Below are 57,671 nucleotides of genomic sequence, written 5' to 3'. Positions count from 1 at the left end.
AGCCATACGCGCAGTATCTTTAAACTGTTGTTTAATTACAATATCGCCCAGGGGCAGGTACGATTCTGTATATAAACCCTGCATTTTTTTTTCCAGTTTAATGGCCTCGCCATAATCCTGATTTTTAAGCAGGGCTTCCCGCACGGCCGGCAAATATTTAGGTGCATCTGGGTTAATATTGCCATGCACAGGCCCGCCAGACCATAAAGTAGCTTCGTTAAGTTGGATAAGTTCCTCATTAGTACCGCCAAAAACCATGGCTCCTAAACGGCCATTAGCTACAGGCAGGGCTTCAGTCCAAACTTTAGCGGGTTGTTTATACCACAGTTTTAAATGGTGCTGGGCAGAAACACAAAACGGGATAATTACAAAAAAAGAAAGCAGTAAACGTTTCATTGGTGATCTTTGATATAATTTAGAAAATCCTTAGAAAGGTATAATAAATTAATGTAGTTTTCCATACATTTTGTTAGCCTTCCTTATCGCTCTATGCAAATAATAACACCACAACAAAGACTACCGAATGTTAAAAACAGTATACCGGATTTTAGCCGCTACCAGCATAATTATACAGCTATCGGATATTGCCCACGCACAAAGCACCGCTATCCGTAATAACTACACTACAGAACAAGGGTTACCGCATTTAACAATTGAGCGTACCATGATCTTTTCTCCGGAAAAAGAGTGGCTATACTCCCATCATGCATCCATCACTAGTTTTAAGGGCAAACTGGTGGCGATGTGGTCTAACGGGTTAATTGATGAAGATTCACCAGGTCAGCGCGTGCTGATTTCAACAGCTGATAATTTTAAACAGTGGTCTAAACCTGTAGTACTGGCTAATCCTTCTAAAACTAAGGATACATTAAATGTATTGACAGCTGCCGGCTTTTACCAGTATAAAGATACCCTGGTTGCCTACTTTGGCGAATATGATAAGCACCGCAACCATACCCACTTATGGGCTAAATACAGTAAGGATGCCATACATTGGAGCGAGCCGATAGATATGCATGTGCCATTAGTACCCAACCACGGCCCGGAGGCACTTAAAAATGGCAGGCTTATCATCAGCGGAAATTTTTCGTTTCCATACACCGACGTTAAAGACGGGCTTTCCGGCTGGAAAATGACCAGCTTTTACCCTGATTCTTTATACAGCCAGGATAACCCCGCCATGTTTTATGCCCCCGCTAAAAAGATGGGCTTGCCTCCGCTTTGCGAAGGTTCTTTTTATCAAACAGATGATGGCATAATTCATATGTTGTTAAGGGTTACAGGTACTGGCTGGAAAGGGAAATTGTGGCTTACAGAAAGCAAAGACAACGGGACCAGCTGGAGTAAACCCACAGAAACCGCGTTTAGCGACAATGACAGTAAGTTTCACTTTGGCCGGTTGCCCGATAAAAGATTTTATTACGTAGGTATACCGGATACCCTGCATCATTATGACCGTAACCCACTGGTTTTATCTGTTGCTGTTGATGGAAAATATTTTGATAAATCTTTTGTAATTGCCAATCAACCCTATCAGCTTAAAAGAGCAGGTTTATGGAAAGGCGGCGAATATGGCTACCCGCATACCATGGTTTATAAAGGCTATCTCTATGTAATTATTTCCCGCAAAAAAGAATCAATTGAAGTCATCAGATTTAAGCTGAACCAAGTGCAATAACAATCGACAAATCTATCGTCACCAGATTAATCTTGATTATAGTGAATAATAAAAATGCCTCAGCATGTATCACACTAAGGCATTTTTATTTCCCGTTGAATAGGAATCATGAGATTACAATTTATCAATTCTTATCCATTTCATTCCGGCGGCTTCTGCTGCGGTTACGCCGGGTGCGCCGTCCTCAAATACCAGACAATCGGCCGGGGCAATACCTAATTGCTCTGCCGCTGCCAAAAATGGGTCGGGATAAGGTTTACCCTTAACAGTTTCCCCGGCACAAACCATCACCTCAACCAAGCTATCAATTCCAAGTATCTGCAATGTTTTTTGGATTGACTCGCGGCTACCGCCAGAAACAACACCAATTTTAACCTTACCCGCATGGGCCTTTAAATGGTTAACCACAAATTCAATTGGCTTAATGTGGTTTATATATTCATCCAGATATAATTTGTATTTCAGATCATTAAATTCTTGCGGATCAAAACTGGTACCGTATCTTTTGTTTATTTCCTCAATCACTTTTACAGTTGGCCAACCGGCAAGCTCATCAACAATATCTGCATTAAGCACAAACCCTTTATCTGCAGCAACTTTAATATAGGTTTCTTTATGGGCACCCATATTGTCGGCCAAAGTGCCGTCGCAATCATATAAGTAAGCTTTAAAACCCTGGCTTAAATTAGTTAAGGCCTCAAGTTTACCTGTAGTAATATCTGTATTTATCATTGCACCAAATGTCGATAATAAATATTAACAGCCTTAATTATTTAAGCATAATCTCTGTTTATTACTTTAAAATTGAATTTCAAAAATGGCTTTTTCAAAAAAATATCCAACTAAAATCATTCTATGATATCTTTGATGATGCTTACTGCAAATAATAGGATAAACCACTAAGTCTTATTAAAGCATTGCAGCAAATTCAAACAATGACTCAGCAAACAGCCCATCCTAATCAAATAATTAAAGCGTTTATCGCTCAATTTGTAGATATCCCAAACCGGAGTATTTATCCTGCCAGGCTTAGCATTGCGGATGGACGGATACAGTCTATTGAAAGAATAGAGACTGGTGCTGATGATGCTTCATTGCCCTATCTGCTTCCTGGTTTTATTGATGCCCATGTACATATAGAAAGTTCTATGCTGGTACCAGCCGAATTTGCACGTTTAGCCGTAGTACACGGTACTGTAGGTACAGTTAGCGACCCACATGAAATTGCGAACGTTTGTGGGGTTGCGGGCGTGGAATACATGATAGAGAATGGAAAAACCGTGCCGTTTAAATTTAACTTTGGTGCACCCAGTTGTGTTCCTGCCACTGTTTTTGAAACAGCGGGAGCCCATTTGGATGCAGAAGACGTTGCCGAATTGATGCGACGCGATGAGATAAAATATCTGGCAGAGGTAATGAACTTTCCGGGTGTGCTTAATAATGATCCCGAAATAATGGCCAAAATAGCCGCGGCAAAAACTGCAGGTAAGCCAATAGATGGCCATGCGCCCGGTTTACGCGGCGATACTGCCGGGGCATATATTGCAGCCGGTATCAGCACAGATCATGAATGTTTTACTATAGACGAGGCTTTAGATAAACTGAAGCATGGTATGAAGATCATCATCCGCGAAGGGAGTGCCGCAAAAAATTTCGACGCCCTAATACCACTGTTGAACAATTACCCGGATATGATTATGTTTTGCAGCGATGACAAACACCCGGATAGCCTGGCTATTGGTCACATTAATCAGCTTTGTGCCCGTGCTGTTACTTATGGCATTAATATTTTTAACATTTTACAAGCTGCCTGCGTTAACCCGGTTAAGCATTACAAGCTGGATATTGGATTATTACAACCGGGTGATTTTGCCGATTTTATTATGGTTAAAGACCTGGTAAACTTTGAAGTATCAGCAACCTATATAGACGGACAATCGGTTGCTGCCAATGGTAAATCTAACATAGTACCATCAAAGGCCACCATCATTAATAATTTCAGTGCCGATGAAAAGTGCCCTGCAGATTTTGAATATCCGCAGCTTATAAATAACACCCCGGTGCCGGTTATCGAAGCCATTGATGGCCAGTTAATTACTCATAAAATAATGGTTAACACACCGCCTGTAAACGGGTTACTGGTTACAGATATTGACAATGATATATTGAAAATTGCCGTAGTGAACCGTTACAAACAGACACCCGTTGCCAAAGGTTTCATCAAAAACTTTGGTTTAAAGCAGGGTGCAATAGCATCATCAGTAGCGCACGATAGCCATAATATTGTGGTTGTGGGTGTTGATGATGCGAGTATTTGCCGGGCTGTAAATCTTATTATTAAAGCAAAAGGTGGCATTAGCTGTGTTAGCGATACGGAAAACAGGATATTGGAATTACCTATAGCCGGTTTAATGAGCGACAAGGATGGCTACGAAATTGCCGAAGCGTATACCAGCATTGATGCGATGTCTAAAAAATTGGGGGCAACATTATTATCTCCCTTTATGACCTTATCTTTTATGGCATTACTGGTTATACCACATTTAAAGCTAAGCGATATGGGTTTGTTTGATGCAGCAGAGTTTAAACTGATTGGTTAAAACCACAAAGTAAATTCATAAATTAACACCATGCCAGCAAAACCTGCAACTATTAAAGAGATAGCTAAGATGCTTAATGTTTCTGCTTCAACCGTATCCAGGGCGTTGCACAAACACCCAAGCATTGGTTTAAGCACCCAGTTAAAGGTTCAGAAGCTGGCTAAAGAACTTAATTACGAGCCCAACCAAACTGCTATCTTTTTCCAGAAGGGAAAAACTTATACCATCGGCGTGATATTGCCCGAACTGTCTGAAGCATTTTTTTCGGCTGCGGTTAGCGCTATTGAAGATACCGCATATAAAAGAAATTACACTGTTTTACTGGCCCAATCGCATGACGATGCAGAGAAAGAAAAGCAACTGGTAGAAAAAATGAAGAACCACCGGGTTGACGGTCTGCTGGTATCTGTAGCTAAAACTACAGCCAACTTTGAGCATTTCAATATGTTAAAGCGGTATAATATCCCTGTTGTGTTTTTTGACCGCATCCCTCCTATTAAAAATATACACTACGTAGCCTGTAATATGGAAACAGGTAGTATAGAAGCTGTTAATTACTTATTGCAAAAAGGGCACCGCAGCATAGGCATGATTAACGGCCCCCCAACCCTCGCGGCAAGCGGCGAACGCAAGGAAGGTTACATTAAGGCGATGACAAAAAATCGCCTCAAATTTGATCCCTCACTTATTGTAAGTTGTAATTTAACAGAGCAGGATACAAAGGCCGCTCTTGAAACTCTGTTGGCCAACAAACGCAGCCCTACGGCTATTGTTACCTTTAATGATTATGTGGCTCTGTATGCCATTAAGCATGCCCGGCAGCTAAACATCAATTTAGATAAAGACCTGCAGTTTGTTAGCTATGCCAACCTACCGCTTATCAATTATATGGACTATATACCGGTTGCATCGGTAGAACAATTCCCTTATTTACAAGGCCAAAAAGCCGCCGATATTTTGATGGACTTGCTAGTAAGCAAATCGCAATCAGCTGATGAGGTGCAGGCCTATTACAAAGTGATCGTAGCATCTCAACTGGTAGAAAACCGTAAAAAGTAAAACAAATTGCGGGATTATTGAACGGTTGTTTAAAATACGCAAACGGTTGCGCTCATCATTTAACATTATAATATTTAGGTTTGGTTAAGGATAAACAACAATTAATAAAGCCAGGTTAATGCTAAATGAAATTCTACGCCAATTTGGGCTCAATGCAAATGAATATTACATCCAGCGGTTTGGTAGTGGTTTAATTAACGGCACATGGAAAGTTAGTGACCTGCACCATAAAGAAGAGTTTATTCTCCAACAAATTAACAGCAATGTATTTAAAGCTCCCAATGACATTGCAGATAATACCAGCAAGATAGCCAGCTACTTAGCACAATACCACAGCGATTATCTTTTTATATCGCCCATACCAACAATAACCGGCAATTACCTTTATAGCCCCAACCATGAAGACTACTACCGGTTATTTCCTTTTGTGAAAAACTCGTTTACTGTAGATACTGTGCAAAACCGTAACCAGGCACTTGAAGCCGCTAAGCAATTTGGCAAATTCACTCATCTACTGGCCGATTTTAAGACTTCTGATTTGCATTATACCTTAACGGATTTTCATAACCTCACCCTACGCTTTAAACAGTTTAAGGAGGCTCTTAAAACAGCTGATAACAACAGGTTAATTAATACTGCCGGCATGATTGTTAGTGCGCACAAACACGAGGATATTGCCCGGCAGTATGAAATAATTCTTAAAGATCAGTTGATCCCCCTGCGGGTGATTCATCATGACACTAAGATCAGTAATGTTTTATTTGATCAGAGTAATAAAGGTTTATGTGTGATAGACCTCGATACCGTGATGCCCGGCTACTTTATGAGCGATGTTGGCGATATGCTGCGAACCTATCTGTCGCCATATAATGAAGAGGAAACAGACTTTGATAAAATTGAGGTTCGGGAGGATATTTTTAAAGCAATTGTACAAGGCTATTTTATGGAAATGGGCACCAACCTTACCCCTACCGAGAAAAGCCTTTTTGTATACACCGGCAAGTTCATGATCTATATGCAGGCACTGCGTTTTTTAACGGATTATTTAAACAATGACATTTATTATCAGGCCAAATATCCCGAACATAATTTAGTAAGAGCCAAAAACCAATTTACGCTGCTCGAAAAATACATAGCGATAGAAGCTGAACTCCAACAGATAGTACAAAGTTTCAATTAATAAATACGTTATACTAAGGGTCAAAAAAATAAATATGATGCATAGTTTTAGATTCATGTTACTTAATAAGCGCCAGGTATTTACCTATGCTTTTATACTTATTTGTTTTTGCATTGCTAATGCTCAGCCAATAAAATATGTATCGGGTAATAACACCTGGAACCCGGATTCATTGGGCAACCACAGGGCAGTTGTTGATGTACCCGCAACGGCATCTGTAAGCAAAGTATACATTGAGTGGCGAAGGCGCGATGACCCTGCTGGTAAAGCGGTTATTGTAGTTGATGCCAAAACCAACAAACGCATATCAAATGTTAAGGTCGAAAATATTTCGCGCGAAAGCGGAACCATTTATTTTGAGCCTGCCTCCGGTGCCGGTAAATATTACATCTATTACATGCCTTACAAGGTAACTGCACGCTCTAACTACCCCAAAGCGGTATACCTTAAACAAGTAAGTACAGCATCGGCAGAATGGCTCGGAAAACTAGCGAAACATACCAATGCCAGGGTGTTATACCTCGAGTCTGTTAACGCCATGAACAGCTTTTACCCAATGGAGGTAATTGCCACCGGGCAGGAGGTTAAAGGCCTGTTAAAATCCAATACGGATAAACCTTACCTGGTGTTTACCGAAGATCGCTTGCACCCTTTAAAAATGCCGCATGATTTGCCTCAACGCTGGATACAAAAAGGCGTTAACTCAAAGTTTTCTGACGTCGCCCTCAAGGGCGAAAACTTCAGCTACCAGCTTAGTATTTATCCGGTATCCGGAGATGTTAAAGATGTAAAGCTTGTTTTCAGCGATTTGAAAGATGTGAATGGTCACCGTATCCCGGCAAGTACTATGTCTTGCTTAAATACAGATGGTGTAAAATACGATGCAACACTGCTGACTAATACCGTTAATGTAAATAAGGGAGATATACAAGCGCTTTGGTGCCTGGTAAATATCCCGGTACAAACGGTCGCGGGCATTTATAATGGCTTGGTTACTGTCAAAGCCAACAATGCTCCGGCTACTGTTATTAAAGTAACATTACAAATTAAGAACCAGCAGGCCGTAAATGGTGGTGTAAATGAGCCGCAGAAGCAAACCCGCTTAACCTGGCTTAACTCTACCCTGGCGCAACAAAACGATGTTATTAAGCCTTATACAGCACTAAAGGTAGATGATAAAATCATTAGTCTGCTGGGTAGGAAAGTATTGCTGAACAACAGTGGTTTCCCCGATCAGATCCAAACATTCTATACGCCGGAGATGACGGAATATACTAATACGCCTAAAAACTTATTGGCAGAAGGTATCCATTTCCATGTGATCAATGCAGCCACACATAAGGATATCGCTTTTAAGAGTGAAGGTTTGATCTTTAACCAAAAACAACCGGGCATAGTAAAGTGGCAGGCAAACAATACAGCTGATTTGATGACCATGAATGTAGATGGTTACATGGAGTTTGATGGTGCTGTATTTTACACTGTTAAATTTACTGCGCTAAATGATGTAAACCTGGATGACATCAAACTACATCTGCCCTTTGATAAAAAGTCGGCCAAATACCTGATGGGCCTAAACCAAAAAGGTGGCATACGCCCCGATACCGTTAACTGGAAATGGGATGTGGCCACCAAAAACCAGGACGGTGCCTGGATAGGCGAAGTAAACGCAGGCTTACAATACTCGTTACGCGATGAAAACTATGTAAGGCCGTTAAATACCAATTTCTATTTACAGAAGCCTTTAGTATTGCCCTCTTCCTGGGGTAACAGCGGCAAGGGGGGAATACGGGTGTTTTTAAAAGGCAGTTCTATTTTATCTGATAATTACAGCGGCCCACGAAGCATGAAAAAAGGCGACGTGCTGTACTATAATTTCACGTTGCTGATTACGCCTTTCCATACCATTAACACCGATTTTCAATGGTCTACACGGTTTTATCATAAGTACAGCAACCTGGATAGTATTAAGGCTACCGGGGCAACGGTAATTAATATACACCATGCTACACCGATAAATCCGTATATCAACTATCCTTTCATAGCGCACAAGGCCATGAAAAGTTATATAGATTCGGCACACAGGCTTGGTTTAAAAGTGAAGATCTATAACACGGTACGTGAGCTATCTAACAGTGCCTACGAAACCTTCCCGATGCGGAGTTTGGGACACGAAATTTACTCGACCGGTAAAGGCGGTGGTTACTCATGGTTGCAGGAGCATCTGGGCGACGATTACATTGCCGCCTGGTACGTACCCGAAATTAAAGACGCAGCCATTGTAAACAGTGGCATGAGCCGATGGCATAATTATTACGTGGAAGGTATGAACTGGCTGGTGCAAAACGTAGGGATAGATGGTATTTACCTGGACGATGTGGCGTTTGACCGTATTACCATGAAACGAATAAAAAGGGTATTAACGCAAGATGGTCATCCGGGCATTATCGATCTGCATTCGGCCAATCAATACAACAAAAGCGATGGTTTTAATAACAGCGCTAACCTGTATATGGAACACTTCCCCTACCTTAACCGTTTATGGTTTGGGGAGTATTTTGATTATGAGAAAAATTCACCTGATTTTTTCTTAACCGAGGTTTCGGGGATACCCTTTGGCTTAATGGGCGAAATGCTGCAAGGTGGAGGCAACCCGTGGAGAGGAATGATTTACGGTATGACCAACCGTATGCCCTGGAGCGACAATGCAGACCCGCGCCCGATATGGAAAGCCTGGGATAATTTCGGGATGCAGGGTACAAAAATGATTGGCTATTGGGTAGATAATAATCCGGTTAAAACCAACAACAATAAGGTACTGGCAACAATTTATAAAAAGGATAAAAAAACAATGATTGCAATTGCCAGCTGGGCAGATAGCGACACCAGCATTAAACTACTAATAGACTGGAAAGCTTTAAACATAGACCCGGCTAAAGCACACATCACCGCTCCGGCCATTCAGAACTTCCAGCAGGCGAATAACTTTAATATTGATAGTGAAATACCTGTGGCAAAAGGTAAAGGTTGGATCTTGATATTAGAATAAAAGTTATGTGAAAAATATTTCATTCAATAAAAAAACCGGCATAATAACCGGCTTCCTTGTTGAAGAATATAATTAAAATCCGCTATCGCCCAATGCAAAAGTGTTTTTGCTGGTCTTCCATTTTCCTTTGGTAAAATCGGGGAAATCTTGTGGTTTGTTTCCTTCGGCTATAGATTTGGTTGACAGCGGCCCTATTACACTCATAGTAACCGAATCATAAACATCAATAGGCGTTTGCTTTTTCTGCTTTACAGATTCTATAAAGGCATTAAATACAAACCAATCCATACCGCCATGCCCGGCACCAGATGCTTCTTTTTCATACTTTTTCCAAAGTGGGTGGTCGTACTTATCAAACCAGTCTTTAGCCGGCTCCCAGGCATCATCTTTTGATTGATTTTCTATGTAGACGGATTTATTGACATCCATCCATAAACCTTTGGTGCCCTGCACCCTAAAACCTAAAGAATACGGGCGAGGCAAATGCGTATCGTGCGTTAGCATCACCGTTTCGCCATTGGCGCAATTAATCATAGTTTGGGTAACATCACCATTTCTGTAATCGATTTTAGCGTTAGGGTTTCCAGGTGCTTTTTCTTCTACATATGCCGCAAGCCCGCGTGCCTTTGAGCTGAACGAAACCAGGTTGGTAAACCGGTTACCATGATTAATATCTGCATAATGCATTACCGGGCCGGCACCGTGCGTTGGGTAGAGATCGCCGTCGCGGTCTATGTTAAATTGTGTACGCCATTGTGCCTCGCTTAAAGCACCGGGGCCAAATTCAACGCCGCCACCATAGTATTGCTTACCATTATTAAAAAGCACATCGCGCAGGTTATGCTGGTAGCCACCCTCCAGGTGAATAATTTCTCCGAACAGGCCTTGCCTAACCATATTAAGTGCAGCCATTACATCCCGGCGATAGCATATATTTTCGAGTGTCATATAAGGGATGCCTGTTTTTTCAGATGTTTTTACAATATCCCAATGCTCATCAACGGTAAGCCCGGCAATTACCTCGCAACCTACATATTTGCCGGCCTTCATGGCATCAACCGACTGTTGGTAATGGAATTGCCAGGGTGTGGCAATAATTACAGCATCAATATCGTTTCTATCCAGCAGGCCTTTATAAGCATCAAGCCCGCCTGTATATTCCTTTACAGCCGGCCGGCCACTTTTGGCAATTCGCTCACGGCAAATTTTCAATGAGCTTTCCTGTATATCGCATATCGCTACAATCTCAACATCATCCCGTAAAAGGCCTTCGGCAATGTGGCTCATTCCACGTGCACCAACCCCTATGTAACCGAGCCTGGCTTTACCATTGGCATTCGCAAATAAACTACCCGTGGGCAAAATAGCAAAACCGGCGGCAGCTAAAGCCGTGTTTTGTAAAAAGTCTCTTCTTTTCATGTCTGGTTTTTATGTTTTAATTACGAGATCTGTTAAACTATGCCAAATTCAAAAATGGTTCTGCTTTTATAAATATCACCTTTTTTAAGTATAGCGCTCGGAAAACGGGGCTTATTGGGTGCATCCGGATAATTCTGTGTTTCCAGACAAAAGCCCTCGCGACGTTTATAGGCAGTCTGCTCCTTCCCATTAATAGAGCCATCCAGAAAATTACCGGTATATAAATGTAATGCCGGTTCGGTAGTATAAACTAACAAACTACGGCCGTTTACAGGTTCACAAACTTTCGCAGCAAGCAGCAACTTTTGCGACCGCTCATTTTTTAACACCCACGAATGGTCATACCCGTCCCCTAAAATTAACTGGCCGTGCTGTTGATCTATTTCTTTACCTATTTGTTTGGCTTTCCTAAAATCAAATGGCGTATCTGCTACATCTGTTAGTATGCCTTCGGGCACAATCATTTGATTTACCGGCAAATATTTATCAGCGTTAATCACCAAATTGTGGTTTAATATACAACCCTCATTGTGACCCGCTAAATTGAAATAAGTATGTTGTGTTAAATTAATCAGGGTGCTTTGGTCTGTTTCTGCATAATAGTCAATCACTAACTGGTTTTGGTCTGTTAGCGTATATTTTACCTTAACCGCCAGATTACCGGGGAAACCTTCATCTCCATTTGGGCTTAGCAAATGGAACACTACACCTGTTTCTTCATTTTTAACAAACGGAACAGATTGCCATACCTTTTTATTAAACCCCTCCCGGCCGCCATGGTGATGATAGCCACCTTCTTTTATGGTTAGCTGATACGTATTTCCTTCAATATCAACCCTGCCACCTGCAATGCGGTTGGCATAACGCCCAACAACAGTACCTATGTAAAACCGATCGGCCAGGTATCCGGTTACGGTATCGTAACCTAGTACTACATCGTCAAAAGCTCCGGTTTTATTTTTAACCCAAACAGATTGGATGGCCGCCCCAATGTTAGAGACAGAAACCTTCATACCGTTTTTGTTAGTAAGCGTATACAGATAAATTTTTTCGCCACCAACCTTGCCCCAATCTATTATTTTAATTGGCTCCATCATATCAGGGTAGTTTTTGAATATCGATTTCGGGGTGTGCGTTGCCCGATAACGGCCTAACCAATTTGGTTTTAAGCATTGTAAAATCATTAAAAAACCCACAATTACGCAGATAAAACAGGTTACCCTGTGTGCCTCCGCCATAATCTTTTCTGTAGTTAATAATGGCTGTTGCATCCCCGGTAAACAAGGCATTATTTATAGGATACCATTTACCAGAATTACCTATAACCCACTGATTGCCAAAGAATACCTTACGGGTTACGGCCCCCATACTTTCATCAAAGTTTTCGAGAAATGAATAAAGCTTGTTTAAATAAAAGCCCGATTTAGGGCGATTAAAGCTGGCTATTAATAACCATTTGGGCTGATTAGCTTCTTTAAACCAAGCTGTAAATACAGTAGTTTTCAATACGGTATCTGGCTGGGCCTTGATTAAAAATGCATACGTTTTACCGGCCACCCACGGGTAGTTGAGATAGCTTTGCCCGCCAGATCCTTCACTTCCGAACTCGCCTGTATGTACGCCGGTACCTTTTTTTAGTAATTTTATTCTTAGGCTGTCGGGTATGCTTTCCGGATTATCTGTGCTGAAAGGGCTCCAGATAGAAAATAAGATATGCCGCTCAGTTGCTGAGTTTACCTGCATACCAAAATAGCCGCCGGTAAAGCCATCGGTCATAAAATAAGAACCCATTACATCCTGCCCCTTAAGGACTGTAACTTCATTATAAAAATAAGCAATGTTATTTTGTGCCCTGTTTGGTAACTCATAATTTAAATGTACCGATGGACCGCGATGCCCCCAGTAGTAATAATTGCCATGATTATCTTTAACATAAGCAGCTCCATTTGAAAGTGCTGTGCCACTTAATATCACATCACTAACTTCGGCGTAAACCTCGCCACTTTTATTGATGCCTTGCAACTTTAGTTGTACATAGCCGGGTTTAACAATAGCTACGCCACCAAAATGTACGATAGCCATATTGGTATTAGATACAGTTTGGGCTAAAACCGTTTGCCCCACGGTAACACTAATTCTGCTTATGCCGCCAAGCACTCGTAACTTTAAACTAATGTTTAAAGTACCCGCGGCTTCTGTACGAACATAAACGCTAATCGTGTCCTTATCGCTCCGCCAGTTAGCTAAGCCGGCCTCTGTTATTTTAGCTTGTGCATTTTTATTAACCCAGCCATTGCCACCAAGGGGTACCACAATAGCAGAATCAGCAGGAATAATCGCTCCAAAATTTTTGATTGCTGCAGTAATTAAAATAATAAATAACAGTGATCCTTTTGGTACTACGTTAAAAAGGTTTTTGAGCATTAAGCTGATTGATTAGATATCATATTTGTTAATAAGCTGAAACTACCTTCTTCTCAACAATTTAACAAATGTAGGATGCCACAAACTCAACGCAAACGTTTGTTATTACAGTATTATATTATTTAGCTATTGAACTTCAATATTGAAGATTAAATAAAAAGTGAATATTATTAGTTTTACGCAATGAAGCATCAATTAGATATTAACCGATGGAACAGGAAAGAACATTATAATTTCTTCAAAAATTTCGATGAGCCTTATTATGGCGTTACCGTTCAATTAGACTGCACAAAGGCTTATGAGCAGGCTAAAGCATTGGGTGTATCCTTTTATAGTTACTATCTCCATAAATCGCTGATAGCCATCCATTCGATAGAAAATTTTAGATACCGGATAACGGGCGATGATGTTTTTGTGTATGATAATGTTGATGCTTCGGCCACTATTATGAGGGACGATCATACCTTTGGGTTCTCCCACATTAAATATTTCTCAGATCTACAGGAGTTTCACAATGGTGTGGTTAAGGAAATTGACCGGGTTAAAAATACATCTGGCTTGTTTACCACAGGGCCGTCAGATAACGTTATTCATTTTTCTGTTTTGCCCTGGGTAAACTTTACAGCACTTTCGCATGCTAGCACTAAGTCGGGCGAAAGCTGCCCTAAAATTTCTGTCGGTAAAATGGTAGAGGTTAATGGCAAAAAAGAAATTCCGTTTGCTATACACGTACACCATGCACTGGTTGATGGCTACCATGTTGGGCTATTTGTTGATCTGTTGCAGAATTTACTAAATACCTGATAGACAACAATTAAAGAACCTTAAATAAACAAGCGCTTTAATTATTCCATATGAATTGTAACAGATATTTTCTTTAGTTAACAGCAATAATTGGTAATCAAACATTACCCGCTATGATGCTCAGCATTATTGTGCACGTTGCTTTTCTTCTTCACTTGCAGTACTGCGTTTACGGGATGCCGCAACGTTTTTGCCAAACCTGTAAGTAAAACTTAAGGTTGCATTACGGGTATCATTTTTTTGATAAAACCCATTGTTCTGATTTAGATAATTAACAGTAATGTGATAGGTATTACTGTAAAAGATATCACCCGCAGCAAGTTTAAGTGTGCCCTGTCCATTTAGTATGGTAGCCTTTACACCTGCATCCACATTATAATTAGCGTTGCCTTTGAATATTCCCTGGATGCCCTGCGAATTATATACAGCATTGATTTCGGCCTTCAATCCCATCTTTTTACTAATCGTGAATGATTGTGTAGTACTGGCATCATAAGAAAACCTGTGAAAATCATAGCTACCTTGTAAATAGACAGATTTTTCGCGTTGGTAATACCCCTCGGCCATTACATTCATTTCCCACCAGTTGGCTACATGGAAAGGTGCCGATAACCTGACCCCGGTATTGACGCTTAAGCCCAGATTTTGCTGCGTATCGTAAAAAAGGTGATTCACATTATCCTGTACGGTAATGTTGCTAAACACATTGTGCGTAGCCGTATAATAAGCGGTAATGTTATATTGCTTTTTGTAGGTATACCCCAATTCAAGATTTTGAACAAAGGCCGGTTGCAGGCCCGGGTTGCCTACCAGGTAACTGTAAGGCGTTGCATAATGCTTAGCCGGGTTTAAGCGCGCGTATTCCGGCCTTTCAATCCGGTAACCATAGGTAAACTGTAATTCGTTATCTTCATTAAGCTTATACACTACAAACAAGGTTGGGAACAATTTAAAATACGCCCTTTTATTAAGCGAATCCAGCGTTACCGAATAACCCCTGGTATGGGTGTATTCGCCGCGTAAACCACCTTGAAAACTCCACTTGCCCAAGTTGCCTGTTATACTGGTATAAGCAGCAGCTGTATTTTCGGTATATTCAAAATGATCGCTGTTGGCAGTAATCAACACAGGCGCTGCCCCTGCTGTATTGTAAAAATCGAAATCATTTTTGCTCTGGATGCTGCTATACTTGAGGCCTGAAGTAAGGCTCCATTTTTTGCCCAGCTTATAATTATAATCCAGCTTACCCGAGTAAATATTAATATTTTGAATAGTAGGCGTATTAATATGATACGGATTCCCAGTTTGGCTTCCATCCGGTAAAAAGGTATCATTATTTACAAACTGGTTGTACGTGCTTTTATAGGGCGAATAATCAAAATCCACATTTAAGCTTTGGCCGCTGGTATCCAGCTTTAAATTATAATTTAGGTTATAAGCATAACGGGTTCCATGAGTAGCTGTATTTCCATGTGTTTCTAAAGTAGAATCGGGGGTTGTTTTCCCATTACTGGTAATTGTGGTTGGCGTATTATCTTTAATGCTGCCATTGCGGTTATTACCGGTCACTAAAAAACCAATGATCTGTTTGTCACTCAGCTGATAATCTGCCCCTATTTTATAATTGTTACTCCTCGATTCAGAAACATTATAACCAGGGCTATCCCAGAACGAAGAATTATCCGGTGTTGCATAAGTTACATAATCGTGCTGTTCGCGGCCTATGTGGCGTAAGGTATAACCATAGCTGCCATAAACATTCAGTTTATCTTTACGGTAATTAAAATTAGTACTTGCGGTATAACCCGTATAGGTAGCCTGGCTTAAACCACCATTTAGGGTTACATTAAGCCCCTGGTTTTTTGATTTTTTGGTTATAATATTAATAACCGATGCCCCTTGTGCATCAAACATAGCCGGCGGGTTAGAGAAAACCTCTATTTTGGCAATCACATCAGAAGGGAGCCCTTGCAGATAGTTAGCCAGGTCATCGCCCGATAGGTGAAGCGATTTACCATCCATATATAACTGCACATCTTTCTTATTGGCTGTTATCGTATTGCCAACGGTTGTTTGTACCCCAGGTGCCTTAGTCAGTGCATCCCATGCACTCCCGCCACTGGCTACAATACTGTTTTCTACATTGAAGGTAACTCTATCAATCTTACGTTCTATAATAGGTTTGCTAGCAGATATGGTAACTTCTTTCAACTGTTTGCTATCAGGCTGCATCATCAGTTTCACAGTATCTTTGGGTAACATTATCGATCTGCTCAGTGGTTTATAACCCACCAATGTGGCAGATAGTATATAACTGCCGGGGCTTACTGTAGCCAGCACAAACTTTCCGGAATCGGCAAAAGCAGAGGCAATGTTTTTATTTTGCAGGCTCAATGTAATAGTAACGGCATCAAGAGGGCGCCCTTCGGTATCTGTAACTATACCTTTTAAAGGCTGTTGAGCAAGCAATATATAGGGCGATAGAAACAATATAAATATCACGATCTTTTTCATGCCACAAACCTACCTTGTAGTTATATTATGGCAGGTTAAGCAATATTAAATAACATTAAATCGCACCTGCTTGTCGTAGTGCTTCACTAATTATCAGCAACTTCGTGTTATGAAATGGCTTTCAAACCGGTATGCCTACCCGCTGGTAATCCTTGCAATTACGGTAAGCTTTGTTTTACAACTAGCCTGGCTTAGCCAGCTTTTTAGTGCGCAGCGCAAGCAAATAAAGATAGACCTGGAGCAAGTGGTGATAGATGCAGCTAAAATGAGTACTTACCTTAGTGCAAAGCCCGTGCATGGGGGTAACGAAAACTTCCGGAAATTTTTTCTTTCGTCAGATTGGCTGCAATTTAGCCAGGCCTATCATAATATGCGGTTTCACCAGGTGGGCAGTCGTTTTAGCTTCAATATTGTAGGCGACAGTACCATTTTCGATATCAGCTTACGCTTTGTTAACGGCAAACCCAATTATAAAAAGCATAGAAGTATGATGAGGTTTGACGATGGAGATACACAGGAACACGAACTTGTGATGGATAAAACGGATCTCAAACGTATGGACAGCCTCGTTCATCAACAACTTAAACAGGAGGGCATAGCTGTTTCAACAAATAGGGTTGTTTACAATTATGACAGTGACACGCCATCAGGCAGTTTATCGAAAGCCCAAATCAGTAATGCAGCATTCAGCAGCCAACAGTATACTTATAATCTTACATTTTTTCACACTTATCAGTTAATTGTGCCTACTATAAGCTGGGCTGTATTATATCGCATGCGTTATTATGTATTATCCTCTTGCTTTATGCTGTTACTTACCGGTGCTGTATTTTTCTTTATCCTGCGATTGATGCATAATCAGCGGCTTTATGCACAGGCCCGTGTATCTTTTACCAGCAACATGACGCACGAGTTGAAGACACCTGTGGCAACGGTATCCCTAGCATTAGAATCTATTATGGAGTACCATTTAGAGAATGACCCGCAAACCATGCGCAATTATCTCGAAATCAGCCGAAGCGAGTTAAACCGATTGAATTTAATGATTGAAAAAGTGCTAAACCTCGAACAGTTAGATAGCGCGCAAACACATCTTCGTACCGAGTTATTTGATGTGCAGCAAGGCCTGCAACAAGTTATTGCCTCTATGCGATTACAAATTGAGCATAACAGCGCAGTACTTGAATGGCAGCCAATGGATAAGCCCTGCTTTGTAAGCGGCGACCCGGTACACCTAACTAATGTATTTTATAACCTGATTGAAAATGCTTTAAAACATGGTGGTAAAGGTGTTAAGCTGCAGATTAGCTGTACTTGTAGTGCTCACGAAGTTATAATCAGTTTTAAAGATAACGGACCTGGTATTGCAGGTATTTATCATGCAAGGGTATACGAACGCTTTTTTAGGGTGCCGGCTGGCACTACAGATATACATAATGTAAAAGGTACCGGCCTGGGTTTAAATTATGTAAAACAGATGGTAGAAAAACATGGCGGCCATATCAAATTAACTAGCGAACCCGGCAAAGGCAGCATTTTTATTGTCCATTTACCGCTGGCATCATGAGTTACAAGATTTTATATGCCGAAGACGAACCGTTTTTGGCACAGATAGTAAGCGACAATCTTAAAAGTAAAGGTTATGAGGTACTGCAAGCTGCTGATGGGCAAACAGCACTTGAAATATTCAAGGAAGCAAAGCCGGATATTTGTTTACTGGATATTATGATGCCGCTTAAAGACGGCTACACAGTGGCAGAAGATATCCGGAAAATAAATGCAGGTACCCCTATTATTTTCTTAAGCGCAAAATCACTTGGCGAGGATGTGGTTAAAGGCTTTAAAAGTGGTGGTAATGATTATCTTAAGAAACCATTCAGCATGGTTGAACTAATTGTTCGTATTGATGCCCTGCTCGCCCGCTTTACAGGTGTACAGCAAACCGGCAATAGCCAAACCTTGTACCAGTTTGGTAATTGTAAATTAGATACGGTTAACCAGCAGTTGCAAACCTCTGCCGGTAATTATGATCTGTCATATAAAGAGGCATCACTGCTGGAAATGCTGATACTGCACAAAAATGCTGTGTTAGAACGCCAGGAAGCATTAATGAAAATATGGGGCGATGACAGCTATTATAATGCCAACAGCATGAATGTTTTTATGGCCCACCTGCGTAAAATGCTAAAGGATGAACCCCATGTACAAATTATGGGCATCCGCGGCGTTGGTTACAAATTAATCTGTTAGCACTGTATTCATAAATAAAAGCAGCTTAACGTTTTAAAAATTTAGTTACGCAGATATTTGTAAGCGTTGCGAACAAGGTAGGCCCCGTACACTCAGCAACAATAAATACAAGCTTAATACCGAATGTATACAGTACGATAAGATAATTTTTCATGATTTAATTTACTTCCGGGGTAAGAATTTAATTTAGATCAATGAATAATTATAATAATTGATTGCCTGTTTTATAATGCTGCTGGCATACTTCAATATGGGTTGGCCGTGCCCAAAAACAACTTTACTGAAATCCAGCCGGGCAACCTTTAAAATACTGTGGATGCCCTCTTCCCTATTTTCATTAATAACACTTAAGTCCAGCCCTAGGGTATTAGACAACAGATCTCCTGCAATAAGCACACCCTGGCGCTCACACCACAAAGAGATATGGCCTTTAGTATGGCCGGGGGTATGAATAACACGTGTACCACCAAGTATAGGCAATAGGTCGTTATCATTTAACTGTTCATCTACATCAACAGGTTCAATATCAATTCCGTTATTTTTAATTATTAACTGATAGATTAACCAGTTTTTTAATCCTGCCGTTAAGTTCATCTCATTACGAAGCCCTATACCATATTTCATGATCTGTGCATCGTGGTAATGCGCCAGAACAGGCACCCTTAATTTTCTTTTTAATTCCTCGGCACTTCCTGCATGGTCTGGGTGTGCATGGGTTAATATAATTTGTTTAATGTCATACGGATCCAGCCCATCACGTTGAATGGCGTTGAAAATTTTTCCGGTACTTCCTTTTGGGCCGGTGCCAATCAGGGTTAAACCATCATCATCTATAACAAAAACGTTAACATGGCCCAGGCCTATCTGATAGATATTATCGGTAATTCGTTTCATACGATTATTAATTTTGCTTTAAATGAAAAACTTAATTAAACAGCGTAAAAAATGAATTCATAGATCTTTGTTTCGTTATCAGTAATTACAAACAGCAGCCATATTATCTTTTAAAAGCCGCAAGCTTAAATGCCCGTTTATTATTTGCTGTTACAAAAATGAAAAACATTCATGTTAACAAATGTTAAAATCGACAGGATGGGCCATTTCATCTACTAACAGCATTATTTCCGGGATTGCTTTGAATGGTTTTGAGTAAAAAAGCCTAAAAAGGCTGGCCAAGTATTCAAAAAGATAAAATTTAGCTTAGATTATAACAATCAGTTAACTTCTATTTCAAATTGAAATGATCTCTTTACCAAAACATATTCCTCCGATGATAAAACTCTTATTCCCTGTTCTTTTCGTTTTTTTATGCTGTAGCGTTTACGGACAAACTCCGGCCAATCAACATTTATTAATAACATCTGGCAACTGGGTGCAGGATAAAAATTATTACCTGCTAACGCTTCTTGAGCAAGATAAAGCAGCTAATGACCTACTCAAGAACGATACTGAACTGGCCGCAATTACACAGAAAAAGTTAAGTGACCTGCAGGCCTCAATTACCGACTGTAAAGATGCATTGTGCTTTACCGGAAAGCTCAAGTTTGCTGACGATGAGATCAAAGCAATTAGCGCTCGGTTAACGGCACTGTATGCACCCGGAAACGCCTTAGATAAATTAGTTAAAACACAATTAATACCATCTGGCACCTACATTTTGTATAAACAAAGTACACCCCAGGCTTTATTGGTAAAAGCATGGGAGCAGGATGCTGCCGGTATAAATTACACCATTGGTGTATATGCCGAAGGTAATAAACCGCACTACCCCATGGTTGATTCTATTAGTTACAATGTTAATGCAAATAGATATGCCACATTAATGTACGATTGTTCTGTTACGCTAATGGGTGATGTTGGCAAAACCCGTTTATTTTTTGAACCCAGTTTACAGGCGGCCTTGTTGTACCTCCAGATAAATGAGCGAAATGACCCGGCAAACTACGAGCCAATGGTATCAACCATTAATAAACCCGCGGTTGAGCGGATCAAGACTATTAAATGGGCCAATTACCCCTACTCCAATATATTGGTGCCGGGCGCAGGGCCCGATAACTTAACGTCGGCATTAAGTGCCGAAGGTATGTTACGCTGCCGGCTAGCGGCGCAACAGTTTCGCTTGGGGCAGGCTCCGTTTATTATGGTTTCTGGCGGAAGTGTACATCCTTATAAAACAAAATTTAATGAGGCTGAAGAAATGAAGCGATACCTTACAGCGGCATTGCATATACCCGAAAGTGTTATCATTATGGAGCCGCATGCCCGCCATACCACTACCAATATGCGTAATTGTGTACGTGAGATTATAAGGTATGGCATACCTGTTAACAAGCCCGGTATTGTAGTAACTGATAAATCACAAACCGATGCCATATTATTAATGGCCCCAAGATGTGAGAAAGAGCTGGGCTATGTACCTTATAAATTAGGCAAGCATATTTCTGATACCGAAGTGGAATATTACCCCGTTTTTGAAGCACTACAAATTAACCCTACAGAACCACTTGATCCACGTTAATTGCTATCCATGAAAATATTTACCATATCGGCGCTTGTCGCTTTAAGCCTTTGCGCTTTTGTACAAAGCAACACGATTGATCAACAGTTAAAAAAAACGATAACCATTGATTCATTAGGTGCATGCCAGGGAATCTCTTACCAGAATGGCCGCATCTTTTTATATGGCGACCGCGAAGTAGGTATGATCCGTGAATATAAAATGGAGAACGATAGTTTGGTTTATCAACACAAAGAATATAAACTGACTAAAAATGGTGAGGATGTAATTAATCACCCGACCGGTATTGCTTATAATGGCACCGGGCCTGCGTTTATTGGCAATTCAATTAGGCTAAACCCCGAAGGAACAAAATGGAAAGCCGTTATTTATTGCGTAGACTGGAAAGGCCTGCAACGTACCGGCACTCTTGATGGTAACTTGATTAATACTGTAGATGATGATGCTTGCATACAAGGTACCCGCCCCGAGTATGTAAAGTACGAAAGCAAATGGTATGTAGCCACTGCCGATTACGGCGACCATGGTAATGAAGTACGTTTGTATGATCCCGAAGCTTTAAAGAAAGCCGCAAAGACAAGTGATAAGGGTGTGCTGTACAAAAAATTTATTTGCACACCCTGGGTACAAAACCTGCATTGGGTAGCAAATAAAGGCATTTTGGTATTGATACAAAATAAGACTGAAGGCCACCAATGGCGGTTTACTTATGTAGACCTAAAAAAATCGATTGAAACCGGCAAGCAGGTTGTGATAAGCCAGGTAGATCAGATAGACCGGGGCGATGAACTCGAGGGATTCTCTTTTATAGGGAATGATTTGAAAGGAATAGCAGTAACATCATCCAGAAAAAACAACGTTAATTTTATCACAACACGCTGGTAGATGTGTAACCCTATTTAACTGATAGATTTTAGCCCTGGCATTTTGCCTGGGCTTTTTATTTTAAATTAATATAAACTTAACATATAAATAGCCCTCGGTTAAGATAGTCCGCTTAGTTTTGTTGTCAGAATGATAATACTGGCGCCCCTTAGTTATTATTTCTGCGATGCTAAACCGATTTATTTTAATATTCTCTAATTAGTTATCATATTACTGATGGCTGCTAATAGTAGCCAATTTTTGCAATGTCTATTGATTATGGTGAAGAGCAGCGTGAACGAAGTATCAGCAGAACAAGTAGTACTGGCAAAATGCAGTAATGGCGATGCCGACGCATTCAGGGAAATTTACCAGCAGTACAAACGCTACGTATTTAATATTGTTAACGCCAGGCTTGCCGATACAGACGAAGCCTTAGACATAACACAGGATATTTTTATAAACCTCTGGACCTCCCGCGAGCAGTTAGCCAACATACGCGAGTTTAAAACTTATTTATTTGTTTTTAGTCGTAATCAGGTAATTACAGCTTATCGCAAAAAAAACATCCGTTTAAAGGGTGAAAGCTATTTAATTGAGAAACTGGACGAGCAGTTAGAGCCATCTGCCGAAGATCATCGCTTCGCCCGCGAACTCACTTTTCATATTGATAACACAGTAAGCCAGTTCCCAGAAACCATGCGTTACTGTTACCAGCTCAGTAAAAACGAGGGGAAGAAAAATACAGAGATTGCTGAGATCCTGAACATCTCAGAAAAAACGGTACGCAATAATGTGTCAGAAGCGCTGAAACGTTTAAGGTTAAACCTGCGCGGCAGCTACTCCGAGCTATTAACCACTGCCCTGGTATTAATTAATGAGCAATTGTTCGAATTCGCACAAAATATAGTGCACAAAAACTAAATGTATTGTTAACATTATCTTAAAGGACAATCGGCCTTTTGCTGCGAGCTAATAGAAAGCACTATTAGTGGATAGCAGGATACAAGAATTATTTAAGCGGTATCAGTCGGGCACCGCAACCCAAGCCGAACGTAAACTGGTCGAAGATTGGTTTGCCAAGTTTAATCAAGCCCCCCAATACCAGTTGAACCCACAACAAGAGGCCGAGTTATTTGGCCCTGTTGACCGTAATATTAACTTTTTACTGGCTACTCAAAGTCGCAGGCGTTTAATTGATAACCGCTGGTTTCAAGCGGCGGCGATATTATTGGTTAGCCTTACCGCTGGCCTGGTCCCTTTCCTCCTTCCTAAGCGTAACAATCGCGAAGTTGTTACCTACAGCTATTTTAAAACGCCTAATGGTACCCGAAAATCATTTGTGCTGCCTGATGGAAGTACGATTGTTTTAAACTCTGGCTCGATTATCAGAGTACCTTCCAACTTCGGGCATCAGTCACGAGAGATTGACTTAACCGGCGAGGCTTTTTTTGAAATAAAGCATAATGCCGAAAAGCCTTTCACCATTCACTCTGGCAAATTACTCATCACTGATTTGGGCACAGCCTTTAATGTAAAAGCTTACCCGGAAGATGGTAAAGTACAAGTAGCTGTAGAAAGCGGCGAAGTTAAGGTGGAGAAAAACATCCCGAATGGCCAACCTGTATTGTTTGCGGGATCTGTAACAGGGAATCACCAGTTTACTTATGATAAGCTGAGCGATCACTACAGCGTAAACGACATCCAACACGGCGATATGTTAGGCTGGCGGCAAAACAAACTTCGTTTCGATAACGCCACATTTAACGATATAGCCCGCACTTTAGAGCGTTGGTATAATGTAAAGATCAACTTAAAGGGAACCAATAATCATTGCCGGTTATATACGGTAGGCTTTGACAATGAGCCTATTGATAAAGTACTGAATGTATTGGGTAATCTATCTGGAGCAAACTATCAAATTCACAATAAAACCGTAACGCTTAATCTTCCAAAATGCAAATGAAATAGCCTCTCTAAAACAAGTACAGGGAGTGTACCACCACTCCCTGTATTGTAACCAGGCGCTATAGTAGTGCCTGTAATTTATACGATCCTACAATCATTAAATTAATCAAAAATGCAAAATTTTTATCGCATCAGAATTTCTACTTGCTTAAAAAAATACTTAGTACCCTATATTATGCGCCCATTGGTTATTGTAGCAATACTATTGCACGTTTTTATATCGGCTTCGGCGGCCAGCGGCCAAACTATCCAGAACGTTTACCTTACGTTTAATGCCGACAACCTTAACACACGTGAAGTAATTAAGCTCATCGAACAAAAAACAGATTTTGTTATTGCTTACGATAACGTGCTTGATGTTAACAAAAAGGTATCGCTACATGTTAGCAATGAAAGTGTGAGCCAGGTTCTTAAAAAATTATTAAAGGATTACAAAGGCACCATCAGCCAGGTTGATAATCGCCACATTGTAATTAAGGTTGATAAAATCCCTGCTACCACAACGCCTACATTAAAAGCAGGCCAAACGCAAATTAAAGTGGTTGGTACCGTTACAGACGAAAACAACCAGCCATTGCCCGGCGTAACCGTAAGGCTTAAAGGTTCGGCGCAGGGTACCACTACCAATATTGATGGTAAGTATGCCTTAACTGCTGAAACTGGATCTACATTGGTTTTCTCATTTATTGGCTACTTGTCTACAGAAGTGTCTGTAGGTACATCAAATGTAATTGATCTAAGAATGAAAACGCAGGCCAATATGCTTAACGAGGTGGTAGCTATAGGTTATCAGTCTGTTCGTAAAAGCGATATTACCGGTGCAATATCCAGCGTTAAAGCAAGCGAACTTAACTTATCGGCACCAACACTTGGCCAGGCCCTTGTTGGTAAGGTGGCCGGTGTGCAAATATCACAAACTGATGGTGCACCGTACCAAAGTACCAAGATCCGGGTGCGGGGTATTGGCTCTTTCAATGCAAGTTCAGATCCGCTCTATGTAATTGATGGCTATCCAGCAGGTAACGATGTTTTTATCAACCCTAATGATATTGAAACCATCGACATTTTAAAAGATGCCGCTTCGGCTGCTATTTATGGTTCAAGGGCGTCGGGTGGAGTGGTTATTATCACTACCAAAAAAGGGAAAGAAGGTAAAGGAAAATTTGAATATGATGTGCAAACCGGCATTAACCAGCTCGCCAAAAAAGTAAAGCTGCTTAATTCAGATCAGGCTGCCCAATTGGTAATTGACGGCCGTAATAATACCTATCACGATTTGTGGGTTAACACCGGCCACACCTGGAATGATGCCATGTACTCCGACCCCAATGCCACCCGTATTGCCAATGTTGGTAATGCAGGCAGTGTGAGTATACCAGACGGTTTGTACAACTACACAACCCAATCGTTAATTCATCAAACAGTAAATACAGACTGGCAGGACGAATTGTACCACAATGCCTTTTACCAAAAGCATAACCTTTCATTCTCGGGCGCATCAAACGGTATCCGTTATTTTGTAAGCGGTGCATACCAAAACCAGGATGGTATTATCCATACCACAGGCCAGGAACGTTATAACTTCCGTACTAATGTTGATGGCGACGTGAGTAAAAAACTACATGTTGGCGCTAACATATCTTACACACAAAATTACAATAAAGAGGTACAGGAAGGCCGTTTTGACCACAGCCCTATTTTAGGGGCGTTGATCTATATGCCTTACCTGCCGGCTTATAACGCCGATGGTACTTTGGCAACTAATGCCGAAGCGTCACAATCTAGTGCTTACGGTTACCAATCTATCGAAAACCCGGTAGCACTGGCAGAGCGTACCAAAATTACCCGTAAAGGTTACCGCGGTACTTACAATGCCAATGCAACTTATACCATACTACCCGGCTTTAGCGCTAAGGTTAATTTAGGCACCCAAACCTATAACGAAAAGTATAATTACTATCTACCTACAACATTAAGCAGTGGTGCGTTTGCACCAGGGTCTACGCAGTCTATTGCGGCAGCAACAGCGGCGGCACAAACAACATCGCAGCTAGACCAGCTGGGCGAATTCACCTTAAATTATAATAAGCAATTTGGTAAACATCATTTTGATGCCTTGGCAGGTTATTCGGCACAAAAAAACAGCAGCGATATCCTGAGCGTTTATGCCCGTGGATTTCAAAACGATGCCATCCCGGAAATTACTGGTAAGGGAGCCGATCCAAGCAATTTCACCCTGGTTACAACAAGTAATCCACAAACCGGCCTGGGGCTTGCGCCAACGGCCAAGTCTGTTTACACCCTGCTATCTTATTTAGGCCGTGTTAATTATAACTACGATAGCAAATACTTTTTAACAGGCTCTTTCCGTGCTGATGGTTCTTCGCGTTTTGGTCCGCTTAACAAGTATGGTTATTTCCCATCAGTAGCCGCCGGATGGGCACTATCTCAGGAGCCATTTTATCACAACTTTCTGGGCGATCAATCTACCGTTAAAATACGCGCCAGCTGGGGATTGAGCGGTAACTTTAATATTGGTAATTACAACACACAGCAAACATTAGCCAGCCCTACCGGTGTAGTATTTGGCAGCAGCAGTGCCATTTCAAATGCCACTTATCCGGGTGGTATAAAGGATGCTAAACTAAGCTGGGAGTCAACATCACAATATAATTTTGGTACAGATATCAGCTTATTAAAAGGCCGCTTATCTATCATTGCCAATTACTATTTAAGTTACTCTTACAATTTGTTATATAATCAGCCAATTTCTGCTATATCGGGCACCACAACTATTCTTACAAATCTTAAAGATTCTAAGATCAGGAACAGCGGTTTTGATTTACAACTGGATGGCCGTATTATAAATCAAAAAGATTTCACCTTTAACGCCAGCGGTAACATCTCCTTAAACCGTAATAAGGTGGTTAAGTTGCCAAGTAATAACACCATTATTATCAACGGTGCCGAGCGCTCTTACCTTACCAATATTACAGAACAGGGCCAACCTGTTGGTATGTTCTACGGCTTTAAGGTAGCCGGTATGGTTACACCGGAGAATATCAGCAAAGTTGCCCCTTCTGCATCGTCGACCAATCCCGTTAAACCGGGCGATCTGTACTTTGTAGATACCAATGGCGATGGTAAAGTAACCGATGCTGATAAAACAGTTATTGGTTCGCCCTATGCCAACTTTACGTATGGTTTTGCATTAAATACAACTTACAAACACTTTGATTTAGGTGCAGGTTTTACCGGTTCGCAAGGCAATAAAATACTTGACGGACAAGATTACTACCTGTACAACATGGAGGGCTCAGGCAACCAGTATGCCGATGTGGCCGACCGTTACCGTAATGCAGCACAGCCGGGGAATGGTACTGTTTACCGTGCATCACGCGGTGGTACGCAAAGTAACAGCACACGTTTATCAACCTTCTATTTACAAGACGGATCATTTTTACGCTGTACAAATATCACGTTAGGCTACAGTATACCAAACACCATGAAAACAAAACTGGGTATCAGCAATGCGCGCATATTTGCCAGTGTTGTAAACCCTTTCACCATTACCAAATACAAAGGTTACAATCCCGAAGTTGATTATAATTATTCGAGCGGCGGCTCTAACAGTACACAGCCGGCAAACCTTGCACCGGGTATAGATTATGGTGTTTACCCGCTTGTGAGATCATACAACCTGGGCATTAACCTTACTTTTTAATATTTTTTTAACGAGAATAGAGATGAAAAAGAAATTATCAGCTATTATATGCCTTGCTGCATTTGTAGTAGTAAGTTCAGCATGCAAAAAGAGTTTTTTAGAGCAAAGCGACCCTAACGCCGTTGGTGTAGCTGCCAGTTACCAATCGCCCAATGATGTTTTATTGGCTGTTAACGGGATCTATCAATCGTTGCGCAGCGGCAATAATATTGGCGAAACCAGCGACCTTTGGACCGACCAGCGATCTGACGATACAGGTACAAATGATAACCAGAGTAATGCCGGCGAACCTTTCCAGTTCAACAACTTTTCGCTGATAGCAAGTAATACTTATTTAAAAGCGCATTGGGTATCGCTATATGGTACCATCGCCAGGGCCAATACAGTTTTATCTAACATTGATAAGGTTGCATTTCCTGATGCAAGCGTAAAGGCCCAATACACTGCCGAAGCTAAGTTTTTACGCGCGCTGATGTACTTTGACTTAGTACGTTTGTGGGGCGATGTGCCCTTGGTAACCAAACAATTGGGATCTACCGAGATTACGGCAAATACCTTCCGCGAAAAACAGGCAACTGTATACGCCCAGATTGTTGCCGATTTAACCGACGTAATTAATAACAGCCCATTACCTAATCTGCAAAGCGGTGGTAACATTGGCCGGGCATCAAAGGCGGCGGCAAATGCATTTCTGGGTCAGGTTTATCTTACCATGGCAACTACGCAAGACCAGGCTAACCGAACTGTTAACCTGACGAACGCCAAGACTTACTTAATGAATGCTTACAACATGCGCACATTCGGCGCATTAAGCAGCATCCCTTATACTGATGTATTTGATGTGAATAAAAAGTCAACCTGCCCCGAACTGATGTTTCAGATAGTGAATAAACAGGGTGATATTAACTACAGTTCGGCAATTGCAGCTAATAACCAGGCAAAGGGCGAAACCATTAATTCACTAAAAGCATCATCGGGCGTTGGCGGTAACGTTACGCACGATTTGATCAATGATTATGAAGCTAATGATCCACGGATGACCTTCTCTGTTAAATATGCGAACGACCCGATTGTAAAAGATTGGTTCATCACCAAATATAGGGATGCCAGCTCTGCAGCAACTAACTTAGGTTACGGAGGTAACGACTGGATATTAATGAGATATGCCAACGTAATATTGATGCTGGCAGAAGTAAACATGTATATAGGTGACAATGCTACTGCGATACAATACCTTGATATGGTACGCGCAAGAGCCGGTATGCCAACTTATGCGGTATCAATTACCAACAGCGCCTACACTGCCAAATATCCAACGCTTAAACTAGCTATTTTACACGAGCGCCGTGTTGAACTGGCATTTGAGCATCACCGCTGGTTTGATTTGTTGAGGACTTTCACTACTGATGAATTGGTGGCCTACTTTAAAAGCAAACCACAGGCAGATTTCGGTTTGGCATTGGTATCTAACTTTACAACAAAAGACCGCTACTACCCTATTCCATTCGACGAGTATAAACTCGACCCGGTTAAGATGTATCAAAACCCGGGTTATTAATAACTAATTAGTCAGTAAAGGGAGGTACCAATGGCCTCCCTTTACTTATTTTACAATATTTGCCATTCAAAATAATTTCAATGAAAATCAGATACTACCTGCTACTTGCTGCAACTGTAATACAATTTGGTTCTGCTACCGCTCAAAACAAAATATTGGTAACCGCGCATCGCGGCGATTGGCGTAATGCCCCCGAAAACTCCCTGCGGGCATTTGAATATGCCGCTGCAATGGGCGTTGATATTGTAGAGCTCGATTTGAAAAAAACAAAAGATGGTGCCATTGTAATTATGCACGATGGAACCATTAACCGTACCACAAATGGTAAGGGCGTACCCGCAGATTACACATTAGAGGAAATCAAAAACTTCCGCTTAAAAAATGGACTGGGCCGGGTAACTAATAACCCAATCCCGACATTAAAGGAAGTAATGCAGGCCCTCAAAGGCAGTAACGTAAAGGTTAACCTGGATAAAAGTTACGACGTTTACAATGAGGCCTACGCCATTTTAAAAGAAACAGGCACCTTACAGCAGGCCATTTTTAAATCTGAAATGCCTTATGATTCTGTACAGCACAGGTATCCGCAACTTATCGGTAAGATCATCTACATGCCAGTAGTGAACCTGGATAAACCAGACGCCAGAAAGGTAATTACTGACTACCTGAAAAACATGAAGCCTTACGCTTTTGAGTTGATTTTCACAAAAGACACTTCGGCTATTTTAGCTGATAATAAATTTATTACCCAAACAGGTTCAAAAGTTTGGATCAACTCATTATGGGCATCTCTTAACGGAGGCCATGATGATGATACTGCTGTTGAAGATGACAACAAAAAAGACAGCTGGGATTGGATCATCAACCACGGCGCTAACATTATTCAAACAGACAGGCCAAAGCTTTTATTAGAATATCTAAGAAAAAAACAACTGCACAATTAACATCCTATTTTCCCTGTTATTTTTCTTACATGAAATTTTTGTTCTTTGTTTCAATTGCATTTGCCTGCCTGTCTGCACATTCTCAGCCTAAAAAAGCCGCCGCACAGCAACCGGCAGATCTGGTTAATGTGTTCTTAGGCTCATCCGGCGATCATGGCCAGATGTCGCCTGCTGCATCTTATCCGTTCAGCATGATGAGTATTGGCCCTCAAACTTATCCTAACCTCCATATGGGTTATGAGCATAAAGCCAAAACCTTCCTGGGTTTTACCCATAACCGTGTAGAAGGTGTTGGCTGCCAGGGCAGTGGCGGCAATATATTAATTACCCCGTTTTTAGGCGATACGGCTAAAGTTGCTTTAACCAAAGCCAAAGAAAACGCCGGAGCCGGTTATTACCAGGTTTCGTTTAGTAATCATATTGCTGCCAAAATAGCTGTATATAAAAATCAGGGCGTAGAAAATTATAGCTTCCCGCAAGGTCAAAAGGGCTTTATGATAGATTTAAGCCACACTCTGGCCAATAAGTTTGTAGCAGAAGAACATAAATTGCAAGCCAATGGCTTAACAGGTTGGGTAGATTCGCGCACTACCTGTAACGTAGGTACTTACCGGGTATATTATGCCATTAGGTTTAATCAGCAGGTAAAATTCACGAATGGAGAAGAACATAAACTGGTAGCCGGTATTAATAACCAGGCTCAGCAGGTAAAGTTAAATATTGCCTTTTCATCAGTTGATGTTAACCACGCTGAAGCTGCGCTTACTACCGGAAATTTTGAGCAATTAAAAGCTCAAAGCCGCCAGGGATGGAACGAGGTGTTAAGCCGTATAAAAGTAACAGGTAACCCAGCCAGGGAGCAACTCTTTTACTCTTTACTGTATCGTACGGTACAATCGCCTTACTTAGTTTCTGAACCTGATGGCAGTTACCGTGCAACCGATGGCAGCTTACAACACACCACAGACAGCATTTACAATGGCTGGGCTATATGGGATAATTACCGTACTCAATTGCCTTTATTATCCATACTCTATCCGGATAAATATCAATCTATTACCACCTCCGTAGCTAACTTATATGAGTTTGGCAAAAAGGATTATGCCACCCAGCACGAACCCTCAAACACGGTGCGTACCGAACACGCAATTGTGATTTTGCTCGATGCTTACCGAAAAGGCTACAAAGTTGATTTTAATAAGATAAGCGATTCATTAACAGCAGATGTTAACCGTCTCGATTTCTCGCACCCCGATAAAGCGCTGGAATCCAGTTATGATACCTGGGCTCTCTCGCAAATACTGGGGCTAATGGGTAAAACTGAGTTAAGCAATCAATACAAACAAAAAGCACTGGGCTATAAAGAATACTGGAATAAGGATTTTAAAGATATTACCAAGCCCGATGTAGACCGCATACCCGCACGCGGATTGTACCAGGGCACCGTTTGGCAATACCGCTGGTTTGTACCTTTCGATATTAAGGGGCTGACAGTATTAACCGGCGGGCCGCAAGCTTACATCAATCAGCTCGACCAGTTTTTTGATAATGATTATTACAACCATGCCAATGAGCCAGATATACAGGTGCCGTTGATGTATAATGCATCATTACAACCTTATAAATCGCAGGCACTAATGCACAAATATGCTGTGGATACCGTGGTTCAGTACTATTTTAATGATAATAGTCGGGGCATTGATCCGTTTGTAGACGTAATTTACCAGAACAAACCCGATACTTACGTACGCACCATGGATGACGATGCCGGGGCTATGTCCGCCTGGTTTGTATTTGCGGCCTGTGGTTTTTCACCGGCTTGTGTGGGCTGGCCTGTTTACTACCTTAACGCACCACTATTTAACCATGTGCAGTTTAAATGGCCTAATGGTAAGAGCTTTAATATTGATGTGCTAAACTATGACGAACATAATAAATACATTAAATCTGTAATATTAAATGGTAAAAAGCTGAACAGAAACTGGCTTACTCATCAGGAAATTTTGCAGGGTGGTTCGTTAATTATTACCGTATCTGCACAGCCTGATAAACAGTTTGGCACAACCAACCAGTGGGTATCGGATATCAATGCTAAAGAGTAAAATACTGTAGGAAACAAGTAAATTGGCTAATCATTTAAACCCTTTCCGTTGAGAATTTGCGCAATACATTTTTCAACTCTAGCTTCCCTGGTTTTAGCTTGCTTTGGTGCAGAAAAATAAAGATAGTATGCTCTTTGCCGTCCCGGTGTAAGTGCATCAAAAGCATTTTTCAATTCATGGTTTTCATCTAATTTCTTTTGTAATTCTTCGGCGATCAGGAACTCTGTGTGTTTTTTCAAATCCACCTTTAAACCAGCTTTTTCCACTTCAACAGCTTCGTAAACATAGGCCTTCAAGATAGCTTCCATCTCTACTATTCCTCCAATATTGGTAAATCTAATCTGGCGTGCTGCCTGTACATTCTCGGTTTGTTGAACTAAAATACCATTGGCATCACTTAATAAAGCGCCTTTAAAAAACAATAGCGCACAGTATTCTTTAAATACATGTATTAAAACAATATTGCTTTCCTGAAATGTATAACATGGACACCCCCATTTCAATTCTTCAATCAACATACAATCAAGAATAATCACTCTCAATTTCTCTATTTCTACCTGCCACTTTTGGCCTTTACTAAAATAAAAATCAACTTTTGAATTCGTACTGCTATTTGTCATAGTGTTTTGTATTGTAGAATCAGGCTCTTAATGAGCCGTTAAAACTCTTTATTTAAATATACATTAACCTCAATATTTATTCTAATATGCTATTTAATTAACTCAAAATCTATTATGGCAGGTTCTAATTTACCGGGCTGCCATACTGTGTTTCGTTGCGTATATGCTAACCTTTGCAATGCTAAATTCCCTGTTACATGAGCAACCCGGTTATACCAATATGCTTAAAAGGTGTAATTACCGTTAATGTTACGGATGTATATTACTTTTATTATCTGGCTTTCAATTGGTTATTAATAAAGGTATGCGTTGTTGAATCTGAATAAAATCAATACCTTCAAATCCGTTATTTTTTTAATAAAACACAATGATAAAAAAAGCAATTACAGCAGGTATTGTTGCTATAATGTTAAATGCGACCGCACAGGCACAACCCTCCAAATTAACCAGTTATGTTAATCCGTTTATTGGCTCAAAAGACCACGGACATGTATTTGTAGGGGCAAATGTTCCTTTTGGTGCAGTACAACTTGGCCCCACGCAAATTGGGCGTGGCTGGGATAAATTTAATGGCTGGGACTGGTGTTCTGGCTATAATTATATAAGTGAAGAGATACTGGGGTTTACACATACCCACCTTAGCGGAACCGGAATTGGAGACCTTAATGATGTTATGATTGTTCCGGCTGACGGGCCGTTGCAGCTTTACCCGATGCAGTTTAACAAGCCAAACACAGGGTACGGATCGTTATTTTCTAAAAAATCAGAAATATGCCACCCCGGATATTACCAGGTACATCTGGATAAATATGATGTGGAAGCAAAGCTAACTGCAACCGAGCGGGTCGGCATCCATCAGTATCATTACAATAAAACAGATAATGCACATATTTTCGTCGACCTGGGTTTTGCCATGAATTGGGATAAGCCGGTAAAAACTTTTATTAAAAAAGTTAATGATACCACGTTTACCGGTTATCGATTTTCTACAGGTTGGGCTAAAGACCAAAGGCTTTATTTTGCGATAAGGACATCTCAGCCTATTACAAAAGCAGAATTCTACAGCGATAGCACTTTGCAAAATGCTATACAAGTTGAAGGCCTGCATGCCAAAGCTGCGCTGTATTTCGATGCAGCACATCATCCGGATATTATGCTTAAAGTTGCCATATCTCCGGTTAGCGAAGAGAATGCGCTTGCTAATATGAAAGCGGAAGCACCAAGCGGTAATTTTAACACCTACCATAATAAGGCCGAGCATGCCTGGGAGAAGACTTTGGCCGGTGTAGAAATAGAAACAAATAACAAGGCCGACAGAGAAATTTTTTATACTTCTTTATATCACATGTGCCTAGGCCCCACACTATTTAATGATGCCAATAACGACTACAGGGGCACCAACAAAGAAGTGTACAGAAAAGTTGATTTCAAGAATTATACAACAATGTCTTTATGGGACATCTATCGCGCATGGAGCCCTTTCATGACGATTATGCATCCCGATTTGGTTAAAAACATCGTTAAATCAATGCTGGCAATTTACCAGCAACAGGGCCGCCTACCGGTTTGGCCACTGGTTGGCAGCGAGACAGACTGTATGGTAGGCAATCCGGCAATTATAATTATCGCCGATGCCTTCGGCAAGGGTCTGATTGACCCTAAACAATATGAGGAAATTTATGCCGCGATGAAACATACCGCCATGCGCGATTCAAGCGGGTTGCAGTACCTTAATAAACTCAGTTACATCCCGGCAGCCAGCATGCATGAATCTGTAGCCTGGGCAATGGAGTACGCCATAGCAGATGCCGGTATTGCTAAAATGGCTTTGGCGTTGGGCAAAAAATCGGATGCCGAATATTTTACTAAAAGAAGCCAGTTATATAAACTTTATTACGATAAGCAGACAGGTTTTTTTAATGGCCGCCTTGCCAATGGGCAGTTCCACCGCCCGTTTGATCCGATTTACTCTGCTCCTGAAACCTCAGATTACACAGAAGGAAATGCATGGCAATACCTGTTCCTGGCCCCTCATGATGTACATGGATTGATAGATTTGCTTGGCGGTCAAAAAACATTTAAGAAAAGGCTCGATAGCTTATTTACCATATCTTCTGAACTTCGCGCCGGTACAGCGCCTGATATTGCAGGTTTAATTGGGCAATATGCGCACGGTAACGAGCCTAGTCACCACATTACCTATTTATATAACTACATCGGTGAGCCATGGAAAACAGCTGACCGGGTGCGTGAGGTTATTGATAAATTTTATACAACAAATACAGATGGATTGCCCGGCAATGAGGATGTAGGACAAATGAGTGCATGGTATGCTTTCAGCGCCCTGGGCATGTATGCCGTTAACCCAATGGAGGGAAAATATGTGTTCGGTTCACCATTATTCGATAAAGCCACCCTTCACCTGGAAAATGGGAAAACATTTACAATAACAGCGAAAAATAACAGCAAGAAAAATAAATATATTCAGCAAGTTCAATTAAACGGCAAGCCATATCCTTTTACTTATATCAGGCATAAAGATATCACTTCGGGCGGTAGCCTGGTATTTACCATGGGTTCGGTACCGGGTAAAACTTATGGCATAGCACCTTCTTCCCGTCCATAAAAATTAATCCCGCCCCGATCCTTACGATAAGGGCGGGATTATCTTATTAAGCTAATAACCAATGATTAACGAGTATGGTTATCCCCTGCTTATAGCAGATTTTCAAATAAAATATAATTTTAATTTATGAGAGAATCACCGCACAAATAAACTTATATAAAATTAGTAAATAGTATAAGTACGTTTAGGTTAAAGGCGGCCTAAAACACTTACTTTGGGTAATGAGTATTAACGAAAAATCGCCCAATGGCAATAAAAAGCTGCTCATTAAAAACAGGCAAGCTAAAAACCACTGATTGATTTTTTCATAATTACCTTAGATATAGAAGCCCGATAGAATAATAATATTAAAAGCAGTTTACCTTATTTCATTGCTTCCTCACCAACCGATAAACGTTCTTATTATATTTAAGCGTTTGTTTCTCTACAGTACCGTTCTCGATAAAAGTTTTTAATCTGGAATAAAACGAACTTATACTGATGTTTAATCCATTTTCTTTCAATGCTAACCAAAGTGTTTCTGCATCCCTATATTCCTGGTTATCGTTCATAACAGCAATTATTATTTCATTAATTTTATCATGTCGCTGTTGACTTTTAGTAAGCCGAAGGGAAGCAGATTGAAAAGGCCGTAAATGGCTCAACATCGTTAAATTATTTTTTTATAAATAAATTTTATTAATAATTGATCAACTTATGATTAGCGTAATTTCATTTAATCAAAGCCTATTATTTAGCGGCAATGTTAAAGCGCGATTTTGAAGACAATCTGAAGCTATAAAATTGTTGACGGTTCGAATATGACTTGAAAGGTATGCATGGAATCTTGATAGCAATAAGTCACTTCCCAGCCATACATCTTGCAGATGTTTTTAACAATTGTTAAACCTAGTCCAGTACCTTCAGATCTATTCCCTTTTTGAAACCTGTCGAACATCCGCTCGGTATTAAGGGCATTTGCTTTTCCTATATTTTGAATTGATAGCCTATCCTCAAATAACGTAATTGACAGTTCGCCCCCATGAGTATTGTGCCTTATCGCGTTACTAATTAAATTATTTAATAAAATATCGACCAGATACCTACTAACCATAATTTCGTGAGAAATTAGATTTGCAATTAAATTCAGATCTTTAGACTGTATTAACTCCTGAAACTGCCTGAGCTTATCGGTTAATAAGTATTTCAGATCTATAACCTCAGCATCGTCTATCAGGTTATTCTCTATTTTAACCAGTAGCAATAGTGACTGGTTGAGCCTGGAAAGCTTACTGGTAGCCCCATAAATATCATTAATTTGCTCAAATTGTTCAGGCTTAAGCGACTCGTCCTGAATTAAGGTATCCAGTTTTGATGTAATTACCGCTAAGGGGGTCATCATTTCATGCGAAGCATTCTCAGTAAATTCTTTCAGTTTTTGAAAATCATTTTTTACCCTTAATGACATCATTTCTATAGCCTGGTCCAACTCTTTAAACTCATCTACCTTGGTAACCAATAAATGATGCTCTAATTGTTCTGATACATTAAAACCCCTAAGCTGATTAAGCAACTTGTAGAACGGTTGCCACAACCCGTTTAAAACATATCTGTTGGTCAAAAACAATATTAACACCAAACTAACCATTAATACCAAAGTAATTATGGCAATTATCTGGATCAGATACTCGGTGCCCTCACTTGATATAACTATAGTAAACTTATAGGTAAGTCCATTTAAAGCAACAGAACCTTCCACCGCACGTCCATTTTCAGTTTTTTGTTCTTTGGGATTTTTATAGGCGGTATCAAAGAATCTGGTCGATACCCTATGGTCTGTTTTTACAAACGTGGTTTGGTCTTCATCAAAGTCTACCGGCTTGGGTAATTGATGATGTGTGTTTATATATTCAAATAGCTCTCCTATTTCTTCATCCAAATCGCGATCGAGTTGGTTGCGGGCAATATAATTAATAGCGAAAAAGTAGATAACCGCCCCGGCCAATAATACGGTTACCGATACAATGATGCTGGCTTTATTATAATGGGCAGATAGTTTCATACCGCACTAAATTTATAACCGATGCCATATACAGACTTTAAATAGTCATTGGCCGATGCATCCAGTAACTTTTTTCGTAAGTTTTTGATATGCGTATAAATAAAATCAAAACTATCATGCATATCCATTTCATCGCCCCATAAATGCTCAGCAATGGCACTTTTAGAAATAACCTTCCCCTTATTGGCAATAAAATACAAGAGCATGTCATACTCTTTCCGGGTTAGTATAATGGGCTTATTATTGATCTCAACTTCTCTGCCAAACAGGTTAATTGCAATTTCATTAAAAACAAGCTTATTGTTGCTATGAGCAGTCTTACGGCGATAAACAGCCTCTACCCTGGCCTTTAGTTCGGCTAAATGAAAGGGCTTTGTAAGATAGTCATCTGCACCAATGTTAAGCCCTTTTACTTTATCATCCAATGAGTTGCGGGCAGAAATAATTAACACAGATTCTTCTTTCCGCTGCTTTTTAAGGAAATTTAAAACTGTAAAACCATCGCCATCTGGCAAGCCGATATCAAGCAAAACGCAGTCATAATTGTAGCTCGCTAATTTGGATATAGCCCCAGAAAGATCATTACAACTTTCGCAAATATTGCCGTCCGCGTTAAGATAAGAAACAATATTATCCCGAAGGCCCTGCTCGTCTTCAATGATGAGGATTTTCAATTGGTTTTTAGTTCAAACATACAAAGTGAAATTGTAGAAAATCTGTAGTTCAATGTAGCTTAAATAAACCACATTCGATTGATTAGAGGCTGCTACAGATTTGCTTCAAATTCTAATATTAATTTTCGCCATAAATTATGAATCAAAAAGAAAAAGCCACATTTGTAATACAGAAAGTACAGCCTGGTTTACTTGGCCTGATGGATGGATCGGTATCTACCCTGGCCCCTATATTTGCAACTGCCGGGTTAACCGGGCAGCCCATTAAAGCATTTTTTGTAGGCCTGGCTGCATCACTTGGCGCTGGCATAAGTATGGGGCTGGCCGAAGCATTATCTGACGATGGCACGGTAACCGGCCGGGGCAGCCCGATAGTAAGAGGCTGCATTACTGCATTTGCAACCGCGTTGGGCGGCATGCTACACACACTCCCTTTTTTAATAACTAACCTTCAACAAGCTTTACATTTGGCTTACGGGGTGGTGATTTTCGAATTGTTAATCATCGCCTTTATCCGTTACCGTTTTATGAAAACGCCATTGGTATCAACCATTTTGCAGGTAATAGTTGGTGGAGGGATTGTATTTGTACTGGGAATATTTTTAGGTAAAGCAGGAACTTAACTTTATATGAGCACTATAGAACCAATTCGTAAGGATGTACAACATCCGGCACAAGTAAAAAAGTATTCGGCATCGCTACGTTTGTGGCACTGGGCTAATACCATTGTTATCAGCGGATTGCTGATAACGGTACTAATTAATTCGACACTTACCGACGATCACAGTATATCGTCTTTTATGAAAGGCGCATTTACTAAAGCCGGAGCTACGGTTACGGCAGATGAGGCTAAGAGTGTTGCCCACGCGTTGAGTGATAAAACTTGGGATGTGCATATTTACTTTGGCTATGCATTGGCTACACTATTGCTATTCAGGTTAATATTGGAGCTTTTTCAACCGGCCGATCAAAAGTTTATCCGAAAGTTACAGAGCGCCTGGCATCAATTTCAAATCACCAAAAAGAGCAGGCAGCTTGCTAAACATGAATTGACTGTAAAAGCAATTTATAGCGTGTTTTATCTGCTATTAATCATTATGGTTGTAACGGGCTTATTCTTAGCTTTTGAGGATGCCCTGGCAGCTTACAAATCAATCAGGCATACGGTTAAAAGCGTTCACGGATTTTGCATGTATCTGATCCTGGTTTTTATTGCCCTGCATTTAGCGGGTGTATTCTTAGCCGAAAGGAAAGATAATAAAGGCATTGTATCTGATATGATTAATGGTGGCGGCGAACCTCACTGATCATTTTCCGGTGATAAGTTTAGCCATCAGGAAGGCTGCACCAGCGGCAAGCGCGCCGATAACTACTACTTTGAATGCGCCGCTTAACGCCGGCTGACCTGTCATTTTACTTTTAAAATAACCAAAAATAAACAGGCAGATCAGGGTTAGACCGCATGAATAATAAAGGGCTTGTTGTGCGTGATCAATAATAATATAAGGCGACAGTGGAATGATGCCGCCAACGATATAAGAAACACCGATAGTTATTGCACTTTTGGTTGCTCTGTTGGCATTAGGTTCTTCGAGCCCTAATTCGTAGCGCATCATAAATTCTACCCATTTCTTTTTGTCTTTAGCCATTTCATCGGCTATTTGCTGTTGCAATGGTTCAGAAAGGCCAAACTCCGCAAATACTTGTTTTACTTCGGCTTTTTCCTGTTCGGGCAGGCGTTCTACCTCTTCATATTCCCGTTTCAATTCAGACTGGTAATGATCTGCTTCCGTACGCCCTGCAAGATAACCACCCAAACCCATAGCTATTGAACCTGCTACAATCTCGGCAATGCCGGCTGTAACTACCAGGGTTGATGAACTGATAGCCCCGCTTAACCCTGCGGCTAAAGCAAAGGGAACAGTTAAACCATCAGACATACCAATAACGATATCTCTGATGGTTTCTGAACTGGTTACATGATGTTCGTGGTGCATATAGTTTATTTAAACTTCATTGCTAAAGTTACGATGTTTGAATTTAAACCTGTAGACCGCATATAATGTCCGTACCTTAATTCCAGTGAGTTAAAACGCTGCCAGCCAAACACACCTTTTGGTGGCGACAAGCGAAGGTTAGCACCCACAAAATTGCTGTGCAGTGTAGATAAGTCATAATCGCTGGTATAGTAACTATCCGTTGGGTTATGCTGCCCGTAGGGCGCAAAATAACGGGTACCTGTTTGGTAATTATACCTGTAGTATGGGCTTAGGGATACAAACGATGAAAACTTAATTGGTACTTCTATCTCTGCCGTATGCGCCCTTATACCCCAGTTATCCATGTAATACCGGTAAAAGGTACGGATCACAAAATGGTCGTCCAGAAAATAATTGAGCCTTAAACCAATTGGTAATTTATAACGGCCGCCCGGCAGGTTTTCAGCCCGTTCAGATCCATCCGTAAAATAATCACGCTGGTATCTGGTAGCAAGCAATCCTTTTTGATACGATGGCTCTACAACAATCAAAGCCTGCAAACGCGTACTCAAAACCTGCGACAGAGAGAATGATGTACTAAACGAGTTTCGCGGCGCGGATGGGTAATCCCACTTTTGCTCCCGCCCCTGCTGTACATTGGGGTTATACCCCGTTCGCAGTTCAATGGGCAGTATCACCTTCCAGGTATCTAAAAATGCCTGTGCCTTAAAATCAAACTGCGTATTTTTATCTTTCGATAAACGGGTCAGATTAAACCCGGCACCGAAAGACTGGTAATCAAATTCGTGCGAGTATGAGCCGGTAAAACCAAAAGCATTACCTGTTTTTTCGTTTAACGATGTCCAGTTTAAAGATGGATATACACGGGTATCCTGCATTGATGCAGATGAAATGGTACTTGGGTCGATCTTGTCCGACGATGCCGAAGTATAATGATCTACCCCCAACTCAAACAGATAGGTATTTTTTCTGCCGCTCTTGCCATACTTAGAGAATTGCACGTCAAGCGTGTTGGCGAAATCGGTCAACTTCTCCGTGCCTATCCCTCCTGTTACTGCTGAGTTATTACCATTTTGATGGTAATAACCAGATACAAAATTCACCTCATCAAGGCTCAGTTTACGCGATTGATAATTTGAAGTATCCTTAACGGCTTGTTTTTCTGTTTGCATTTGCGCATGAGATGATAATATGCCCATGTAAAGCATTAAAACGCCTAAATAAATTTTCCTCATTTAATTTGACGTCTATTAATTACAACCGCAACCACCACCACTTTTGCCACCATTGGCACCAGAACCGCCTTCGCGGTAGAGCTGAAAACTTTGCTCAAATTTTTGCGACTTACGCGCCGCCAGCTCCATTTCAGAATCATTGATCCGGTTCTTTTGGTAGGCTTTAACAGAGCTGCATGAGCTTAACCCGTACATTATGCCAAAGCACGCAAACACGAGTAATAAAACAGGGGCTTTCTTTACCATGTTAATTTTTTATATTGATATTATGTGAACTATGAATTTTATTATGATCGTCTACTATAATGCAGGCCATGTGCTTTAACTGGTTAATGAGATCAAGCCCTACCTTAACACCCATCACCATTACGGGTGTTGCCATAGCATCAGACAGTTCGGCACTTGGGCTAATGATACTTACACTCTTTATACCACTAACCGGCAACCCAGTTGTAGGATCGATGGTATGCGAATACTTTTTGCCATTTATCGTGACATACTTTTCGTAATTGCCCGATGTAGCTATGGCCATACCGCTGATATTTAATTTTGAAAACGGTACTGTACTCTGGTCAGGATCGGCAATGGCAACTGTCCACGGTGTTCCGTTGGGCTGGGTTCCCCAGCTTACCAAATCTCCGGCGGCATTTACGATACCGCTGGTAATACCTTGCGCCTGCAATAATAATTTTGCTTTATCGGCTGCATAACCTTTACCTATCCCTCCAAAGCCTATCCTCATACCTGCGTCTTTCAAAAAAACAGTAGTATTGGTGGCATCCAGAATTACATTTTGGTAGTTGATCAGCCGTACCGATTGTTTAGCAACCTCGGCGCTCGGCAACGAAGTCATGCTTTGATCGAAGTTCCAAAGGCTCTTATCAATTGAGCCATAAGTAATATCGAAAGCACCTTGTGTTAGTTCAGATATTTTTAATGACCGTGCTATCAAACCGAAAACTTCTTCGTCAACCTTAACGGGTTTAATACCAGCATTTCGGTTTATTTCATTGGTCTGGCTATCTTCACTAAAGGTGGTTAATAGCTTTTCAATCCGTTGCACCTCTGCAATGGCCTTATCAATCTGCTCATTAGCCCAACTTCCATCATCAGCAACTACTGTAAATTCAAAGCGATTGCCCATTAGTTTTAGCACACGTTTGTATGCGGCCAAATTATCTGCTTGGACTTCAGCGAGCTTCATACTTTTTAATATCTGTTATAAACTGCTCTGGTGTTTCATCGGGGTAACCATCCCATGCTTTTAGCACCTTACCATTTTCATCAACCAGTATGGTATAGGGGAATTTTCCTTCGGCATTATACTTTTCGGCAAGTGCCTCATTCAGTTTAACTTGTTCTTTGCCCGGTAGATTTTTCTTTTGGCGGGGGAAATCAGCACGTACCAACAACAAATGGTCTGCTGCATAGACCTCAAAGTTTGAAGACTCCAATATTTCTTTACGCAATCTAATGCATGGGCCACACCAGTCAGAACCCGAGAAATTAATCACTATCAGTTTATGTGTTTTGGCAGCCTCGGTTTTTGCGATATTAAAATCACCCAGCCAGGTTAGTGATGGGGCAAATAATGAAAATAATATAATGGATAGCAACTTCATTCTTCTCGTTATTAATTAGACTCTTGTAAGGCCTTATGTAATAACAATATTACCCGGAGATTCTGTAGCTAATCTGAAGTTACCGATTGAACTTTATGCTTTAACATTTTTTAACAACCGCTGCAAACAAGCTATTAATCAATATTATCGATATATATTGAGTTAACTTAGCGCGGTATAACGTCATTAAAAACAAAAAGGGCAGCAGCTATAATTCGGTATTTTAATTATAGCCCAGCATAGGATTATTGGGTACCAAGTCAGGCGGCATATGCAACCAGGCATTCACTTATTTTTCCGGTATAATTTCCTCTGCCAGAATTTTGAGATCTTCTCTGCTGAGGATGGTTTTTTTTTCGTAATGTTCGAGATGGAAATTTTCCAGTTTCTGTAAAAGATATTGTAAAGTAAATTTTTCGGCAATAGTTAGTTTACCGGTAATGATCTTGCCTACATAACTTGTATGCACAAAAACTTTATATAGCAATTCCTTACCCTCATCCGTAATGGCAATGTGCTTACTGCGTTTATCCTTAACATCGTCCCATTGCCTAACTAGGTCTGAAGCGATCAGGCGCCTGATTACTTCCGTACCTGATGTTTTTTCCTGCAAATTGTGGCTAATCAGTTCACTCTTTGATAAATGGGTATGTGTAAGCAAAATGGCCAGTGCTGTAAAATCTTCTGCTGTTTGCAAAGGCGTTCCTTCTAATGCCTTTTTTATATACGATTTGGCATAGCGGCTCATAAAAACAAATAGCCTGCCAATGTTATTATCCAGCTGATAAGCAATATCCAATGCAGCACTATCGCTCTCGCCAAACCTCACTTCACTACTCTTATTGCTCCCAATAGGGTCACCGGCCTTGTTTAACAGAAAACCAGTAAAATCCTGAAGGGAAACTTCCTTGCCCTGGTTTTCTGCTTCCTGTTCTGCTACGAGGTTTATCAATTGGTGAATAAGTTGGTATGATTTCATGAGTTATTAAAGTTAAAAGGCATGGCTGGTTATTTGAATTTAGTTTCTTTTATTGAGTTCCGGTTTCTGCATTTTGAATGCAGCATAAGCTGCCCGGTAGCTTTGTTTAGGATCACCCTGCGGCTTAAAGCTTTTCAGCAAATTCAATGTTTTGATAAGCGTCAATTTGTAAGCTGGCAGATCTGGAGCAGCTATGGCCAGCATATCTGCTATCTCTTGTCCAAGCAAATAACGCATTAAACCCATAATATCATTGGCGGTAGCTTTACTTTTATTAACCGACAATATATGATCTGTTAAAGATCTGGTTAATTCTTGTCCATGGGTAGAAATTTGGAACTGTCGTTGTTTGATCTTACTATCCAGTTGCTGCGCCATTTTAGAATTTTCCGGAATAAGGTCATTATCGAGCCCTGTGAAATAACCAATAACTGCCCAGATATGCATAAACGCTTCCTGATCTGCCTGGCTCACACTAAAGCCAAGCATCCTTAACCCACGGATTACGATCAGTGAAAATGAAAGATTTGTTCCGGCCATATCTTCCTGATTGATGGGTAATCCCCAGGTATCATTCCATTTGCCACCTTGTTGGGTATAATAACGAACGGCCGCGTGCATAATGCGCACTTTTAATATTTCTTCGTAAGCATTGCCATTTTTGCCAAAGGCATCCGGCCCCATAACTTCCCAAACAAAAACGGCCGTGTCATATAGCCGTTTGGTAGTTTGCTTGCGTATCAATTCTGATAAATACAAAACCATAGCACCATTAGCGGCGGTATAACAATAAGGTAATGACAGCAAGCCAAGCAAGCTCATAATTATTTCTGAATGCCTGGCATAAAACACAGCCCCCGCTTTCATTAAGTGGGGCTGAGCCCATGAAGGCAAATCCCTAGCATTATCAATAAATGCAAACCCCGGAAAGGCAGTTTGTAAAAGATTTAAATGTTCGACACTGGATTCTCCAGCCATCCACTGCATTAATTGCTTTTTCTTTTCTGCATCTGCAAAAACGTGCAGTATAAACTCATCCGCCTGCAGATCGCCCGACAAGCGTTTAATATCTAAAAATTCATTGCTATAGTTGTTGTTAATCATTACGCATGCTATTTATTATGGCTTCTGCGGCCAGTCTTCCACTTTTCATAGCTGCATTGATCGAGCCATTCATCAAATGGTCACCACAAACAAAACACCAGGTATTTAACCGCATAGCTTTATAATCTGGCTCATTAGATACCCGGTCATCATCGGGCAGGGCATATTTGATATGGTAAGTTTTTAAATGCTTCCATTTTACTGCTTCGGGGTACCAGAATTTTAATTCCGTAATTACATTTTTCTGTAAATCTGTTTCGTTCATTTTTGAATGATCACCGATAAGTGAAAGGGAGATCAAGGCACTATTTGTAGCGTAGGCAGGTGCAATACGATCCATAACCGCAATATTATTCACCAATTTTCCTGCTAAAGTATTTAAAGCAATCAGCGGACTTTCAAAGGGTCTTCGCTCTGCAGTAAAATACATATTACTAACGGAATGATACTTAATCACGGCATTTGCATAACCGGAAGGTGAACCTAAAGGATCAGTTGCTATCAAAACAAAATCAGCATTATAAGTTACTCCGCCTGCTGTGGTTACAGCGCCATTTTCTACTGATGATACATTTTGATGAAATAAGAGTTCATGCGGCGACAGGCATTCTGCCAACTGTTTTGGAATCATGCCCATCCCTTTAGCAGGTATAGCTGCGTCACCTTCGCTGAACATTTTAAATACAAACTCAAACATGCGGCTCGATGTGCTTAGCTGATTTTCCAGATAGATGCCGGTCATAAAAGGCCGGAAAAACTGATTCATAATCCTTCCGCTAAAGCCCTCTCTTTTAAGATACTCTGTTGTCGTGATCTCCTGGTCAGAAAAAATCTCTTCTATAGTTTTGCCGGATAATTTAAGTTTTAAACGCAGCATCCGCATTTTATCAGAAAATGTAGCCGCAGACGAAAATAAAGTACTCACCAGCGAACCCGGCTGCCTTAACGGATCGCCAAGTTTGGTGACGCCGTCCATATTCAGGATCAAGGCACCAGGATCAAATTTGCAAAGTTCGAGTGCCTTATAATCTAAAAGGCTTTGGGCTTCGGGATAAGCCGTTAAGAAAACCTGGAACCCACGGTCGAGCAGATAGCCATCTACTTCATCTGTTCTCACTCTGCCACCCACTCCATCAGAGGCTTCCAATACCAATACCGATTTTCCTGCAGCTTTTAATACTTTGGCGGCTGTTAAGCCGGCCAAACCCGCACCAATAATAATAACCTCTGCATCTTTATTCATAAACTAAACATTGGCTTTAGTATCATTTTGCTTTAAATGAGGTTCAATACCCGGCTTGGCATAAGCCAGTTGCCCTATAGGATGCGGAAGAAAATAGGTATCTAACCCCGCCACTGTTATGGTTTTTGCTTTACTGTGGTCTATTGTACCGTCCTCAGCTATCAATGTATCTTCAGTTATTATGTGAACAATCTCCCCGATAACGATGGTTGTGCCGTTAATATCGAGATCTATAACCTCGCGTAGCTCTAAGCCGATACGAACGTTAGATTCTTCAACAAAAGGCGCCTTGAAATCTTTAACGTATTGTTTATGAAAACCGCAGCTATCAAACTCAGATACGCCGGAAGGGTAGCTGGCACTGGTTTGATGGGCCTGCATATACCATTCGGGTAATATATTATTCAGGGTGTACTGCCCCGTTGCTTTAATATTGCGCAAGGTATCATTATGCTCCCGTTCAGGCCTTATCACCAATCCAATCAACGGTGGGTTTGCACCCAGGTGAAACGTAGAACTAATGATACACAAATTAGAGATGCCGTCATTACTGGTTGTGCCCAATAAATTCAACGAGCGATAACCGATCAAACTATTGATCAGGCTTATCCGGTAATTTTTTTCCAGCTGATAAATCTGTTCACTTTTTATATTTACCATATTAACTTGTCTTTAATTTTCCTAAACCACCGTCCAAACCGATCACCTGCCCGGTCATCCAGCTGCTTTCGTCTGACAATAAAAAAGCGATCAGCTGGCTAATATCTTCCGGCTGTCCTATTTTTCCTAAAGGATGCCGTTTGGCTGATGCTTCCCGCTTTTCGGGCGTGCTGAGCAGGTTTTGTGCCAAAGGCGTATCTGTTAAGGATGGTGCCACTACGTTTACCCGGATTTGTTGCGCAGCGAATTCGGCTGCCAATGAAAGCGCCATACCCTCTACTGCGCCTTTAGCAGCGGCTATACTAGCATGGTAAGGCATTCCTGTTTTGGCAGCAACAGTACTGATTAGCACTATAGATGCACCTGCGGCATTTTTTATAGGCTTAATAGCTTGCTGGATTATTTTGGCTGCACCTAAAACATTCAGCTGAAAATCATTCAAAAAATCCTCTGTTGTTAGCCTGTTAAAAGGCTTTAGATTGATGCTTCCAACTGAGTAAACCAAGCCATGCAGTTGCTGCGGCAGGAATGTTTCAACGGCATCAAGATTTCCGGTTACATCGAGTTTTAGAAACTGAACATCGCCTGGCCATTCTTGAGATGCTGATCTTGAAACGACATAGATATTTGCGTTTTGCTGATGAAGCAGTTTAACCAGTGATAAACCAATGCCGGAACTGCCACCAACTACGAGGATATTTTTACCTTTAAAATCCATTACCCGATATATTTAAAAAATTCATTCTTTGTTTCTGCAATTAAAAATTGCCCGCTGTACTCGGCGGTCAGCGTTGTGCTGCCTGCATCCCTTATGCCACGACTGGATACACAGTGGTGATGCGCATCGATGATAACCGCTACATCTTCCGTGCCCAATACTTCTTTCAGCATATTAGCAATCTGCATGGTCAGCCTTTCTTGTACCTGTGGCCGTTGCGAACAATATTGTACAATTCTGTTCAACTTTGAGAGGCCGATCACCTGCCCGTTACTGATATAAGCAACATGAGCTTTGCCCACTATAGGCACAAAGTGATGCTCACAGTTGCTAAAAACCGCAATATTCCTTTCCACCAGCATCTGTTTGTATTGAAATGGATTTTTGAACAAAGTCGGTTTGGGTTTATTTGCAGGATTAAGGCCGCTGAAAATTTCCTTCACATACATTTTAGCTACCCGTTTTGGGGTGTCTCTTAAACTGTCATCATCCAGGTCCATGCCCAGCACCTGCATAATCCCGGTGAAATGTTCGGCAATCAATTTCATTTTGGTATCGTCGTCCATTTCAAATGCGTCTGGCCGAAGCGGCGTATCAAAGGCAGAATTATAATGTTCGTGCTCAAGATCGGTCACTACCTGCTCAAAAGTCAAGTCGTTTACTGAATCATTATTTGTCATGAAATTTTATTAATATAAGTTAAGTGATATAAAACATTATGTCCTTTGAGCCGATCTTGCGCTGCCGATACATCTTTGCGCTTAGCTCTGTATATGTTCCGGTTGTACCAAACAACCGCCTTATTTTCTTTAATTGTGAGTAAACCGTTTAAAATTAAAAAGGAGTAGCAAGAGCAACATTTAACTAAGCCCTCTCCTTCCATACCGGCAAAAGCAGCCGGCACAATTAAATATTTACAAGCAAGTTTATTTTAAAAGATTTCATAACGCATATTCAACACCTGTTCAAAGCATATTTTCAACCAGGCAGTATATAGCTCCGGCCGTTCCAACAATTCAAACATTAATTGATCGGCATCTACATATTTGAAATCCGCCACTTCAGCAGGTTCAGGTACAGGCAACTGGTCGCAAATTCCCATAAAAACATGGTCGTACTCATTCTCAATCAGCCCGTTCTCAAATTCATGACGATAGCTGAATTGAAACATCTCGGTTAGTTCGCAATCCATACCCATTTCTTCCTGTAAACGGCGATGAGCAGCGGTTAATGTCATCTCGCCTAGGCGTGGATGGCTGCAGCAGGTATTTGTCCAAAGCCCGCCGGAATGGTATTTATTCAAAGCCCTTTGCTGCAGCAATAATTGTCCTTTACTGTTAAATATAAAAACAGAGAAGGCACGATGCAGCATCCCCGTTTTATGAGCAGCCATTTTATCCATGGTACCAATCATTCGGCCATTGGTATCAACAATCATTACACTTTCTTTCAATTATTTAGTTATTAATTCATCCGGCTCATTACAGCTAACCCGGATAAATGGTTAAAAATTATTCTGTCAGTTAGCATCGCTACAAGCTTTTAAATTGTCCGATAACTGCTTTTATCATTATTTAATTTCTATAACAAAAATATGCAATAACGTACCAATAATTATTAATTGGTATAATATTGTACTAATTAATAAAGATTATAAATTATAAGAATGCCTTGACGGGCCAATGTTATTAGTAAGTTATGGTATAAATTTAAAGCTTGAATTGGCTACTGCTAAGGTAATTTCTAAGAATCGAAACAAAAATTAGCAGGCATTATAGCCTGTTTATACCAGCTTCAATATGTTGAAGTTAAGCTTTACCCGGATAAAACCTTTGCCTGTGTTTGCTTAGTTTTCACGAAGTTTATAACTTGGTTTATGGAGCTTTCAAAAGCAGTTAGTTTGTTACAGATGATTTCTAGTGAATAGATGAATTCTTCAAGACGAGCAATCTAGTTGGCAATGCACTCTAACAGACATCTATGATTTTGCCCATCGCAAAGAAATGATTCGAAGAGAATTCCCTACCGGAGCAGACTTCAACAGTTTCCTGAGAAAGATGGATCAGGAAAAAGTGATGCGCCAAATTATCCGCAACCACATTGTAGACATCTCCAATCCAAACTAATACTAATGGTGGTTTTACAGAAAGGAACAAAAAACACCGACGGAAGTAAATTTGGAATCAGTAATACTTGCCTCAAAATACTATAAATCCGCCTGAATAATCTTATCAAATGCTTTCCGGTCTACTTTTAAATCCCGCACAATGGGAAATGCCACAGCGCAGAAGGATACGATGTAAATGGTATCGCCATTTTAAAACTACGCAAATTCACTATTTACTTAAATGCCCAGCTACCCATAAAATCTTAACCTACAATAAATGCCATGTTTTAAAACCACAATTTTCAGCGTTTAGTTATCTTTAGGAAATATAGGCGCTTTATTTTGTTTGCATTCAAGATCCTGGAAGTTATCAATGGTGGAATAACTTATAAAACTGATTGGTATAGCTACGCAGCGCTGGCCATCATATCTTATTACATTTGCATCAATGGCTATTACAGCCAGGCCAGGCCAATTTACCAGCTGCAATACCAGGCTATCGCCCCTGTTGCGCCAGTTGTGGTGGAGTATTCAAAGCAAAACGCAGATGATGGACCCTTTCCATGCTTACCAGTTGAAGTTTAATAAGGTAGAACGGGAGTACTTAACTAAAGATGAACTAGCCAGGATTGAAGCCAGGAAATTCAACATTATACGTTTGCTAAAGATCCCACAAATATTCTATACTGTTCTCTTGTGTGGTTCACAAGGGAAAAAGCAATTAAATATTGAGCATCTCCGTCGTTACCTATCTACACCTTGCGTTCATTTTGCGCTATTTTAATAGTGTTTTAATGGCTACCCCGAAATCATAAACTTTTGTTTGTTCTGCAAAAACAGATTGCAGTATGCTGCTGCCTGCGGCGCTACGATAACCACCGGCACAATGTATAACAATTGGTTTATTAAACGGTATTTCAGACAATCTCTCCCGCAGTTCCGGCAGGGGTATATTAATCGCATTTTCAAATATCGGATGTTCCTTTACTTCTCCGTTATTCCTAATGTCAACGATAGTATAATCCGTTTTTTTCATTAAAAACCAATCTATGTCAAAGGCATCCATCACTTCAGTTCCTGCCTGAAAAACAAATGCCCGCTCAATAAAATGCTCATACCCAATTTTTCCGCAGCGCAAAATCAGGCTTGCAAGTATTTCCTCATTTTCTGCAACCAGGTAGAAAGCCTCTTCCGGTGCAACAATGCTTCCCAGCCAGGTTTCAAATTTGTCGCCATTTTGCAGGTTGATAGATAGCGGGAGATGCCCTTTTTTAAATTCTTTTTCAGCCCGTGTATCAATGATGTAGATACTGCTGTTTAATTTAGTAACTCGGCCAACAGGAATATTTGCAATTGCTTGTGCCAGGTTACCTGCGCCGTGCTTATTTATTTCCACATCAAACGGGAAATATTTTGGCACAAAAGGCTGATCCTGCAAAAGCTTAGTTATAAACTCCGCTTCAGTAATACTTTGCAAAGACCAGTTGCTAAGTTTTTCAGCGCCAATAGTGCTGCTATTGGCTTCACTTAAGGCTTTTCCGCAAAGTGTACCTGCCCCATGCGTTGGGTAAACAATCACATCGTTGTTCAGCATCATTAATTTATCCCGCAGTGAGTGGTACATTTTAGCCGCTAATTCTTCTCGCATAGCGGTCAGATTACCTGCCTTTTCACGCAGATCAGGCCTGCCGCAATCGCCTATAAATAAAGTATCACCTGTAAATACCGCTTTATCTTTACCATCGTGCTCTAATACAACAGAAACACTATCGGGAGAATGGCCTGGTGTGTTTAACGCTTTTAGGGTGGTTTTGCCCAAATTTATCACATCACCGTCATCAAAAGCCTGATGCAGATAAACAGCGCCAACTAATGCAGCGCAATAAATAGTAGCGCCTGTTGTTTGATGCAATTCTAAATGTCCGCTTACAAAATCAGCGTGAGGATGTGTTTCAATCACACCAATTATAGTTGCATCATGCTTTTCTGCGAATGCTAAATAAGGCTTAATATCCCTTGCAGGATCTATCACTACCATTTCTTTAAAGCACTCACTTAAGATCGCATAGGAATAATGTGATAAACTCTTATCTTCAAATTGTTCGATCTCCATTTAGCTATTTTAATTAATGAGGTAATTTTTCTCTTATTAAACCATATATCCAGGTTCCGGCTATGGCGCTCAGCAGCGTCACAATAGTTACCAAAACACCACTACCGATCTGTGCAAAAAGCGGACCTGGGCACGCACCGGTGATCGCCCAGCCACAGCCAAATATCAACCCGCCATATACGTTGCCCCAATGGAATGTTTTATCAGGGATAACAGTTTGCTCGCCATGTATGGTCTTTAACTGAAACCGTTTGATGAGTTGGATGGAAATGATGCCAATTACTATCGCACTGCCGATAATGCCATACATATGAAAGGCTTGCAAGCGGAACATTTCCTGTATTCTAAACCAGGAGATCACCTGTGATTTGACGAGGATAATACCGAAAAGCAAACCCAAAATCAGGAATTTTATATTTTTCATAACTCTAATAGATAAGGTAAAATAAACCAGGTCATTACAAATCCGCCGATCATAAAACAAGAGGTAGCCACTAAGGATGGCCACTGCAAAGAAGATATCCCCATAATGGCATGACCTGAAGTACAACCACCCGCATACCGAGTTCCAAAACCTACCAGGAAGCCGCCCACAACCATAAAAACAAATCCACGAAGGGTAAAAAGCTGACGAAAGCTAAATATATCCTGCGGCAACAGGCCGCTAAAATCTTTAACACCTTCCTGCTGTAACAGTGCTGTTGTATGTGTATTGATATTAACCTGCCCCGGATTTGAAAGAAAAGAGGTGGCGATAAAGCCGCCTATAATAATTCCGGCTGCAAAAAAAAGATTCCATTTTTCCTTTTTCCAGTCGTATTTAAAGAAAGAAATATTGGCAGGGACGCAGGCTGCGCAAATATGCCGTAGCGACGAAGATATACCGAAGGCCTTATTGCCCAGCAGCAACAAGGCGGGTACGATCAGGCCGATCAGCGGGCCAGCTACATACCAGGGCCAGGGTTGTCTTATTAAATCCATATTATTTAGTTAAAGTCGTGATCAAAACAAAAATGCCCATAAACAATACGAACAATCCAAAAGCGGGTTTTAATTTAGTGTCGGCAATGTATTTAGTCAAATAACTTCCTGCAATAATTCCAGCTATCGCAAATGCAGAAAACAGCATTAAAAAATGGTAATCTATTGATACATTACTGCTTACATCACCCAATACGCCAAGCAGGGAACTAATGGTCATGACCATTAAGGATGTGCCCACCGCTTTTTTCATCGGTAAAAGGGCAAACAATACCAATGATGGGATAATTAAAAACCCACCACCTACACCTACAAAACCGGTGATAATGCCAACTACAATACTTTGGATAACCAATTTGGTATAGCTAAATTGAGAACCGGAAACTAAAATTTCTTTGCTCTTTCTAATCATAGAAATGGAAGCTGCCTGCATCAAAACGGCGAAAACAAGCATTAATAATACAGGCTTAGTGAGTTCAAACGAACCAATTATGAGCAAATGATGCGGCATAGCAGGCATCACCCACTTACGCATAATAAATACGGCTATTAATGACGGGATGCCAAATATAAAAGCTATTTTAAAGTTGACATTACCTTTTCTGTAATGGCTTATCGCGCCTGCCGAGCTGGTTAACCCTACTACAAACAGCGAATAGGTTGTGGCTATAACAGGATCGAGCCTGAAAAAGTAAACTAAGATCGGGACGGTTAGTATTGAGCCGCCGCCGCCAATCAATCCTAATGATAAACCTATCAATATTGCTGCTAAATATCCTGCTATTTCCACTTGTTTTATTTATAAAACAAATGTAGGAGCGGCTAATATGTAATTTGGTGACCTATGTTACAGAGCAGTATTTAATGTGATTTTATTTCTGGATAAAGTAATGAGTTGTTGTTTTTCCATCTGCTTGAGTAACCGGGAAACGACTTCGCGGGTAGTGCCCAATTCTTCGGCCAGCTGTTGATGAGTAATGCTGAACTCATTCGATCCATAAACACTTGCTTTTCTTTTTAACAGGGTAAAAATGCGGTCATCTAATTTCTGGAAGGCGACTGCATTGATCACATCAAGCAGTTCCTCGAAACGTTTGTGATAAAGTTTAAAAATGAATTCCGCCCATTCAGGATATGTTTTAATCCATTCACTGGCTTTAGCAACGGGTAACATCAGCACTTCGGCATCTTCTTCTACGACCAGTCTCACCTTGCTGGTATCTTCGTGAATTCCGGCTAAAAAAGACATGATACAGCTTTCACCTGGTTTGATGTAATAAAGTAAGATCTCACGGCCATCTTCATCCTCGCGCATCACCCGCATACTGCCCGAAAGCACAACCGGAATGGAGCGTATATAACTATTCGTTTGCATCAGTACTGTTTCAGCCGCAAGGGTCTTCAGCTGGCTGCTGGCCCGCAGCTCTTCTTCTAAAATTGCTCCGAATAGTTTCATTAAACAAAGATACGATAACCCCTAAATGATCACTGAGCTTTCGGTCCAAATAGAAGTTCTCGTTTCCCTCGGATACAATTACATTGATAACAGGCTTGAGTGTGTGTTTCCGTATGCGGTAAGTTCATATTCAGCGGTGACCGGTTTTGCATGGATTGCAGAGCGTTTTTCCATTCCATTTAGCTCAAGTTCCTGCAATTTTTAGACAGCATTTTTCTTGCAATTCCCCGGTATTAGCGACTTTTAGACGGCTAATTGTCGGAATTTGTTGATGTAAACTGGCAATCACCGAGCCTTAACCATAAAAAATTTCTAAGCAAAATTGATTTGTTAACCCAGGTGCATGAACGCCCGCTGCTGCAGGGATAATTTTGTATCAACATTTAAAAACAAAATATCATGACAACGAAAATTTCTTATGCTATCGCATTTGTACTCGGCCTGGGAATGGTGTTCTTGGGAGCCCGCTTTTTTTTCTCTCCTCAAGTAGCAACAGCCGCATTCGGCATCCGCTTTAATTCAAATGCCGACTATTCTTTTCATCACATCAAAGGTATCAGGGATATATTTTCCGGAATCTTGTTGTGTGCTTTGGTATTGATGAAGGAACGCCGGGCCCTGGGCGTGATGCTGACAGTAGCAAGCATCATCCCGGTTTCCGATATGATTACTGTACTCAGCAAAAGTTATACTAGTGTGCAGCAGGCGATACCGCATATTGTAGCGACTATCATTTGTTCGGTAATCGGCATACTGTTATTGACCGCTAAACCTCAATTAAAACAACCATCAAAATAAGAATCAACATCATGGAACAATTAAGAATTTATACCCTTGTAGACAAGGAAACAGCAGCACATTATTTTAAAGACCATTGGTCTAAACACAGGATAAACCTTCCAAAATTTGGCTTCGAGGTTAAAGGGGTTTGGATCGGCAATACACCCGGTGTAGCCAACCAGGTTATCGCCCTTGTATCTTTTCCGGACAATGCTGATGTAGACGGGATGACCGAACGCTACATGAAAAGCCCTCAATTTACGGACGATACGGCAGGTTTTGATCGGAACAAAATTATTAAGTAGAAACTAAAATGTTAAGGTTGGCCAGCTAATGGTTTTTTGAAGCAGAATTTAATACACAACGTGCCCACATGTTGTGTATTTTTGGTTTCATCCAGTTCAAATTATGATGATAAAAAGTTTATTGAACAGCATACAAAGCGTGATAACGCTAAGCCCGGCAGAAATCGATATCGTGACATCCTTGTTTAAGGAAAAGACTTATAAAAAGGGCGACTTCTTTTTAGAAGAAGGGCGGATTTGTAAGCATGTAGGGTTTGTGGCAAAGGGGTTAATGCGGTTTTATATTAATCAGGATGGAGAGGAAAATATCTACGATTTTTCCCAGGAAAATGAATTTGTATGCAACTATGAAAGTTTTCTTCCTCAGATTCCTTCGTCAAAAAACATTCAGGCTTTAGAAGATAGTATCGTTTTTGTGATTTCGCACGCTGATCTGCAGCTATTCTATGCCAACGTAGAAGGAGGAGAACGTTTTGGCAGGGTCGCCATTGAATCGGTCTTCGTGAAATTGTTGCAGGATATCAGTGCATTATATGCGGAAACACCTGAATTGCGTTACGAACGATTCTTAAAATACCACGCAGATTTACAGCAAAGGATCTCCCAGTACCATATTGCCTCATTTGTTGGGGTAAAACCACAATCACTAAGCCGCATCCGTAAAAGAATTTTTACCCAGTTCTGATTAGCATCAATGAATTTTTTGCTTGCTCATTATCTCCTTTTAGTGAACTTATGCGCTTTGCTTCCCTGTCATACTAAATATTGCCGGATCTTTTGGATCAGGTTATCCATATCAAAAGGTTTAGCCATAAAAGCAGTTGCACCCGCGTTAACAGCTATTTTTTCACCGTCCCGGCTTGCTGAGATAACAATTACAGGCAATTCAGCTATTTGAGGATTCTTCCGTACCGTCTTTAAAACCTGGTCTCCGGACAAAACCGGCATCCAAAGGTCTAATAAAAGAAGGTCAGGCTGTTCCCGTTCAATTACGTCATACAAATCAAGACTATTTCGCACAGAAATGGCATTATATCCATAGTCTTCCAAAACAATTTCAAGCATGTCCAATATTCCCTCATCATCATCACAGATGAGGATTTTTTTATTTCCTGTCATGGTTCTGTGCTAATGGAAGTGTGAAATTAAACGTAGAACCCTTGCCCGGCTCGCTTTCTACCCATAAAGACCCGCCATGGTTTTTGATAATCTGATCGCAGATGTACAGGCCAATACCCATACCCGGAAACCTTTGCTGTACCTCCCCAACTCGGAAAAAACGGTCAAATATTTTTTTCTGATCTTCCATATTGATACCCACTCCTTCATCCTTAATAGAAAATTTAAGAAAATTGCTTACGCGGGACAGATGTATAATTACGGCTTTTTGATCCGGAGAGTATTTGATCGCATTTGATAGAAGATTATTGATAACCTGAATGATATGCGATTCGTCTGCCAATACATTTTCTCCTGTTCTTCCTTCTATCACAATATCATGTGATTTTGTAGCGGTCTGAATGACATCTACCGTTTCGTAAATAATTTTATCAAAATCGAAATATTCTTTGTGTAACTCGATGTTGCCACTTTGTATACGGGACATATCCAAAAGTTCTGCGATCAGGTTATTTAGCCGATCGATATAGATACCCGTTTTGTTCAGGATGGATTTAAACTTGTCACCCACATCTGGCGGCACTATCTTCTGCATAACCTGAACCAGGCCCTTGATGGTGGTTAATGGTGTCT

The 57,671-nt window shown here is 40.8% G+C and carries 55 protein-coding genes (1 of these 55 running past the window's edge); 24 read left to right on the top strand and 31 right to left on the bottom strand.

What is annotated here, in order from left to right:
* Positions 1-396, bottom strand: the start of a protein-coding gene (locus RG47T_RS08455) for a glycoside hydrolase family 95 protein (RefSeq protein ID WP_074489010.1). It extends 2,058 nt beyond the left edge of the window; 396 of the gene's 2,454 nt are visible here — the first part of the coding sequence; the start codon lies at positions 394-396; its stop codon lies beyond the left edge, outside the window.
* Positions 397-523: 127 nt separating this feature from the next.
* Between RG47T_RS08455 and RG47T_RS08450 the strand changes: the two genes are divergently transcribed.
* Positions 524-1,678 carry an exo-alpha-sialidase gene (locus tag RG47T_RS08450; RefSeq protein WP_074489009.1) on the top strand — a complete coding sequence of 385 codons (1,155 nt, stop codon included), beginning with the start codon at positions 524-526 and terminating at the stop codon, positions 1,676-1,678.
* Positions 1,679-1,792: 114 nt separating this feature from the next.
* Here RG47T_RS08450 and RG47T_RS08445 read toward each other — a convergent pair whose 3' ends face one another.
* Positions 1,793-2,410, bottom strand: a complete 618-nt coding sequence (locus RG47T_RS08445) for an HAD family hydrolase (RefSeq protein WP_074489008.1) — start codon at positions 2,408-2,410, stop codon at positions 1,793-1,795.
* A 203-nt stretch (positions 2,411-2,613) separates the two neighbouring features.
* Between RG47T_RS08445 and ade the strand changes: the two genes are divergently transcribed.
* From ade to RG47T_RS08425, 4 genes are all read left to right on the top strand, one after another.
* Complete coding sequence (gene ade / locus RG47T_RS08440; protein ID WP_074489007.1) at positions 2,614-4,278, top strand: adenine deaminase; 1,665 nt, start codon at positions 2,614-2,616, stop codon at positions 4,276-4,278.
* A 30-nt stretch (positions 4,279-4,308) separates the two neighbouring features.
* Positions 4,309-5,337: a LacI family DNA-binding transcriptional regulator gene (locus tag RG47T_RS08435; RefSeq protein WP_074489006.1), complete on the top strand. Its 1,029-nt coding sequence runs from the start codon at positions 4,309-4,311 to the stop codon at positions 5,335-5,337.
* Between the two features lie 118 nt (positions 5,338-5,455).
* A complete protein-coding gene (locus RG47T_RS08430; RefSeq protein WP_074489005.1) occupies positions 5,456-6,517 on the top strand; it encodes a phosphotransferase enzyme family protein in 1,062 nt (353 codons plus the stop codon).
* Positions 6,518-6,572: 55 nt separating this feature from the next.
* Positions 6,573-9,566 (top strand): glycoside hydrolase domain-containing protein, encoded by a 2,994-nt coding sequence (locus tag RG47T_RS08425; protein WP_245770865.1) that lies wholly within the window; start codon positions 6,573-6,575, stop codon positions 9,564-9,566.
* A 72-nt stretch (positions 9,567-9,638) separates the two neighbouring features.
* On the opposite strand, the gene RG47T_RS08420 is transcribed toward RG47T_RS08425, so the two are convergent.
* The 3 genes from RG47T_RS08420 to RG47T_RS08410 are packed head-to-tail and all read right to left on the bottom strand — an operon-like array spanning position 9,639 to position 13,409.
* Positions 9,639-10,985, bottom strand: coding sequence for a Gfo/Idh/MocA family protein (locus tag RG47T_RS08420; RefSeq protein WP_074489004.1), 1,347 nt, complete (start codon positions 10,983-10,985; stop codon positions 9,639-9,641).
* Between the two features lie 32 nt (positions 10,986-11,017).
* Positions 11,018-12,082, bottom strand: coding sequence for an aldose epimerase family protein (locus RG47T_RS08415; protein WP_216351026.1), 1,065 nt, complete (start codon positions 12,080-12,082; stop codon positions 11,018-11,020).
* A gap of 1 nt (position 12,083) precedes the next feature.
* Positions 12,084-13,409, bottom strand: a complete 1,326-nt coding sequence (locus RG47T_RS08410; RefSeq protein ID WP_074489003.1) for a DUF3472 domain-containing protein — start codon at positions 13,407-13,409, stop codon at positions 12,084-12,086.
* A gap of 183 nt (positions 13,410-13,592) precedes the next feature.
* Between RG47T_RS08410 and RG47T_RS08405 the strand changes: the two genes are divergently transcribed.
* Positions 13,593-14,213, top strand: a complete 621-nt coding sequence (locus tag RG47T_RS08405; protein WP_074489002.1) for a chloramphenicol acetyltransferase — start codon at positions 13,593-13,595, stop codon at positions 14,211-14,213.
* Between the two features lie 126 nt (positions 14,214-14,339).
* On the opposite strand, the gene RG47T_RS08400 is transcribed toward RG47T_RS08405, so the two are convergent.
* The gene (locus RG47T_RS08400) at positions 14,340-16,727 is read right to left on the bottom strand and encodes a TonB-dependent receptor (RefSeq protein WP_074489001.1); all 2,388 of its coding nucleotides are present in this window, start codon (positions 16,725-16,727) and stop codon (positions 14,340-14,342) included.
* Positions 16,728-16,836: 109 nt separating this feature from the next.
* On the opposite strand from RG47T_RS08400, the gene RG47T_RS08395 reads away from it, so the two are divergent.
* Positions 16,837-18,294, top strand: a complete 1,458-nt coding sequence (locus RG47T_RS08395) for a sensor histidine kinase (protein WP_074489000.1) — start codon at positions 16,837-16,839, stop codon at positions 18,292-18,294.
* Positions 18,291-18,977, top strand: coding sequence for a response regulator transcription factor (locus tag RG47T_RS08390; RefSeq protein ID WP_074488999.1), 687 nt, complete (start codon positions 18,291-18,293; stop codon positions 18,975-18,977). Before RG47T_RS08395 ends, RG47T_RS08390 begins: the two co-directional genes overlap by 4 nt.
* A gap of 186 nt (positions 18,978-19,163) precedes the next feature.
* Here the strand turns inward: RG47T_RS08390 and RG47T_RS08385 are convergent, their stop codons facing one another.
* On the bottom strand, positions 19,164-19,871 hold the full coding sequence (locus RG47T_RS08385; protein WP_074488998.1) for an MBL fold metallo-hydrolase: 708 nt from the start codon (positions 19,869-19,871) through the stop codon (positions 19,164-19,166).
* 376 nt (positions 19,872-20,247) lie between these two features.
* On the opposite strand from RG47T_RS08385, the gene RG47T_RS08380 reads away from it, so the two are divergent.
* From RG47T_RS08380 to RG47T_RS08345, 8 genes are all read left to right on the top strand, one after another.
* On the top strand, positions 20,248-21,495 hold the full coding sequence (locus RG47T_RS08380; protein ID WP_074488997.1) for a YdcF family protein: 1,248 nt from the start codon (positions 20,248-20,250) through the stop codon (positions 21,493-21,495).
* A gap of 9 nt (positions 21,496-21,504) precedes the next feature.
* Positions 21,505-22,380, top strand: coding sequence for a hypothetical protein (locus RG47T_RS08375; protein ID WP_074488996.1), 876 nt, complete (start codon positions 21,505-21,507; stop codon positions 22,378-22,380).
* Between the two features lie 258 nt (positions 22,381-22,638).
* Complete coding sequence (locus RG47T_RS08370; protein ID WP_074488995.1) at positions 22,639-23,283, top strand: RNA polymerase sigma factor; 645 nt, start codon at positions 22,639-22,641, stop codon at positions 23,281-23,283.
* Positions 23,284-23,350: 67 nt separating this feature from the next.
* Complete coding sequence (locus RG47T_RS08365; RefSeq protein WP_074488994.1) at positions 23,351-24,325, top strand: FecR family protein; 975 nt, start codon at positions 23,351-23,353, stop codon at positions 24,323-24,325.
* Positions 24,326-24,439: 114 nt separating this feature from the next.
* Entirely contained in the window at positions 24,440-28,051 is a 3,612-nt protein-coding gene (locus RG47T_RS08360) for a SusC/RagA family TonB-linked outer membrane protein (RefSeq protein WP_074488993.1), read from the top strand.
* Between the two features lie 22 nt (positions 28,052-28,073).
* Positions 28,074-29,609, top strand: a complete 1,536-nt coding sequence (locus RG47T_RS08355; protein WP_074488992.1) for a RagB/SusD family nutrient uptake outer membrane protein — start codon at positions 28,074-28,076, stop codon at positions 29,607-29,609.
* A gap of 80 nt (positions 29,610-29,689) precedes the next feature.
* The gene (locus RG47T_RS08350) at positions 29,690-30,553 is read left to right on the top strand and encodes a glycerophosphodiester phosphodiesterase family protein (RefSeq protein ID WP_074488991.1); all 864 of its coding nucleotides are present in this window, start codon (positions 29,690-29,692) and stop codon (positions 30,551-30,553) included.
* A gap of 29 nt (positions 30,554-30,582) precedes the next feature.
* Entirely contained in the window at positions 30,583-32,655 is a 2,073-nt protein-coding gene (locus RG47T_RS08345) for a glycoside hydrolase domain-containing protein (RefSeq protein ID WP_074488990.1), read from the top strand.
* A 26-nt stretch (positions 32,656-32,681) separates the two neighbouring features.
* On the opposite strand, the gene RG47T_RS08340 is transcribed toward RG47T_RS08345, so the two are convergent.
* Positions 32,682-33,275, bottom strand: a complete 594-nt coding sequence (locus RG47T_RS08340; RefSeq protein WP_074488989.1) for a YdeI/OmpD-associated family protein — start codon at positions 33,273-33,275, stop codon at positions 32,682-32,684.
* Between the two features lie 367 nt (positions 33,276-33,642).
* Between RG47T_RS08340 and RG47T_RS08335 the strand changes: the two genes are divergently transcribed.
* A complete protein-coding gene (locus RG47T_RS08335) occupies positions 33,643-35,901 on the top strand; it encodes a GH92 family glycosyl hydrolase (protein ID WP_083627342.1) in 2,259 nt (752 codons plus the stop codon).
* 368 nt (positions 35,902-36,269) lie between these two features.
* On the opposite strand, the gene RG47T_RS08330 is transcribed toward RG47T_RS08335, so the two are convergent.
* The 3 genes from RG47T_RS08330 to RG47T_RS08320 form a co-directional block, all read right to left on the bottom strand.
* A complete protein-coding gene (locus RG47T_RS08330; RefSeq protein WP_074488988.1) occupies positions 36,270-36,548 on the bottom strand; it encodes a transcriptional repressor in 279 nt (92 codons plus the stop codon).
* Between the two features lie 128 nt (positions 36,549-36,676).
* The gene (locus RG47T_RS08325; protein WP_074488987.1) at positions 36,677-37,942 is read right to left on the bottom strand and encodes a sensor histidine kinase; all 1,266 of its coding nucleotides are present in this window, start codon (positions 37,940-37,942) and stop codon (positions 36,677-36,679) included.
* Entirely contained in the window at positions 37,939-38,616 is a 678-nt protein-coding gene (locus RG47T_RS08320; RefSeq protein ID WP_074488986.1) for a response regulator transcription factor, read from the bottom strand. Before RG47T_RS08320 ends, RG47T_RS08325 begins: the two co-directional genes overlap by 4 nt.
* 137 nt (positions 38,617-38,753) lie before the next feature.
* Between RG47T_RS08320 and RG47T_RS08315 the strand changes: the two genes are divergently transcribed.
* The gene (locus tag RG47T_RS08315) at positions 38,754-39,239 is read left to right on the top strand and encodes a VIT1/CCC1 transporter family protein (protein WP_074488985.1); all 486 of its coding nucleotides are present in this window, start codon (positions 38,754-38,756) and stop codon (positions 39,237-39,239) included.
* A 6-nt stretch (positions 39,240-39,245) separates the two neighbouring features.
* Positions 39,246-39,923, top strand: coding sequence for a cytochrome b/b6 domain-containing protein (locus tag RG47T_RS08310; protein WP_074488984.1), 678 nt, complete (start codon positions 39,246-39,248; stop codon positions 39,921-39,923).
* Here the strand turns inward: RG47T_RS08310 and RG47T_RS08305 are convergent, their stop codons facing one another.
* From RG47T_RS08305 to idi, 12 genes are all read right to left on the bottom strand, one after another.
* A complete protein-coding gene (locus tag RG47T_RS08305) occupies positions 39,924-40,613 on the bottom strand; it encodes a VIT1/CCC1 transporter family protein (protein ID WP_074488983.1) in 690 nt (229 codons plus the stop codon).
* A gap of 5 nt (positions 40,614-40,618) precedes the next feature.
* The gene (locus RG47T_RS08300) at positions 40,619-41,851 is read right to left on the bottom strand and encodes a DUF3570 domain-containing protein (RefSeq protein WP_074488982.1); all 1,233 of its coding nucleotides are present in this window, start codon (positions 41,849-41,851) and stop codon (positions 40,619-40,621) included.
* 15 nt (positions 41,852-41,866) lie between these two features.
* Complete coding sequence (locus tag RG47T_RS08295; protein WP_074488981.1) at positions 41,867-42,097, bottom strand: DUF4266 domain-containing protein; 231 nt, start codon at positions 42,095-42,097, stop codon at positions 41,867-41,869.
* Between the two features lies 1 nt (position 42,098).
* Entirely contained in the window at positions 42,099-43,055 is a 957-nt protein-coding gene (locus RG47T_RS08290) for an FAD:protein FMN transferase (RefSeq protein ID WP_074488980.1), read from the bottom strand.
* Complete coding sequence (locus tag RG47T_RS08285) at positions 43,042-43,473, bottom strand: thioredoxin family protein (protein WP_074488979.1); 432 nt, start codon at positions 43,471-43,473, stop codon at positions 43,042-43,044. The genes RG47T_RS08290 and RG47T_RS08285 overlap by 14 nt, the downstream gene beginning before the upstream one ends.
* A 289-nt stretch (positions 43,474-43,762) precedes the next feature.
* Positions 43,763-44,452, bottom strand: a complete 690-nt coding sequence (locus RG47T_RS08280) for a MarR family winged helix-turn-helix transcriptional regulator (protein WP_074488978.1) — start codon at positions 44,450-44,452, stop codon at positions 43,763-43,765.
* Positions 44,453-44,491: 39 nt separating this feature from the next.
* Positions 44,492-45,556 (bottom strand): oxygenase MpaB family protein, encoded by a 1,065-nt coding sequence (locus RG47T_RS08275; protein ID WP_074488977.1) that lies wholly within the window; start codon positions 45,554-45,556, stop codon positions 44,492-44,494.
* Positions 45,549-46,799: an NAD(P)/FAD-dependent oxidoreductase gene (locus tag RG47T_RS08270; RefSeq protein WP_074488976.1), complete on the bottom strand. Its 1,251-nt coding sequence runs from the start codon at positions 46,797-46,799 to the stop codon at positions 45,549-45,551. The genes RG47T_RS08275 and RG47T_RS08270 overlap by 8 nt, the downstream gene beginning before the upstream one ends.
* A gap of 3 nt (positions 46,800-46,802) precedes the next feature.
* Entirely contained in the window at positions 46,803-47,459 is a 657-nt protein-coding gene (locus RG47T_RS08265; RefSeq protein WP_074488975.1) for a flavin reductase family protein, read from the bottom strand.
* 1 nt (position 47,460) lies between these two features.
* Positions 47,461-48,177 carry an SDR family NAD(P)-dependent oxidoreductase gene (locus tag RG47T_RS08260; protein WP_074488974.1) on the bottom strand — a complete coding sequence of 239 codons (717 nt, stop codon included), beginning with the start codon at positions 48,175-48,177 and terminating at the stop codon, positions 47,461-47,463.
* On the bottom strand, positions 48,177-48,857 hold the full coding sequence (gene folE, locus RG47T_RS08255) for a GTP cyclohydrolase I FolE (protein WP_074488973.1): 681 nt from the start codon (positions 48,855-48,857) through the stop codon (positions 48,177-48,179). The genes RG47T_RS08260 and folE overlap by 1 nt, the downstream gene beginning before the upstream one ends.
* Before the next feature lie 251 nt (positions 48,858-49,108).
* Positions 49,109-49,630 carry an isopentenyl-diphosphate Delta-isomerase gene (gene idi, locus RG47T_RS08245; protein ID WP_139235747.1) on the bottom strand — a complete coding sequence of 174 codons (522 nt, stop codon included), beginning with the start codon at positions 49,628-49,630 and terminating at the stop codon, positions 49,109-49,111.
* A gap of 550 nt (positions 49,631-50,180) precedes the next feature.
* On the opposite strand from idi, the gene RG47T_RS26965 reads away from it, so the two are divergent.
* The gene (locus RG47T_RS26965; protein ID WP_262493263.1) at positions 50,181-50,303 is read left to right on the top strand and encodes a hypothetical protein; all 123 of its coding nucleotides are present in this window, start codon (positions 50,181-50,183) and stop codon (positions 50,301-50,303) included.
* Positions 50,304-50,732: 429 nt separating this feature from the next.
* Positions 50,733-51,068, top strand: coding sequence for a hypothetical protein (locus RG47T_RS25695; protein ID WP_139235746.1), 336 nt, complete (start codon positions 50,733-50,735; stop codon positions 51,066-51,068).
* Here RG47T_RS25695 and RG47T_RS08235 read toward each other — a convergent pair.
* From RG47T_RS08235 to RG47T_RS27050, 6 genes are all read right to left on the bottom strand, one after another.
* Positions 51,060-52,397: an MBL fold metallo-hydrolase gene (locus RG47T_RS08235; protein ID WP_074488969.1), complete on the bottom strand. Its 1,338-nt coding sequence runs from the start codon at positions 52,395-52,397 to the stop codon at positions 51,060-51,062. The genes RG47T_RS25695 and RG47T_RS08235 overlap by 9 nt on opposite strands.
* 13 nt (positions 52,398-52,410) lie before the next feature.
* Positions 52,411-52,821 carry a DUF6691 family protein gene (locus RG47T_RS08230; RefSeq protein ID WP_083627341.1) on the bottom strand — a complete coding sequence of 137 codons (411 nt, stop codon included), beginning with the start codon at positions 52,819-52,821 and terminating at the stop codon, positions 52,411-52,413.
* Positions 52,818-53,378 carry a YeeE/YedE family protein gene (locus tag RG47T_RS08225; protein ID WP_074488968.1) on the bottom strand — a complete coding sequence of 187 codons (561 nt, stop codon included), beginning with the start codon at positions 53,376-53,378 and terminating at the stop codon, positions 52,818-52,820. Before RG47T_RS08225 ends, RG47T_RS08230 begins: the two co-directional genes overlap by 4 nt.
* Position 53,379: 1 nt before the next feature.
* Positions 53,380-54,168 (bottom strand): sulfite exporter TauE/SafE family protein, encoded by a 789-nt coding sequence (locus RG47T_RS08220; protein ID WP_074488967.1) that lies wholly within the window; start codon positions 54,166-54,168, stop codon positions 53,380-53,382.
* 57 nt (positions 54,169-54,225) lie between these two features.
* Positions 54,226-54,834 carry a Crp/Fnr family transcriptional regulator gene (locus tag RG47T_RS08215; RefSeq protein ID WP_074488966.1) on the bottom strand — a complete coding sequence of 203 codons (609 nt, stop codon included), beginning with the start codon at positions 54,832-54,834 and terminating at the stop codon, positions 54,226-54,228.
* A gap of 78 nt (positions 54,835-54,912) precedes the next feature.
* The gene (locus tag RG47T_RS27050; RefSeq protein WP_354524624.1) at positions 54,913-55,032 is read right to left on the bottom strand and encodes a winged helix-turn-helix transcriptional regulator; all 120 of its coding nucleotides are present in this window, start codon (positions 55,030-55,032) and stop codon (positions 54,913-54,915) included.
* Between the two features lie 201 nt (positions 55,033-55,233).
* On the opposite strand from RG47T_RS27050, the gene RG47T_RS08210 reads away from it, so the two are divergent.
* The 3 genes from RG47T_RS08210 to RG47T_RS08200 all read left to right on the top strand — a co-directional run bounded on the left by RG47T_RS08210 (position 55,234) and on the right by RG47T_RS08200 (position 56,604).
* Positions 55,234-55,632 carry a DUF4267 domain-containing protein gene (locus RG47T_RS08210; RefSeq protein ID WP_074488965.1) on the top strand — a complete coding sequence of 133 codons (399 nt, stop codon included), beginning with the start codon at positions 55,234-55,236 and terminating at the stop codon, positions 55,630-55,632.
* An 11-nt stretch (positions 55,633-55,643) separates the two neighbouring features.
* On the top strand, positions 55,644-55,919 hold the full coding sequence (locus tag RG47T_RS08205) for an NIPSNAP family protein (RefSeq protein ID WP_074488964.1): 276 nt from the start codon (positions 55,644-55,646) through the stop codon (positions 55,917-55,919).
* Positions 55,920-56,022: 103 nt separating this feature from the next.
* Positions 56,023-56,604 (top strand): Crp/Fnr family transcriptional regulator, encoded by a 582-nt coding sequence (locus RG47T_RS08200; protein ID WP_245770864.1) that lies wholly within the window; start codon positions 56,023-56,025, stop codon positions 56,602-56,604.
* 68 nt (positions 56,605-56,672) lie between these two features.
* Here RG47T_RS08200 and RG47T_RS08195 read toward each other — a convergent pair whose 3' ends face one another.
* Together RG47T_RS08195 and RG47T_RS26665 are read right to left on the bottom strand one after the other, a co-directional pair.
* Positions 56,673-57,038, bottom strand: a complete 366-nt coding sequence (locus RG47T_RS08195) for a response regulator (protein ID WP_074488963.1) — start codon at positions 57,036-57,038, stop codon at positions 56,673-56,675.
* A partial coding sequence (locus tag RG47T_RS26665) for a sensor histidine kinase (RefSeq protein ID WP_253187503.1) occupies positions 57,025-57,671 on the bottom strand: 647 nt, incomplete at its 5' end. The genes RG47T_RS08195 and RG47T_RS26665, both read right to left, overlap by 14 nt.

Origin of the sequence: Mucilaginibacter polytrichastri, from assembly GCF_001911425.1 — a bacterium.
Taxonomy (GTDB): domain Bacteria; phylum Bacteroidota; class Bacteroidia; order Sphingobacteriales; family Sphingobacteriaceae; genus Mucilaginibacter; species Mucilaginibacter polytrichastri.
This window is presented reverse-complemented; position numbering and strand designations above follow the sequence as displayed.

What these genes read in the sequence shown, in the direction of transcription:
- RG47T_RS08235 (WP_074488969.1), bottom strand. Translation starts at nt 52,397, where the DNA reads ATGGAGATCGAACAATTTGAAGATAAGAGTTTATCACATTATTCCTAT.
- RG47T_RS08415 (WP_216351026.1), bottom strand. Translation starts at nt 12,082, where the DNA reads ATGATGGAGCCAATTAAAATAATAGATTGGGGCAAGGTTGGTGGCGAA.
- RG47T_RS08230 (WP_083627341.1), bottom strand. Translation starts at nt 52,821, where the DNA reads ATGAAAAATATAAAATTCCTGATTTTGGGTTTGCTTTTCGGTATTATC.
- RG47T_RS08450 (WP_074489009.1), top strand. Translation starts at nt 524, where the DNA reads ATGTTAAAAACAGTATACCGGATTTTAGCCGCTACCAGCATAATTATA.
- RG47T_RS08410 (WP_074489003.1), bottom strand. Translation starts at nt 13,409, where the DNA reads ATGCTCAAAAACCTTTTTAACGTAGTACCAAAAGGATCACTGTTATTT.
- RG47T_RS08430 (WP_074489005.1), top strand. Translation starts at nt 5,456, where the DNA reads ATGCTAAATGAAATTCTACGCCAATTTGGGCTCAATGCAAATGAATAT.
- RG47T_RS08260 (WP_074488974.1), bottom strand. Translation starts at nt 48,177, where the DNA reads ATGGATTTTAAAGGTAAAAATATCCTCGTAGTTGGTGGCAGTTCCGGC.
- RG47T_RS08205 (WP_074488964.1), top strand. Translation starts at nt 55,644, where the DNA reads ATGGAACAATTAAGAATTTATACCCTTGTAGACAAGGAAACAGCAGCA.
- RG47T_RS08200 (WP_245770864.1), top strand. Translation starts at nt 56,023, where the DNA reads ATGATGATAAAAAGTTTATTGAACAGCATACAAAGCGTGATAACGCTA.
- RG47T_RS08360 (WP_074488993.1), top strand. Translation starts at nt 24,440, where the DNA reads ATGCAAAATTTTTATCGCATCAGAATTTCTACTTGCTTAAAAAAATAC.
- RG47T_RS08265 (WP_074488975.1), bottom strand. Translation starts at nt 47,459, where the DNA reads ATGGTAAATATAAAAAGTGAACAGATTTATCAGCTGGAAAAAAATTAC.
- RG47T_RS08375 (WP_074488996.1), top strand. Translation starts at nt 21,505, where the DNA reads ATGAAAATATTTACCATATCGGCGCTTGTCGCTTTAAGCCTTTGCGCT.
- RG47T_RS08345 (WP_074488990.1), top strand. Translation starts at nt 30,583, where the DNA reads ATGAAATTTTTGTTCTTTGTTTCAATTGCATTTGCCTGCCTGTCTGCA.
- RG47T_RS08385 (WP_074488998.1), bottom strand. Translation starts at nt 19,871, where the DNA reads ATGAAACGAATTACCGATAATATCTATCAGATAGGCCTGGGCCATGTT.
- RG47T_RS08195 (WP_074488963.1), bottom strand. Translation starts at nt 57,038, where the DNA reads ATGACAGGAAATAAAAAAATCCTCATCTGTGATGATGATGAGGGAATA.
- RG47T_RS08425 (WP_245770865.1), top strand. Translation starts at nt 6,573, where the DNA reads ATGTTACTTAATAAGCGCCAGGTATTTACCTATGCTTTTATACTTATT.
- RG47T_RS25695 (WP_139235746.1), top strand. Translation starts at nt 50,733, where the DNA reads ATGGCTATTACAGCCAGGCCAGGCCAATTTACCAGCTGCAATACCAGG.
- folE (WP_074488973.1), bottom strand. Translation starts at nt 48,857, where the DNA reads ATGACAAATAATGATTCAGTAAACGACTTGACTTTTGAGCAGGTAGTG.
- RG47T_RS08350 (WP_074488991.1), top strand. Translation starts at nt 29,690, where the DNA reads ATGAAAATCAGATACTACCTGCTACTTGCTGCAACTGTAATACAATTT.
- RG47T_RS08395 (WP_074489000.1), top strand. Translation starts at nt 16,837, where the DNA reads ATGAAATGGCTTTCAAACCGGTATGCCTACCCGCTGGTAATCCTTGCA.
- RG47T_RS08390 (WP_074488999.1), top strand. Translation starts at nt 18,291, where the DNA reads ATGAGTTACAAGATTTTATATGCCGAAGACGAACCGTTTTTGGCACAG.
- RG47T_RS08405 (WP_074489002.1), top strand. Translation starts at nt 13,593, where the DNA reads ATGAAGCATCAATTAGATATTAACCGATGGAACAGGAAAGAACATTAT.
- RG47T_RS08420 (WP_074489004.1), bottom strand. Translation starts at nt 10,985, where the DNA reads ATGAAAAGAAGAGACTTTTTACAAAACACGGCTTTAGCTGCCGCCGGT.
- RG47T_RS26965 (WP_262493263.1), top strand. Translation starts at nt 50,181, where the DNA reads ATGATTCGAAGAGAATTCCCTACCGGAGCAGACTTCAACAGTTTCCTG.
- RG47T_RS08400 (WP_074489001.1), bottom strand. Translation starts at nt 16,727, where the DNA reads ATGAAAAAGATCGTGATATTTATATTGTTTCTATCGCCCTATATATTG.
- RG47T_RS08290 (WP_074488980.1), bottom strand. Translation starts at nt 43,055, where the DNA reads ATGAAGCTCGCTGAAGTCCAAGCAGATAATTTGGCCGCATACAAACGT.
- RG47T_RS08310 (WP_074488984.1), top strand. Translation starts at nt 39,246, where the DNA reads ATGAGCACTATAGAACCAATTCGTAAGGATGTACAACATCCGGCACAA.
- RG47T_RS08305 (WP_074488983.1), bottom strand. Translation starts at nt 40,613, where the DNA reads ATGCACCACGAACATCATGTAACCAGTTCAGAAACCATCAGAGATATC.
- RG47T_RS08215 (WP_074488966.1), bottom strand. Translation starts at nt 54,834, where the DNA reads ATGAAACTATTCGGAGCAATTTTAGAAGAAGAGCTGCGGGCCAGCAGC.
- ade (WP_074489007.1), top strand. Translation starts at nt 2,614, where the DNA reads ATGACTCAGCAAACAGCCCATCCTAATCAAATAATTAAAGCGTTTATC.
- RG47T_RS08275 (WP_074488977.1), bottom strand. Translation starts at nt 45,556, where the DNA reads ATGATTAACAACAACTATAGCAATGAATTTTTAGATATTAAACGCTTG.
- RG47T_RS08210 (WP_074488965.1), top strand. Translation starts at nt 55,234, where the DNA reads ATGACAACGAAAATTTCTTATGCTATCGCATTTGTACTCGGCCTGGGA.
- RG47T_RS08270 (WP_074488976.1), bottom strand. Translation starts at nt 46,799, where the DNA reads ATGAATAAAGATGCAGAGGTTATTATTATTGGTGCGGGTTTGGCCGGC.
- RG47T_RS08380 (WP_074488997.1), top strand. Translation starts at nt 20,248, where the DNA reads ATGATAAAACTCTTATTCCCTGTTCTTTTCGTTTTTTTATGCTGTAGC.
- RG47T_RS08340 (WP_074488989.1), bottom strand. Translation starts at nt 33,275, where the DNA reads ATGACAAATAGCAGTACGAATTCAAAAGTTGATTTTTATTTTAGTAAA.
- RG47T_RS08225 (WP_074488968.1), bottom strand. Translation starts at nt 53,378, where the DNA reads ATGGATTTAATAAGACAACCCTGGCCCTGGTATGTAGCTGGCCCGCTG.
- RG47T_RS08280 (WP_074488978.1), bottom strand. Translation starts at nt 44,452, where the DNA reads ATGAAATCATACCAACTTATTCACCAATTGATAAACCTCGTAGCAGAA.
- RG47T_RS08370 (WP_074488995.1), top strand. Translation starts at nt 22,639, where the DNA reads ATGGTGAAGAGCAGCGTGAACGAAGTATCAGCAGAACAAGTAGTACTG.
- RG47T_RS08315 (WP_074488985.1), top strand. Translation starts at nt 38,754, where the DNA reads ATGAATCAAAAAGAAAAAGCCACATTTGTAATACAGAAAGTACAGCCT.
- RG47T_RS08335 (WP_083627342.1), top strand. Translation starts at nt 33,643, where the DNA reads ATGATAAAAAAAGCAATTACAGCAGGTATTGTTGCTATAATGTTAAAT.
- RG47T_RS08325 (WP_074488987.1), bottom strand. Translation starts at nt 37,942, where the DNA reads ATGAAACTATCTGCCCATTATAATAAAGCCAGCATCATTGTATCGGTA.
- RG47T_RS08330 (WP_074488988.1), bottom strand. Translation starts at nt 36,548, where the DNA reads ATGTTGAGCCATTTACGGCCTTTTCAATCTGCTTCCCTTCGGCTTACT.
- RG47T_RS08355 (WP_074488992.1), top strand. Translation starts at nt 28,074, where the DNA reads ATGAAAAAGAAATTATCAGCTATTATATGCCTTGCTGCATTTGTAGTA.
- RG47T_RS08295 (WP_074488981.1), bottom strand. Translation starts at nt 42,097, where the DNA reads ATGGTAAAGAAAGCCCCTGTTTTATTACTCGTGTTTGCGTGCTTTGGC.
- RG47T_RS08285 (WP_074488979.1), bottom strand. Translation starts at nt 43,473, where the DNA reads ATGAAGTTGCTATCCATTATATTATTTTCATTATTTGCCCCATCACTA.
- RG47T_RS08435 (WP_074489006.1), top strand. Translation starts at nt 4,309, where the DNA reads ATGCCAGCAAAACCTGCAACTATTAAAGAGATAGCTAAGATGCTTAAT.
- RG47T_RS08445 (WP_074489008.1), bottom strand. Translation starts at nt 2,410, where the DNA reads ATGATAAATACAGATATTACTACAGGTAAACTTGAGGCCTTAACTAAT.
- RG47T_RS08300 (WP_074488982.1), bottom strand. Translation starts at nt 41,851, where the DNA reads ATGAGGAAAATTTATTTAGGCGTTTTAATGCTTTACATGGGCATATTA.